The sequence below is a fragment of the Pseudomonas sp. GM17 genome (assembly GCF_000282175.2).
Taxonomy (GTDB): domain Bacteria; phylum Pseudomonadota; class Gammaproteobacteria; order Pseudomonadales; family Pseudomonadaceae; genus Aquipseudomonas; species Aquipseudomonas chlororaphis.
This window is the reverse complement of sequence record NZ_CP124732.1, coordinates 339,840-396,345: the sequence shown is the minus strand read 5'-3', so window position 1 is coordinate 396,345 and position 56,506 is coordinate 339,840. Positions and strand designations below refer to the sequence as shown.

50 protein-coding genes, 1 other RNA gene and 1 pseudogene (1 of these 52 running past the window's edge) are annotated in these 56,506 nt (G+C 62.9%); 28 read left to right on the top strand and 24 right to left on the bottom strand.

Annotated features, from left to right (window positions below; translation table 11 throughout):
* The first annotated feature begins 26 nt into the window (after nt 1–26).
* On the top strand, nt 27–1,040 hold the full coding sequence (gene hemB, locus PMI20_RS01795) for a porphobilinogen synthase (protein WP_007926714.1): 1,014 nt from the start codon (nt 27–29) through the stop codon (nt 1,038–1,040).
* An 18-nt stretch (nt 1,041–1,058) separates the two neighbouring features.
* Nucleotides 1,059–3,278 (top strand): polyphosphate kinase 1, encoded by a 2,220-nt coding sequence (gene ppk1, locus PMI20_RS01790; RefSeq protein WP_007926716.1) that lies wholly within the window; start codon nt 1,059–1,061, stop codon nt 3,276–3,278.
* Nucleotides 3,279–3,379: 101 nt separating this feature from the next.
* On the opposite strand, the gene ppx is transcribed toward ppk1, so the two are convergent.
* The 5 genes from ppx to PMI20_RS01765 all read right to left on the bottom strand — a co-directional run bounded on the left by ppx (nt 3,380) and on the right by PMI20_RS01765 (nt 7,960).
* Nucleotides 3,380–4,882 (bottom strand): exopolyphosphatase, encoded by a 1,503-nt coding sequence (ppx, locus tag PMI20_RS01785; protein WP_007926717.1) that lies wholly within the window; start codon nt 4,880–4,882, stop codon nt 3,380–3,382.
* A 234-nt stretch (nt 4,883–5,116) separates the two neighbouring features.
* The gene (locus PMI20_RS01780; protein ID WP_007926719.1) at nt 5,117–5,851 is read right to left on the bottom strand and encodes an amino acid ABC transporter ATP-binding protein; all 735 of its coding nucleotides are present in this window, start codon (nt 5,849–5,851) and stop codon (nt 5,117–5,119) included.
* Nucleotides 5,838–6,488 (bottom strand): amino acid ABC transporter permease, encoded by a 651-nt coding sequence (locus PMI20_RS01775; protein ID WP_007926721.1) that lies wholly within the window; start codon nt 6,486–6,488, stop codon nt 5,838–5,840. Before PMI20_RS01775 ends, PMI20_RS01780 begins: the two co-directional genes overlap by 14 nt.
* Entirely contained in the window at nt 6,485–7,153 is a 669-nt protein-coding gene (locus tag PMI20_RS01770) for an amino acid ABC transporter permease (RefSeq protein ID WP_007926722.1), read from the bottom strand. The genes PMI20_RS01775 and PMI20_RS01770 overlap by 4 nt, the downstream gene beginning before the upstream one ends.
* Nucleotides 7,154–7,174: 21 nt before the next feature.
* Nucleotides 7,175–7,960, bottom strand: coding sequence for a transporter substrate-binding domain-containing protein (locus PMI20_RS01765; RefSeq protein WP_007926723.1), 786 nt, complete (start codon nt 7,958–7,960; stop codon nt 7,175–7,177).
* 254 nt (nt 7,961–8,214) lie between these two features.
* Here PMI20_RS01765 and PMI20_RS01760 point away from each other — a divergent pair, with 254 nt between their 5' ends.
* The 6 genes from PMI20_RS01760 to PMI20_RS01735 all read left to right on the top strand — a co-directional run bounded on the left by PMI20_RS01760 (nt 8,215) and on the right by PMI20_RS01735 (nt 14,312).
* Nucleotides 8,215–8,913 (top strand): FadR/GntR family transcriptional regulator, encoded by a 699-nt coding sequence (locus tag PMI20_RS01760; protein ID WP_007926724.1) that lies wholly within the window; start codon nt 8,215–8,217, stop codon nt 8,911–8,913.
* Nucleotides 8,914–9,039: 126 nt separating this feature from the next.
* On the top strand, nt 9,040–9,369 hold the full coding sequence (trxA, locus tag PMI20_RS01755) for a thioredoxin TrxA (RefSeq protein ID WP_003206727.1): 330 nt from the start codon (nt 9,040–9,042) through the stop codon (nt 9,367–9,369).
* A gap of 248 nt (nt 9,370–9,617) precedes the next feature.
* The gene (gene rho / locus PMI20_RS01750; RefSeq protein ID WP_007926725.1) at nt 9,618–10,877 is read left to right on the top strand and encodes a transcription termination factor Rho; all 1,260 of its coding nucleotides are present in this window, start codon (nt 9,618–9,620) and stop codon (nt 10,875–10,877) included.
* Nucleotides 10,878–11,017: 140 nt separating this feature from the next.
* Complete coding sequence (gene ubiD, locus PMI20_RS01745; protein ID WP_007926726.1) at nt 11,018–12,484, top strand: 4-hydroxy-3-polyprenylbenzoate decarboxylase; 1,467 nt, start codon at nt 11,018–11,020, stop codon at nt 12,482–12,484.
* Nucleotides 12,484–13,452: a CDP-6-deoxy-delta-3,4-glucoseen reductase gene (locus PMI20_RS01740; RefSeq protein ID WP_007926728.1), complete on the top strand. Its 969-nt coding sequence runs from the start codon at nt 12,484–12,486 to the stop codon at nt 13,450–13,452. The genes ubiD and PMI20_RS01740 overlap by 1 nt, the downstream gene beginning before the upstream one ends.
* 212 nt (nt 13,453–13,664) lie before the next feature.
* The gene (locus PMI20_RS01735) at nt 13,665–14,312 is read left to right on the top strand and encodes a gamma-glutamylcyclotransferase (RefSeq protein WP_007926730.1); all 648 of its coding nucleotides are present in this window, start codon (nt 13,665–13,667) and stop codon (nt 14,310–14,312) included.
* Here PMI20_RS01735 and glpT read toward each other — a convergent pair.
* Nucleotides 14,309–15,658 (bottom strand): glycerol-3-phosphate transporter, encoded by a 1,350-nt coding sequence (glpT, locus tag PMI20_RS01730; RefSeq protein WP_007926732.1) that lies wholly within the window; start codon nt 15,656–15,658, stop codon nt 14,309–14,311. The two genes, PMI20_RS01735 and glpT, sit on opposite strands and share 4 nt — an antisense overlap.
* A gap of 273 nt (nt 15,659–15,931) precedes the next feature.
* Nucleotides 15,932–16,909, bottom strand: coding sequence for an NADPH:quinone oxidoreductase family protein (locus PMI20_RS01725; RefSeq protein ID WP_007926734.1), 978 nt, complete (start codon nt 16,907–16,909; stop codon nt 15,932–15,934).
* Between the two features lie 158 nt (nt 16,910–17,067).
* On the opposite strand from PMI20_RS01725, the gene PMI20_RS01720 reads away from it, so the two are divergent.
* Entirely contained in the window at nt 17,068–17,475 is a 408-nt protein-coding gene (locus tag PMI20_RS01720) for a flagellar basal body-associated protein FliL (protein WP_007926735.1), read from the top strand.
* Between the two features lie 117 nt (nt 17,476–17,592).
* Here the strand turns inward: PMI20_RS01720 and PMI20_RS01715 are convergent, their stop codons facing one another.
* The 4 genes from PMI20_RS01715 to PMI20_RS01700 all read right to left on the bottom strand — a co-directional run bounded on the left by PMI20_RS01715 (nt 17,593) and on the right by PMI20_RS01700 (nt 22,974).
* Nucleotides 17,593–18,708: an ABC transporter permease gene (locus PMI20_RS01715; protein WP_007926736.1), complete on the bottom strand. Its 1,116-nt coding sequence runs from the start codon at nt 18,706–18,708 to the stop codon at nt 17,593–17,595.
* Entirely contained in the window at nt 18,708–21,428 is a 2,721-nt protein-coding gene (gene rbbA, locus PMI20_RS01710) for a ribosome-associated ATPase/putative transporter RbbA (protein WP_007926737.1), read from the bottom strand. The genes PMI20_RS01715 and rbbA overlap by 1 nt, the downstream gene beginning before the upstream one ends.
* Nucleotides 21,425–22,390, bottom strand: coding sequence for an HlyD family secretion protein (locus tag PMI20_RS01705; RefSeq protein ID WP_007926738.1), 966 nt, complete (start codon nt 22,388–22,390; stop codon nt 21,425–21,427). The genes rbbA and PMI20_RS01705 overlap by 4 nt, the downstream gene beginning before the upstream one ends.
* A 134-nt stretch (nt 22,391–22,524) precedes the next feature.
* Nucleotides 22,525–22,974, bottom strand: coding sequence for an EVE domain-containing protein (locus PMI20_RS01700; protein ID WP_007926739.1), 450 nt, complete (start codon nt 22,972–22,974; stop codon nt 22,525–22,527).
* A gap of 195 nt (nt 22,975–23,169) precedes the next feature.
* Here PMI20_RS01700 and PMI20_RS01695 point away from each other — a divergent pair, with 195 nt between their 5' ends.
* Nucleotides 23,170–23,316 (top strand): hypothetical protein, encoded by a 147-nt coding sequence (locus tag PMI20_RS01695; protein WP_007926740.1) that lies wholly within the window; start codon nt 23,170–23,172, stop codon nt 23,314–23,316.
* Between the two features lie 34 nt (nt 23,317–23,350).
* Here the strand turns inward: PMI20_RS01695 and PMI20_RS01690 are convergent, their stop codons facing one another.
* The 4 genes from PMI20_RS01690 to PMI20_RS01675 form a co-directional block, all read right to left on the bottom strand.
* On the bottom strand, nt 23,351–23,956 hold the full coding sequence (locus PMI20_RS01690) for a 5-formyltetrahydrofolate cyclo-ligase (RefSeq protein ID WP_007926741.1): 606 nt from the start codon (nt 23,954–23,956) through the stop codon (nt 23,351–23,353).
* Nucleotides 23,957–24,105: 149 nt separating this feature from the next.
* Nucleotides 24,106–24,284: non-coding RNA, 6S RNA (gene ssrS, locus PMI20_RS01685), on the bottom strand.
* 24 nt (nt 24,285–24,308) lie between these two features.
* A complete protein-coding gene (locus tag PMI20_RS01680) occupies nt 24,309–24,632 on the bottom strand; it encodes a cell division protein ZapA (protein WP_007926742.1) in 324 nt (107 codons plus the stop codon).
* Nucleotides 24,629–24,838 carry a TIGR02449 family protein gene (locus PMI20_RS01675; protein ID WP_007911197.1) on the bottom strand — a complete coding sequence of 70 codons (210 nt, stop codon included), beginning with the start codon at nt 24,836–24,838 and terminating at the stop codon, nt 24,629–24,631. Before PMI20_RS01675 ends, PMI20_RS01680 begins: the two co-directional genes overlap by 4 nt.
* Nucleotides 24,839–24,978: 140 nt before the next feature.
* Between PMI20_RS01675 and PMI20_RS01670 the strand changes: the two genes are divergently transcribed.
* From PMI20_RS01670 to gcvH, 8 genes are all read left to right on the top strand, one after another.
* A complete protein-coding gene (locus tag PMI20_RS01670) occupies nt 24,979–25,536 on the top strand; it encodes a YecA/YgfB family protein (RefSeq protein WP_007926743.1) in 558 nt (185 codons plus the stop codon).
* 27 nt (nt 25,537–25,563) lie between these two features.
* The gene (gene pepP / locus PMI20_RS01665) at nt 25,564–26,898 is read left to right on the top strand and encodes a Xaa-Pro aminopeptidase (protein ID WP_007926745.1); all 1,335 of its coding nucleotides are present in this window, start codon (nt 25,564–25,566) and stop codon (nt 26,896–26,898) included.
* Nucleotides 26,895–28,082: a 2-octaprenyl-6-methoxyphenyl hydroxylase gene (gene ubiH / locus PMI20_RS01660; RefSeq protein WP_007926748.1), complete on the top strand. Its 1,188-nt coding sequence runs from the start codon at nt 26,895–26,897 to the stop codon at nt 28,080–28,082. The genes pepP and ubiH overlap by 4 nt, the downstream gene beginning before the upstream one ends.
* A 121-nt stretch (nt 28,083–28,203) precedes the next feature.
* A complete protein-coding gene (locus tag PMI20_RS01655) occupies nt 28,204–29,421 on the top strand; it encodes a 2-octaprenyl-3-methyl-6-methoxy-1,4-benzoquinol hydroxylase (protein ID WP_177323795.1) in 1,218 nt (405 codons plus the stop codon).
* Between the two features lie 200 nt (nt 29,422–29,621).
* On the top strand, nt 29,622–30,623 hold the full coding sequence (locus PMI20_RS01650; protein WP_007926752.1) for an extracellular solute-binding protein: 1,002 nt from the start codon (nt 29,622–29,624) through the stop codon (nt 30,621–30,623).
* Nucleotides 30,624–30,717: 94 nt separating this feature from the next.
* Nucleotides 30,718–32,334: an ABC transporter permease gene (locus PMI20_RS01645; protein ID WP_007926754.1), complete on the top strand. Its 1,617-nt coding sequence runs from the start codon at nt 30,718–30,720 to the stop codon at nt 32,332–32,334.
* Nucleotides 32,335–32,490: 156 nt separating this feature from the next.
* Nucleotides 32,491–33,573 carry a glycine cleavage system aminomethyltransferase GcvT gene (gcvT, locus tag PMI20_RS01640; protein ID WP_085532918.1) on the top strand — a complete coding sequence of 361 codons (1,083 nt, stop codon included), beginning with the start codon at nt 32,491–32,493 and terminating at the stop codon, nt 33,571–33,573.
* A 51-nt stretch (nt 33,574–33,624) separates the two neighbouring features.
* The gene (gene gcvH, locus PMI20_RS01635) at nt 33,625–34,008 is read left to right on the top strand and encodes a glycine cleavage system protein GcvH (protein ID WP_007928245.1); all 384 of its coding nucleotides are present in this window, start codon (nt 33,625–33,627) and stop codon (nt 34,006–34,008) included.
* A gap of 98 nt (nt 34,009–34,106) precedes the next feature.
* On the opposite strand, the gene PMI20_RS01630 is transcribed toward gcvH, so the two are convergent.
* From PMI20_RS01630 to PMI20_RS01620, 3 genes are all read right to left on the bottom strand, one after another.
* Entirely contained in the window at nt 34,107–34,814 is a 708-nt protein-coding gene (locus PMI20_RS01630) for a hypothetical protein (protein ID WP_007928247.1), read from the bottom strand.
* Nucleotides 34,815–35,024: 210 nt separating this feature from the next.
* On the bottom strand, nt 35,025–35,708 hold the full coding sequence (locus PMI20_RS01625) for a hypothetical protein (protein WP_007928255.1): 684 nt from the start codon (nt 35,706–35,708) through the stop codon (nt 35,025–35,027).
* Between the two features lie 384 nt (nt 35,709–36,092).
* Complete coding sequence (locus tag PMI20_RS01620) at nt 36,093–37,235, bottom strand: DegT/DnrJ/EryC1/StrS family aminotransferase (protein WP_007928257.1); 1,143 nt, start codon at nt 37,233–37,235, stop codon at nt 36,093–36,095.
* Between the two features lie 174 nt (nt 37,236–37,409).
* On the opposite strand from PMI20_RS01620, the gene gcvP reads away from it, so the two are divergent.
* Nucleotides 37,410–40,283 (top strand): aminomethyl-transferring glycine dehydrogenase, encoded by a 2,874-nt coding sequence (gene gcvP / locus PMI20_RS01615; RefSeq protein WP_007928259.1) that lies wholly within the window; start codon nt 37,410–37,412, stop codon nt 40,281–40,283.
* A 77-nt stretch (nt 40,284–40,360) separates the two neighbouring features.
* Here gcvP and PMI20_RS01610 read toward each other — a convergent pair whose 3' ends face one another.
* Complete coding sequence (locus PMI20_RS01610; RefSeq protein ID WP_007928261.1) at nt 40,361–40,675, bottom strand: DUF2388 domain-containing protein; 315 nt, start codon at nt 40,673–40,675, stop codon at nt 40,361–40,363.
* A gap of 187 nt (nt 40,676–40,862) precedes the next feature.
* Here PMI20_RS01610 and PMI20_RS01605 point away from each other — a divergent pair, with 187 nt between their 5' ends.
* On the top strand, nt 40,863–41,843 hold the full coding sequence (locus PMI20_RS01605) for a hypothetical protein (protein ID WP_007928264.1): 981 nt from the start codon (nt 40,863–40,865) through the stop codon (nt 41,841–41,843).
* 56 nt (nt 41,844–41,899) lie between these two features.
* Here the strand turns inward: PMI20_RS01605 and PMI20_RS30855 are convergent, their stop codons facing one another.
* From PMI20_RS30855 to PMI20_RS01590, 4 genes and pseudogenes are all read right to left on the bottom strand, one after another.
* Complete coding sequence (locus PMI20_RS30855; RefSeq protein ID WP_370686844.1) at nt 41,900–42,613, bottom strand: methyl-accepting chemotaxis protein; 714 nt, start codon at nt 42,611–42,613, stop codon at nt 41,900–41,902.
* Nucleotides 42,614–42,754: 141 nt separating this feature from the next.
* Nucleotides 42,755–43,081 (bottom strand): annotated as a pseudogene (locus PMI20_RS30850) (HAMP domain-containing protein); the annotation flags it as partial.
* Nucleotides 43,082–43,579: 498 nt separating this feature from the next.
* Nucleotides 43,580–45,358 (bottom strand): type IV pilus assembly ATPase TfpB, encoded by a 1,779-nt coding sequence (gene tfpB / locus PMI20_RS01595; protein ID WP_007928268.1) that lies wholly within the window; start codon nt 45,356–45,358, stop codon nt 43,580–43,582.
* Nucleotides 45,359–45,484: 126 nt separating this feature from the next.
* Nucleotides 45,485–45,805 (bottom strand): ACT-like domain-containing protein, encoded by a 321-nt coding sequence (locus PMI20_RS01590; RefSeq protein WP_007928269.1) that lies wholly within the window; start codon nt 45,803–45,805, stop codon nt 45,485–45,487.
* Between the two features lie 124 nt (nt 45,806–45,929).
* Here PMI20_RS01590 and PMI20_RS01585 point away from each other — a divergent pair, with 124 nt between their 5' ends.
* Nucleotides 45,930–46,400, top strand: a complete 471-nt coding sequence (locus PMI20_RS01585; protein WP_007928270.1) for an Lrp/AsnC family transcriptional regulator — start codon at nt 45,930–45,932, stop codon at nt 46,398–46,400.
* Between the two features lie 85 nt (nt 46,401–46,485).
* On the opposite strand, the gene PMI20_RS01580 is transcribed toward PMI20_RS01585, so the two are convergent.
* A complete protein-coding gene (locus PMI20_RS01580; RefSeq protein ID WP_007928271.1) occupies nt 46,486–47,853 on the bottom strand; it encodes a CYTH domain-containing protein in 1,368 nt (455 codons plus the stop codon).
* A 159-nt stretch (nt 47,854–48,012) separates the two neighbouring features.
* Between PMI20_RS01580 and argE the strand changes: the two genes are divergently transcribed.
* From argE to ssuD, 7 genes are all read left to right on the top strand, one after another.
* Entirely contained in the window at nt 48,013–49,161 is a 1,149-nt protein-coding gene (argE, locus tag PMI20_RS01575) for an acetylornithine deacetylase (RefSeq protein ID WP_037035237.1), read from the top strand.
* Nucleotides 49,162–49,306: 145 nt separating this feature from the next.
* Nucleotides 49,307–50,605, top strand: a complete 1,299-nt coding sequence (argA, locus tag PMI20_RS01570) for an amino-acid N-acetyltransferase (protein WP_007928273.1) — start codon at nt 49,307–49,309, stop codon at nt 50,603–50,605.
* Nucleotides 50,606–51,112: 507 nt separating this feature from the next.
* Nucleotides 51,113–52,486, top strand: coding sequence for an OprD family porin (locus tag PMI20_RS01565; protein ID WP_007928274.1), 1,374 nt, complete (start codon nt 51,113–51,115; stop codon nt 52,484–52,486).
* 272 nt (nt 52,487–52,758) lie between these two features.
* Entirely contained in the window at nt 52,759–53,397 is a 639-nt protein-coding gene (locus PMI20_RS01560; RefSeq protein ID WP_007928285.1) for a peroxiredoxin, read from the top strand.
* A 312-nt stretch (nt 53,398–53,709) separates the two neighbouring features.
* The gene (ssuE, locus tag PMI20_RS01555) at nt 53,710–54,303 is read left to right on the top strand and encodes an NADPH-dependent FMN reductase (RefSeq protein ID WP_007928287.1); all 594 of its coding nucleotides are present in this window, start codon (nt 53,710–53,712) and stop codon (nt 54,301–54,303) included.
* An 89-nt stretch (nt 54,304–54,392) separates the two neighbouring features.
* The gene (locus PMI20_RS01550) at nt 54,393–55,361 is read left to right on the top strand and encodes a sulfonate ABC transporter substrate-binding protein (protein ID WP_007928294.1); all 969 of its coding nucleotides are present in this window, start codon (nt 54,393–54,395) and stop codon (nt 55,359–55,361) included.
* A gap of 25 nt (nt 55,362–55,386) precedes the next feature.
* Nucleotides 55,387–56,506: the 5' portion of an FMNH2-dependent alkanesulfonate monooxygenase gene (gene ssuD, locus PMI20_RS01545; RefSeq protein ID WP_007928296.1), read on the top strand. 29 nt of this gene lie beyond the right edge of the window; the window shows 1,120 of its 1,149 coding nt (coding positions 1–1,120); its start codon is at nt 55,387–55,389; its stop codon lies beyond the right edge, outside the window.

The window sequence follows — 56,506 nt, the reverse complement described above, 5'->3', positions numbered from 1 at the left end:
CGCTTGTGCGGGCTCAGGAGTCTGTCGTGAGCTTTACCCCAGCCAACCGTTTGTTTCCCGCCACTCGCCTGCGTCGCAATCGCCGTGATGATTTTTCTCGTCGCCTGGTGCGTGAAAACGTCCTGACCACCGATGACCTGATCCTGCCGGTATTCGTGCTCGACGGTGAGAATCGTCGGGAAGCGGTGGCCTCGATGCCGGGCGTCGAACGCCTGACCATCGACCTGTTGCTGGAGGAAGCGGCGAAGTGGGTCGAGCTGGGGATTCCCGCGCTGGCTTTGTTCCCGGTGACCCCGGCGGATCTCAAGTCGCTGGACGCCGCCGAAGCCTGGAACCCGGAAGGCATTGCCCAGCGTGCCACCCGCGCGCTGCGCGAGCGTTTCCCTGAACTGGGGGTGATCACCGACGTGGCGCTCGACCCGTTCACCACCCACGGTCAGGACGGTATTCTCGACGAAGAAGGCTATGTGCAGAACGACATCACCGTCGATGCACTGGTCAAGCAAGCCCTGTCCCATGCCGAAGCCGGCGCCCAGGTGGTCGCGCCTTCGGACATGATGGACGGCCGCATCCAGGCGATCCGCGAAGCCCTGGAGCTGGCTGGCCACGTCAACGTGCGGATCATGGCCTATTCGGCCAAGTACGCCAGCGCCTATTACGGTCCGTTCCGCGATGCGGTCGGCTCGGCGCTGAACCTGGGCAAGGCCAACAAGGCCTCCTACCAGATGGACCCGGCCAACAGCCACGAAGCCCTGCATGAAGTGGCCGCCGACCTCGCCGAAGGCGCGGACATGGTCATGGTCAAGCCGGGCATGCCGTACCTGGACATCCTTTTGCGGGTCAAGGATGAATTCAAGGTGCCGACCTTTGTCTATCAGGTCAGCGGCGAATACGCCATGCACATGGCGGCGATCCAGAATGGCTGGTTGAGCGAAGGGGTTATTCTCGAATCCTTGACCGCCTTTAAACGCGCGGGTGCCGATGGCATCCTGACTTACTTTGCCGTTCGTGCTGCTCAATTGTTACGAGAGCAAAAATAGCCCTCCCAGGAACACGCGATGAATACCGAAGGACTCACTGAAGTTGCCGTAAAAGAAGCTCAACCCGTGGTCGAGCAGGTCGTTGAAACACCACCGGAGCTGGAAGCCCCGCCGGTGCAAGCGGACGCACCGCATGTGGCGATGCCGACCCTGGTCATCCCGAGCCTGGATGACAGCAGCCTGTATATCCATCGCGAGCTGTCGCAACTGCAGTTCAACATCCGCGTGCTGGAACAGGCGCTGGATGAGTCCTATCCGCTGCTGGAGCGCCTGAAGTTCCTGCTGATCTTCTCCAGTAACCTGGACGAGTTCTTCGAGATCCGCGTCGCCGGCCTGAAGAAGCAGATCACCTTCGCCCGTGAACAGGCCGGTGCCGATGGCCTGCAGCCGCACCAGGCCCTGGCGCGCATCAGCGACCTGGTGCACGGTCACGTCGACCGCCAGTACGCGATCCTCAACGACATCCTGTTGCCGGAGCTGGAGAAACATCAGGTCCGCTTCATCCGTCGCCGTTACTGGACCACCAAGCTCAAGACCTGGGTCCGTCGTTACTTTCGCGACGAGATCGCGCCGATCATCACCCCGATCGGTCTCGACCCGACCCACCCGTTCCCGCTGCTGGTGAACAAGAGTCTGAACTTCATCGTCGAACTCGAAGGGGTCGACGCCTTCGGTCGCGATTCCGGCCTGGCGATCATCCCGGCGCCGCGCCTGCTGCCGCGGATCATCAAGGTGCCGGAAGAAGTCGGCGGCCCTGGCGACAACTATGTGTTCCTCTCGTCGATGATCCACGCCCACGCCGATGATCTGTTCCAGGGCATGAAGGTAAAGGGCTGCTACCAGTTCCGCCTGACCCGCAACGCCGACCTGGCGGTGGACACCGAGGACGTCGAAGACCTGGCCCGCGCCCTGCGCGGCGAGCTGTTCTCCCGTCGTTACGGCGATGCGGTGCGTCTGGAAGTGGCCGACACCTGCCCGAAACATCTGTCCGACTACTTGCTCAAGCAGTTCAACCTGAGCGAGACCGAGCTGTACCAGGTCAACGGTCCGGTGAACCTGACGCGCCTGTTCAGCATCACCGGCCTGGACAGCCACCCGGAGCTGCAATACACGCCGTTCACCCCGCAGATTCCCAAGCTGTTGCAGAACAGCGAGAACATCTTCAGCGTGATCAGCAAGCAGGACATCTTGCTGCTGCACCCGTTCGAGTCCTTCACCCCGGTGGTCGACCTGCTGCGTCAGGCGGCCAAGGATCCGCACGTGCTGGCGGTGCGCCAGACCCTGTACCGCTCCGGCGCCAACTCGGAAATCGTCGATGCGCTGGTGGATGCGGCGCGTAACGGCAAGGAAGTCACTGCGGTGATCGAGCTGCGCGCGCGCTTCGACGAAGAGTCCAACCTGCAACTGGCCAGCCGCCTGCAAGCGGCCGGCGCGGTGGTGATCTACGGCGTGGTCGGCTTCAAGACCCACGCCAAGATGATGTTGATCCTGCGGCGCGAAGCCGGCGAGATCGTGCGCTACGCCCACCTGGGCACCGGCAACTACCACGCTGGCAACGCCCGCCTGTACACCGACTACAGCCTGCTGACCTCCGACGACGCTTTGTGCGAAGACGTCGGTAAGCTCTTCAGCCAGTTGATCGGCATGGGCAAGACCCTGCGCATGAAGAAGTTGCTGCACGCGCCCTTCACCCTGAAGAAGGGCATGCTCGACATGATTGCCCGGGAGACCCAGTTCGCCCTGGACGGCAAGCCGGCGCATATCATCGCCAAGTTCAACTCGCTGACCGATCCGAAGATCATCCGCGCGCTGTACAAGGCCAGCCAGTCGGGCGTGCGCATCGACCTGGTGGTGCGGGGCATGTGCTGCCTGCGTCCGGGGATCGCCGGCGTGTCGCACAACATCCATGTGCGCTCGATCATCGGCCGCTTCCTGGAGCACACCCGGGTGTTCTACTTCCTCAATGGCGGCGAGGAGCAGATGTTCCTGTCCAGCGCCGACTGGATGGAGCGCAACCTCGACAAGCGCGTCGAGACTTGCTTCCCGGTCGAGGGCAAGAAGCTGATCCTGCGGGTCAAGAAGGAGCTGGAAAGTTATCTCACCGATAACACCCACAGCTGGAGCCTGCAGTCGGACGGTCGCTACATCCGCAACACCCCGACCGGCAACCAGAACCCGCGCAGCGCCCAGGCCACATTGCTGGAGCGCCTGAGCAATCCGGTGCTGGCGGTGCGCTGAGCCCGGGGCTTATTCAGCCCATGAAAAAGCCGGCTTGCCGGCGATGGTGCCCTTTGGAAGGAGCCCATCGCCGGCAAGCCGGCTTTTTTGTGCGGGGCGTTTCAGTGCACGTTGAGGGTGATCCCGACCCGGGTCAGCCATTCCGCTTCCAGGGCGAAGTCGGCCTGGGTCAGCTGGTTCTCGTCGAGCCAGTTTGCCGGGAACATCACCTCCAGGCTGTCGCCGGCGGCGTGCAGCTTCACCTGGGGCATTTCCTGGGTGCCGCGGATGTGGTGGAACAGGATGGCGAAACGCAGCAGCACGCACAGGCGGATCAGCTTGCTGCCTTCCTCGCCGAATTCGGCGAACTTGTCCTTGGGAATGTTGCGGCGGTGACCGCGTACCAGTAGCGCGAGCATTTGCTGGTCTTCGCGGGAGAAGCCGGCGAGGTCGGAGTGCTCGATCAGGTAGGCGCCGTGCTTGTGGTAATGGTAGTGGGCGATATCCAGGCCCACTTCATGGACCTTGGCGGCCCAGCCCAGCAGTTCGCGCCAGACGCCGTCCTCCAGGTCCCAGTCCTCGGCCACCTGGTCGAAGGCGTGGAGCGCCTTGCGCTCGACCCGGGCGGCCTGTTCCAGGTCGACGTGATAACGCTCCATCAACGAACCCAGGGTGCGCTCGCGCACGTCTTCGTGGTGATGACGGCCCAGCAGGTCGTAGAGCACGCCTTCACGCAGGGCGCCTTCGCAATGGTCCATGCGCTGCAGTTCGAGGGCGTCGAAGATGGCTTCGAGAATCGCCAGGCCGGCGGGGAAGATCGCCCGGCGATCCGGCTTGATGCCTTCGAAGTCGATTTTCTCGGCATCGCCCAGCTTGAACAGCCGACGCTTGAGCCAGGCCAGGCCTTCGGCGTTGACTTCGCCACTGCCGTGGCCGCCGGCCTTGAGCGCCAGGCCAATGGCGCGGATGGTGCCCGAGGAGCCGATGGCTTCATCCCAGGTCAGGCGATGCAGGGCGTGTTCGATGCTCATGATTTCCAGGCGCGCCGCGGTGTAGGCCTGGGCGTAGCGCGCCGGGGTGATCTTGCCGTCGCGGAAGTAGCGCTGGGTGAAGCTGACGCAGCCCATCTGCAGGCTTTCGCGCAGCAGCGGCTCGAAGCGCTGGCCGATGATGAATTCGGTACTGCCACCGCCGATGTCGGCGACCAGGCGCTTGCCTGGGGTATCGGCGAGGGTATGGGACACGCCCAGGTAGATGAGGCGGGCTTCTTCACGGCCGGAGATGACTTCCACCGGGTGGCCGAGGATTTCCTCGGCGCGGCGGATGAATTCGCCGCGGTTGCGGGCTTCGCGCAGGGCGTTGGTGCCGACGATGCGCACCGCGCCCAGGGGCATGCCGTTGATCAGTTGGGCGAAGCGCTTCAGGCAATCGAGCCCGCGTTGCATGGATTCTTCGTTGAGCTGACGGTCTTCGTCGATCCCGGCGGCCAGCTGAACCTTTTCACCGAGCCGCTCGAGAATGCGGATTTCATTATGGTGAGCCTTGGCCACGACCATGTGAAAGCTGTTGGAGCCCAGGTCGATGGCGGCGATCAGGGACAGATTCTTGGCTTGGGATTGCGGCATGGTTTGGGGGTCTCGGTCGATAACCTTGCCATCCTGCCACGATCAATCGCTCGCGCCAACGCGCAGTGTCCAATGCGTTGATTCAACGCATGAATCCTTGCGCCACAGCTCCTGTAGCCGCTGCCGCAGGCTGCGACCGACTGCGCAGCAGGTGCTGTTCTTGAGGGCCCAGGAAGGCCCTGCGACCAGCGTGGCCCGGACCATCGCAGCCTGCGGCAGTGGCTACGGGTAGCATCAAGCGCTTTCGTTGGTCCCGATGAAATTCGCCAGTTCCGGCGTCTGCGGGTTGGCGAACAGCACTTTCGGGTCGCCCACTTCATGCACCTTGCCCTGGTGCATGAACACCAGCTTGTCGCCCACTTCCCGGGCGAAACGCATCTCGTGGGTCACCATGATCAGGGTCATGCCGTCCTTGGCCAGCTGGCGCACCACGCTCAGGACTTCGTTGACCAGCTCCGGGTCCAGGGCCGAGGTGATCTCGTCGCACAGCAGCACCTTGGGCGACATGGCCAGCGCCCGGGCAATCGCCACCCGCTGTTGCTGGCCGCCGGACAGGCGGTCGGGGAAGGCGTCGAACTTCTCCTCCAGGCCGACCCGCTTCAGCATCTCCCGTGCCAGCTCGGCGGCCCTGGCCTTGGGCACCTTCTGTACCACCTGCGGGGCGAGCATGACGTTCTCGCCGACGGTCAGGTGCGGGAACAGGTTGAACTGCTGGAACACCATGCCGACCTTCTGCCGCAGGCTGCGCAGGTCGGCGCGGGCGGCGTCGAGGTATTCGCCGTCGACTTCGATGACCCCGTCGTTGATCGACTCCAGGCCGTTGAGGGTGCGCAGCAAGGTGCTCTTGCCCGAGCCGCTGCGGCCGATGATCGCCACCACCTGGCCTTCCTCGATACTGAGGTCGATGCCCTTGAGCACATGATGGTCGCCGTAATATTTATGCAGGGCGGAAATTCTAAGCAGAGGCATGCAGTCTCCTTTCCAGGTAGCGCGCACTGAGGGACAGGGGGTAGCACAGCAGGAAGTAACCGAGCGCCACCAGGCCGTAGACCATGAAGGGCTCGAAGGTGGCATTGGCGAGCATGCCGCCGGTCTTGGTCAGCTCGGTGAAGCCGATGATCGAGGTCACCGCGGTGCCTTTGACCACCTGCACCGAGAAGCCCACGGTAGGCGCCACGGCAATCCGCAGCGCCTGCGGCAGGATCACATGGCGCAGCTGTTCATAAGGGTTGAGCGCCAGGCTGGAGGAGGCTTCCCACTGGCCGTTGGGGATCGAGTCGACGCAGCCGCGCCAGATCTCCGCCAGGTAGGCGCTGGTGAACAGCGTCAGGGCGATGGCCGCCGCCAGCCAGGGCGAGATATCCACCCCCAGCAGGGCGATGCCGAAGAACACCAGGAACAGCTGCATCAACAGCGGCGTGCCCTGGAACAGCTCGATATACAGGCGGGCGAAACCGCTGGGGAAAGCCTTCTTGGAAATGCGCAGGGTCATGATCAGCAAACCGATCAGCCCGCCGCCGACAAAGGCCACCAGCGACAGCAGCAGGGTCCATTGCAGGCCGGTCAGCAGGTTACGCACGATGTCCCAGAAGCTGAAATCACTCATTGGCTGCTCCTCGCGATATAGCGGCGCCCGACCCAGTTCAGCAACTGCCGGATCAGCAGGGCCATGCACAGGTAGATCAGCGTGGTCAGGGCGTAGGTTTCAAAGGCGCGGAAGTTGCGCGACTGAATGAAGTTGGCGGCGAAGCTCAGCTCCTCGGTGGCGATCTGCGAACACACCGCCGAACCGAGCATGACGATGATGATCTGGCTGCTCAGGGCCGGCCACACCTTGCCCAGCGCCGGCAGCAACACCACATGGCGGAAGGCCTCCAGGCGGGTCATGGCCAGGGCCGCCGCGGCCTCCAGCTGGCCGCGGGGGATGGCCTGGATGCCGGCGCGGATGATTTCCGTGGAGTAGGCCCCCAGGTTGATCACCATCGCCAGCACCGCCGCCTGCCACTCGGAGATCTGCAGCCCCAGGGATGGCAAGCCGAAGAAGATGAAGAACAGCTGCACCAGGAACGGGGTGTTGCGGATCAGCTCGACGTAGACGCCGAAGAGGGCCGAGAAGGGCTGGATCTTCCAGGCCCGCACCACCGCGCCGACTATGCCCAGGCCGACCCCGAGCAATGCGCCGATGGCGGTCAGCTCAAGGGTGAACAGGGCGCCGCGCAGCAGCAGGCCGGTGTTTTCCAGCACCGGTAGAAAGTCGAACTGATAAGCCATGGATAACCTCCGCGACCGCGATCAGAGGCCAGCCGGCAATGGCTGCTTGAGCCACAGCTGGGCGTTCTTTTCCAGGCTGCCGTCGGCCTTGGCGGTGGTGAGGATCTGGTTGACCTTGTCCAGCAGCTCCGGCTGGTTCTTGTTCACGCCGACATAGACCGGGGAATCCTTGAGCTTGACCTTCATCGCCGGGATGCGTTTCGGGTTGCGTTCGCTGATGGCGACCATCACCACGTTGCCGCTGGCGATCAGGTCGACCTGGCCGGCCAGGTAGGCGGCGATGGTCGAGTTGTTGTCCTCGAAGCGCTTGATGGTCACGCCTTGCGGGGCCACGGCGGTCAGTTCGATGTCTTCGATGGCGCCACGGGTGACGCTGATGGTCTTGCCCTTGAGGTCGTCGAGGGTGGCGACTGGCGCTTCGGGTGGGCCGAATACCGCCAGGTAGAAGGGCGCGTAGGCCTGGGAGAAGTCGATGACCTTCTCGCGCTCCGGGTTCTTGCCGAGGCTGGAGATCACCAGGTCGACCTTGCCGGTGGTCAGGAGCGGAATGCGGTTGGTGCTGTTGACCGGGGTCAGTTCGAGCTTGACCTTGAGCTGGTCGGCCAGCAGTTTCGCGGTGTCGATATCCAGGCCGCGGGGTTTCATGTCCGGACCGACCGAGCCGAAGGGTGGGAAATCCTGGGGCACGGCCACCTTGAGGGTGCCACGGGCGACGACATCGTCCAGGCCGCTGGCGTGGGCGGGCGTCTGACTCAGCAGCAGGCTGGCAAACAGGGCAGAGAGCAGGGCGCTGAAACGCTTGGTCATGGCAAATCTCCGGATTCACGGGAAGTGATTTCTGCGCAGCGACACAGCACAGCCCGTGCCAAACGCTGGAAAAAGCCCTGGAGCGCCGGGTTTTGTTGGTGTCCTTCGGTCTTACTGGTCTGAACAGTTGATGGCGTTTCTGCCCCCTTATCGAGCGTCCGGAGATACGCCCGAACCCCCTTGGGGCACGACTTGCCGGGCTCGGCGAATAGCTTTACAACTAGCCTTTTCCTGGACTGGCCAGCCTGCATTCTATGAACTCGATCTCCCGCGCCGTACCCGAGGTGGCGCTGCAAGCCATCCGCCAATTGATCAACGAGCGCGGCTTCGGCCCGGGCGATGCGCTGCCGTCGCAGCGCGATCTGGCCGTGCAACTGGGGGTCAGCCGGGCTTCATTGCGCGAGGCGCTGTCGTCCTTGAGCGCCTTGGGCGTGATCAGCGTGCAGCCTGGCAAAGGCGTGTTCGTGCAGGCCGCGCAATTGCCGGTCAATGGCGCGGGGCTGAGCTGGCCGTTCGCGGCCCAGGCGTCGCCGACGGATATCTTCCAATTGCGCTACGCCCTGGAAGGCTTCGCCGCGGGGCTGGCGGCCGTGACGCTGACCGCCGATGAGCTGGATGCGTTGCAGGATAATGTCGAGGCCATGCGCAACGAGCTGCGGGCGGCGGATTTCGAGGCGGCGGCGCGGCTGGATTTCGAGTTTCACCAGAAGATCCTGCAAGCCAGCGGCAATCAGGCAATGGTGAGCATTCTCAGTACCAGCGCCGAGATCTTCCTGGAGAGCCAGAAACTACCGTTCATCCGGCCCGAGCGGGCCATGGAAACCTGGCAGGAGCATCGCAAGATCCTCCGCGGGCTGGCCCGGCATGCCTCTGGGGCGGCGCAGAAGGCCATGCAGGAGCATGTGCGCGGCGCGGCCCTGCGCACCGGAATCGCCTTCGTCACCCCCGCATAGTTTCCAGTTGAGCTATACCCAAATTCATCGGGCACCATAGCGAGAGTCAATCAACTCCGGCTTCCTGAACGCGGGAAGGGCGGCTATGATGGGCCACGTTTTTTTGCTTACAACCTGGAGACTTCCATGAGCAGCGATCTTATCAAACACGTTAGCGACGCTAGCTTCGAGGCTGACGTACTCAAGGCCGAAGGCGCTGTACTGGTCGACTACTGGGCTGAGTGGTGCGGCCCATGCAAAATGATCGCTCCGGTCCTGGACGAAATCGCTGAAACCTACAAAGGCAAACTGACCGTTGCCAAGCTGAACATCGACGAAAACCAGGAAACCCCGGCCAAGCATGGCGTGCGTGGTATCCCGACGCTGATGCTGTTCAAGAACGGCAACGTCGAAGCCACCAAGGTCGGCGCACTGTCCAAGTCGCAACTGGCTGCTTTCCTCGACGCCAACATCTAAGCGTCGTTGTAAATCGCATCAAAAAAGCCCCGTAAATAGCGGGGCTTTTTCATTATTCAGGGCTAGACGCTCAGAAACTCAGGTGTTACATTCGGCCCCGCACTGGTTTCTCCTCTGCCCCCTGCAAGCCGTCGCCGACGCTCTCCTTTTCGAATAAGTACGCGATCCTGTCGCCTTCTCCGCGGCGCGGCATCATTAAGCCAAAAGCTTAATTTCCCCCCCTCCATAAATGATTACGTCATTCCTATATGAATCTGACTGAACTCAAGCAAAAGCCGATTACCGAACTGCTCGAATTGGCCGAACAGATGGGCATAGAAAATATGGCCCGTTCGCGCAAGCAGGACGTGATTTTCTCCCTGCTGAAAAAGCACGCTAAAAGCGGCGAGGAAATCTCCGGTGATGGCGTGCTGGAGATCCTCCAGGACGGCTTCGGCTTTCTTCGCTCCTCCGACGCCTCCTATCTGGCCGGCCCAGACGATATCTACGTCTCCCCGAGCCAGATCCGTCGTTTCAACTTGCGCACCGGTGACACCATCGTTGGCAAGATCCGCCCTCCAAAGGAAGGCGAGCGTTACTTCGCACTGCTGAAGGTCGACACGATCAACTACGATCGTCCCGAGAACGCGAAGAACAAGATCCTGTTCGAAAACCTGACGCCGCTGTTCCCGACCGTGCGCATGAAGATGGAAGCCGGCAACGGTTCCACCGAAGACCTGACCGGTCGTGTCATCGACCTGTGTGCCCCGATCGGTAAAGGCCAGCGCGGTCTGATCGTTGCTCCGCCGAAAGCGGGCAAGACCATCATGCTGCAGAACATCGCGTCGAACATCACCCGTAACAACCCTGAAGTTCATCTGATCGTGCTGCTGATCGACGAACGTCCGGAAGAAGTGACCGAGATGCAGCGCACCGTGCGCGGCGAAGTGGTCGCCTCCACCTTCGACGAACCGCCAACCCGCCACGTGCAGGTTGCCGAGATGGTGATCGAGAAGGCCAAGCGCCTGGTCGAACACAAGAAGGACGTGGTGATCCTGCTCGACTCCATCACCCGTCTGGCCCGTGCCTACAACACCGTGATCCCGAGCTCCGGCAAGGTGCTGACCGGTGGTGTCGATGCCCACGCCCTGGAAAAACCGAAGCGTTTCTTCGGTGCCGCGCGGAACATCGAAGAAGGCGGCTCGCTGACCATTATCGCCACCGCGCTGGTCGAGACTGGCTCGAAGATGGACGAAGTGATCTACGAAGAGTTCAAGGGTACCGGCAACATGGAGCTGCCCCTGGACCGCAAGATCGCCGAGAAGCGCGTATTCCCGGCCATTAACATCAACCGTTCCGGCACCCGCCGCGAAGAGTTGCTGACCGCCGACGACGAGCTGCAGCGCATGTGGATCCTGCGCAAGCTGCTGCATCCGATGGATGAAGTCGCCGCTATCGAGTTCCTGGTCGACAAGCTGAAACAGACCAAGACCAACGATGAGTTCTTCCTGTCGATGAAACGCAAGTAAGTCGAGCGGGACCGCAAAAGCCGGGGAAACCCGGCTTTTTGCTATCTGATTATTGAGGAACGGCAGTTCACTGTTCTGAACAGTCGGGTTCGGCGCTAAACTGCCAGCCCCGAACGCCACGGCCAAAACGAGGCTCACGCATGCAGTATCGCGACTTGCGCGACTTTATCAGCGGTCTGGAACAGCGCGGCGAACTCAAGCGCATCCAGGTTCCGGTGTCCCCAGTGCTGGAAATGACCGAGGTCTGCGATCGCACCTTGCGTGCCAAAGGTCCGGCCCTGCTGTTTGAAAACCCCACCGGCTACGACATTCCGGTGCTGGGCAACCTGTTCGGTACCCCGGAGCGCGTGGCGCTGGGCATGGGCGCCGAGGCGGTCAGCGAACTGCGGGAAATCGGCAAGCTGCTGGCGTTCCTCAAGGAGCCCGAGCCGCCCAAGGGGCTCAAGGATGCCTGGTCCAAGCTGCCGATCTTTCGCAAGATCATTTCCATGGCGCCAAAAGTCGTCAAGGATGCCATCTGCCAGGAAGTGGTCATCGAAGGCGATGACGTCGACCTGGCGATGCTGCCGGTGCAGACCTGCTGGCCGGGCGATGTCGGCCCGCTGATCACCTGGGGCCTGACCGTCACCAAGGGGCCGAACAAGGACCGGCAGAATCTCGGTATCTATCGCCAGCAGGTGATCGGCCGCAACAAGGTGATCATGCGCTGGTTGAGCCACCGTGGCGGCGCGCTGGATTACCGCGAATGGTGCGAGAAGCACCCGGGCCAGCCGTTCCCGGTGTCCGTGGTCCTGGGCGCCGATCCGGCGACCATCCTCGGCGCCGTGACGCCGGTGCCGGACAGCCTCTCCGAATACGCCTTCGCCGGCCTGCTGCGGGGCAACCGCACCGAACTGGTGAAATGCCGCGGCAACGACCTGCAAGTGCCAGCCACCGCGGAAATCATCCTGGAAGGGGTGATCCATCCGGGCGAGATGGCCGACGAAGGCCCGTATGGCGACCACACCGGCTACTACAACGAAGTCGACAGCTTCCCGGTGTTCACCGTCGAGCGCATTACCCACCGGATCAAGCCGATCTACCACAGCACCTACACCGGTCGTCCGCCGGATGAGCCGGCGATTCTCGGCGTGGCGCTGAACGAAGTATTCGTGCCTATCCTGCAGAAACAATTCCCGGAAATCACCGACTTCTACCTGCCGCCCGAAGGCTGCTCGTACCGCATGGCGGTGGTGACCATGAAGAAGCAGTACCCCGGCCACGCCAAGCGGGTAATGCTCGGTGTCTGGTCGTTTTTGCGACAGTTCATGTACACCAAGTTCGTTATCGTCACTGACGACGATATCAACGCGCGCGACTGGAACGACGTGATCTGGGCCATTACCACGCGCATGGACCCCAAGCGCGATACGGTGATGATCGACAACACGCCGATCGACTACCTTGACTTCGCCTCGCCGGTCTCCGGCCTGGGCTCGAAGATGGGGCTCGATGCCACGCATAAATGGCCCGGTGAAACCACCCGCGAGTGGGGCCGGGTGATCGTCAAGGATGAGGCAGTGACCCGCCGGATCGATGCCATCTGGAATCAGTTAGGAATAGATTGATGCGTGTAACCTTGCAGCCCTCCGGAGCGGTGCTTGAGACGCTGCCCGGCGAGCGGATTCTCGATGCGGCGCGGCGCCTGGGCTATGAATGCCCGCAAAGCTGCCGCAATGGCAACTGTCATGTGTGCTGCGCCCTGCTGGTGGAGGGCCGTGTCCTGCAGGCCGGCGATGTGCGCGATCATGGCGAGTTCTACACTTGCATTGCAGAGCCGCTGGAAGACTGCATCGTGCTGTGGGATGGCGTCCTTGCGCTGGGAGAACTGCCGGTGCGCAGTCTGTCGTGTCAGGTCACCGAGTGTCTGGAAGTCGGCGGCGATGTCTGGCGGGTCCGCCTGCGGGCGCCCGCCGGCAAGCCACCGCGTTATCACGCTGGCCAGTACCTGATGCTCGAGCGGGAGAATGGCGAGAAGTCGGCATTCTCCCTGGCCTCGGCGCCGCACGCCGGGCGCGAGCTGGAGCTGCACGTACTGGTGCGCGAAAGCAGTGCACAAAGCCTGATCGAACAGTTGCAGCGCAACGGCAACGTGCGCGTCGAGCTGCCGTTTGGCGATACCCACCTGGCCGAGCTGCCGGACGGGCCGCTGGTGCTGATCGCCGCCGGTACCGGCATGGCGCAAATGCACAGCCTGATTGAGCATTGCCGGGCCAAGGGCTTCAAATACCCGGTGCACCTGTACTGGGGCGTGCGCCGGCCGGACGACTTCTACCAGATCGAGCACTGGGACGAATGGAAGAAGTTGCCCAACCTGTTCCTGCATAAGGTGGTCAGCGACCTCTGTGGCTGGGAAGGGCGCTGCGGCATGCTGCACGAGGCGGTGAGCGAGGACATTGCCGACCTGTCGGCGGTGCATGTCTACGCCAGCGGCTCGCCAGCGATGATCTACGCGACCCTCGACGCGCTGGTCGAAGCGGGCATGGATGCGCACCAGATGCGCGCCGATGTATTTGCCTACGCTCCTCGGTCCTGAGTTCTCGGGGCTGTCCCTCGTTATAACTTCCTATATAGCCCATCGGTATTTATTTAATTAGATAAATACCGGTAGGTTATATGTCACGCATTATTGAAAGTTAAAACTCTTCGATGGCACTTAACTTGCCTTGAAACATATGTGTCTTGGAGTTACAGCCGTGCGTTCTATTAAGTAATTCTTTATACGCGGGGAGCCGAACGCTATTCGCCATGACAGCCATAGAATCCAGTTTTTTGAATCTGGCTTACCCTCCGCGGCTCGACCTGGGGCCGCAGCTCACCCACGAACAGCTTCTCAGCTCGATGCAGTCCACCATGGCGCGCCACAAGGGCGGACCGGTCTGGCTGTTTGCCTACGGTTCGCTGATCTGGCGCCCTGAATGTTCGGCGGTCGAGCGCATGCGCGGGCGGGTGCATGGCTACCATCGCGGTCTGTACCTGTGGTCCCATGAACACCGTGGCACGCCGGAGAAGCCGGGGCTGGTCTTTGGCCTGGATCGTGGCGGTTCCTGCAGCGGCTTCGCCTACCGCTTGCCGCAAGAGCAGCTGGAAACCTCGCTGTATGCGCTGTGGCAGCGCGAGATGCCATACCCGTCCTATCGCCCGCACTGGCTCAACTGCCGCCTCGAAGACGGTAGCCGGGTTCAGGCCCTGGGGTTCGTTCTGGAGCGACACCTGCCCAGCTATGCCGGCAACCTGCCGGACCATGTGCTGAGCCAGGTATTCGAAAACGCCTGCGGGCGCTACGGCACCACTCGCGACTATGTCGAGCAGACCGTGCACGCCCTGCGTAGCCACGCCATGCCAGACCGTAATCTGGAGGCGCGGCTCAAGCGCTGTAAGTCAGCCACCCACTAGGCAATGGCTTCGCGACTCTGGCTGGCGACCTGCTTGTGCCACAAGGTCGGAGCCAGGAAGGCCATCGACAGCAGGCAGGCGCCTACCAGCAGGACAAAACCGCCGTCCCAGCCGAAGTGGTCCACGGTGTAGCCCATCGCCGCGCTGGCCGCGACCGAACCACCCAAATAGCCGAACAGACCGGTGAAGCCCGCGGCGGTGCCGGCGGCTTTCTTCGGCGCCAGTTCCAGGGCCTGCAGGCCGATCAGCATCACCGGGCCATAGATCAGGAAGCCGATGGAGAACAGCGCGATCATGTCGATGGTCGGGTTGCCGGCCGGGTTCAGCCAGTACACCAGGGTCGCCACGGTCACCAGAGCCATGAACACCATGCCGGTCAGGCCACGGTTGCCACGGAAGATCTTGTCCGACATCCAGCCGCACAGCAGCGTGCCCGGGATCCCCGCCCACTCGTAGAAGAAGTACGCCCACGAGGTTTTATCCACGGTGAAGTGCTTGGCTTCCTTGAGGTAGGTCGGCGCCCAGTCCAGTACACCGTAGCGCAGCAGGTAGACGAAGACGTTGGCCATGGCGATGTACCAGAGCATTTTGTTGCGCAGCACGTATTTGACGAAGATTTCCTTGGCGCTGAATTCTTCTTCGTGGCTGGCGTCGTAGCCTTCCGGGTAGTCGTTCTTGTACTTCTCGATCGGCGGCAGGCCGACCGATTGCGGGGTGTCGCGCATGGTGACGAAGGCGAACAGCGCCACCATCAGGGCCACAGCGGCCGGGACGTAGAACGCCGCGTGCCAGTCGTTGAACCAGCCCATGCCGAGCAGGAACAGCGGGCCGATCAGGCCGCCGCCAACGTTGTGCGCCACGTTCCATACCGAAACCACGCCGCCGCGTTCCTTCTGCGACCACCAGTGCACCATGGTCCGTCCGCTTGGCGGCCAGCCCATGCCCTGTGCCCAGCCGTTGATGAACAGCAGGATGAACATCATGGTCACGCTGGACGTGGCCCAGGGTGCGAAACCGAAAATGAACATCACCCCGGCCGACACCAGCAGGCCGAAGGGCAGGAAGTAGCGCGGGTTGGAGCGGTCGGACACCAGGCCCATGAGGAACTTGGACAGGCCGTAGGCGATGGCGATCGCCGACATGGCCAGGCCCAGTTGACCGCGGGTGTAACCCTCTTCGATCAGGTACGGCATGGCCAGGGAGAAGTTCTTGCGCAGCAGGTAGTAGCCGGCGTAGCCGATGAAGATCCCGGCGAAGATCTGCCAGCGCAGGCGGCGGTAGGTACTGTCTATTTTTTCGTCAGGCAGGGGCGCCTGATGTGCGGCAGGTCGAAAGAAAGCAAACATTCAAGAGCTCCAAATTTCTTGTTTTGACTGCGGATGCGAATGTTACAGTTTCGTTACCGAAAATAGCACTGCATCTTATCTGGGAGCACGCAACGCAGGAGCATTTGCATGTTCTTTTACGAACATGTCGCTTAAAGATAAGTGGAGGACGTACCTGATGCTTCTGTGTAGGAGCGAGCTTGCTCGCGATGGCGATCCGACAGTCAGTAATGAAGTCGACTGTCACACCGCTATCGCGAGCAAGCTCGCTCCTACATAAAGAAAAGGGGAGGTTCAGCGAACCTGGACCACCACCTTGCCCACCGCCTTGCGCTGGCCAAGATCGTTGATGGCGCTGGCGGCGTTGCTCAGCGGGTAGACCTGCGAGACCAGCGGTTTCAACTTGCCTTCGGCGAACCAGCCGAACAGCTGCTGGAAGTTCGCCGCGTTGTCCTGGGGCTGGCGCTGGGCAAACGAACCCCAGAACACGCCGATCACCGCGGCGCCCTTGAGCAGCGCCAGGTTGACCGGCAGCTCGGGAATGCGCCCGCTGGCGAAACCCACCACCAGCAGCCGGCCGTTCCAGGCGATGGCGCGGATGGCCTGGTCGAACAGGTCGCCGCCGACCGGGTCGTAGATCACATCGGCGCCCTGGCCGTCGGTCAGGCGCTTGATCTCGTCCTTCAGGCTGGTTTCGCTGTAGTTGATCAATTCGTCGGCGCCGGCGGCCTTGGCCACCGCGAGTTTCTCGGCGCTGCTGGCGGCGGCGATGACCCGGGCGCCCATGGCCTTGCCGATTTCCACCGCCGCCAGGCCGACACCGCCGGAAGCGCCGAGCACCAGCAGGGTTTCACCCGGCTGCAGGTTGCCGCGTTGCTTGAGGGCATGCATCGAGGTGCCGTAGGTCATGCTGAAGGCGGCGGCGGTGTTGAAGTCCATCGACGCTGGAATCGGCAGCACGTTGTAGCCTGGTACCGCGACTTCCTCGGCGAAGCTGCCCCAGCCGGTCAGTGCCATGACCCGGTCGCCGACCTTGAGGTGGCCGACCTTCTCACCGACGGCGCCGACCACCCCCGCGGCTTCGCCACCGGGCGAGAACGGAAAGGGCGGCTTGAACTGGTATTTGCCCTCGATGATCAGCGTGTCCGGGAAGTTCACCCCGGCCGCGTGCACCTGCAGCAGGATTTCGTTCTTCTTCGGTACAGGACTCGCGACGTCTTCCAGCACCAGCGTTTCGGCGGGGCCGAAGGCTTTGCACAGCACGGCTTTCATCAGGGCTATTCCTTTGGGAGTGATGGCCGATAAGTGTAGGTGGGTGAATAACGCGGTCAACGAGCATGCCCCGGCCTGATAGCCAGCCATAAGCTTTGTGCTTGGGCACGGGCGCAGGGGCCTTTATGCTAGACCGCCTACCGGATAAGGAGCGAATTGTGAAAGCGTGGATCATGTTGATGCTGGCCCTGTCTCTGCCGATGGCAGCCATGGCCGAGGAAGCCAAAGAGGGCGAAGCACCGAAAGTCAGTTACATCAGCCTGAACCCGCCGTTCGTGGGCAACTACGGTCTGGATGGCGGCCCGAAGCTCAAGGTCTACAAGGCCGACGTCGCCCTGCGGGTGACCGGCGATGCCGCCGCCCAGGCGGTGAAGGCCAACGAGCCGTTGATCCGCAACCAGCTGGTGGCGCTGTTCGCCCAGCAGACCACGGAAACCATGAACAACGTCGAAGCCAAGGAAAAACTGCGCCAGGAAGCCCTGAAGCAGACCCAGCAGGTGATGAACGACGAAACCGGCAAGCCGGTGGTGGAAGACCTGCTGTTCAACAACCTGATCATCCAGTAATGCTGGATCTGTAGGAGCGAGGCTTGCCCGCGATAGCAATAGGGCGAGCCCCGCCCAGTTCCAGCCTGGCGGCTGATCGCGAGCGCTTCGCTCCTACAAGAAGTCATCGAGATCACCTCAGGACGCCAGGCTCTTGCGGAACCGCGCCAAGGCGATGCCGAAGAACAGCAGGCCGATCACTGTCAGGGCTAGCAGGTCTGGCCAGACCACTTCAATGCCGGCGTCGCGAAACAGAATCGCGGCGCTGAGGCTGACGAAGTGGGTCGACGGCGAGCCCTGCATCACCCATTGCAGCCACTGGGGCATGCTGTCCAGCGGGGTACTGCCGCCCGATAGCAGCAACATCGGGATGATCACCGGAATCGCCAGCAAGCCGAATTGCGGGGTCGAGCGCGCCAGCGTGGCGAGAAAGATCCCCAGCGCGGTGCTGGCGAACAGGTAAAGCCCGGTCACCGCGAGGAACAGCGCCAGCGAGCCGGCCAGCGGCACGCCCAGCACACCCTTGACGATCACCTCCAGCGACACCCAGGTGCAGAGCACCACCACCAGCATGTTGCTCCAGATCTTCGCCAGCATGATTTCCAGGGCGGTCAGCGGCAGTACCAGCAGATGGTCGAGGGTGCCGTGCTCGCGCTCGCGCAGCAGCGCCGTTCCGGTCAGGACAATGGCCAGGATGGTGATGTTGTTGACGATCTGGATCACCGCGAGAAACCAGCCGCCCTGCAGATTGGTGTTGAACAGCGCGCGACTGGTCAACAGTGCAGGCATCCGGCTCGCCGGGTCGGCCTGGCTGTAGTTGAGTAGTTCGCGCTGGAAAATCCGCCCGATATAACCGGCGCCCATGAAGGCCTGGCTCATGGCCGTGGCGTCGACATTCACTTGCACGCTGGGTTGGCGCCCGGCCAGCAGATCGCTCTGGAAGTTGGCCGGCACGTTGATGACGAAGGTGAACTGGCCGCTGTCCAGGACCTGGTCCAACTGGTTGTAGGGCAACTGCACCGGGCTCTGGAATTCCGGTGGTTGCAAGGCCTCGGCCAACTGGCGCGAGAGCTGGCTGTGGTCTTCGTCCACCAGCGCCACGCTGGCGTTGTGCACGCCGATCACCGAACCGGCCGCCGGCATGTAGATGGCCACGGTGAAGGCGTACAGCAGAAACAGCAGCAACACGCTGTCGTGTCGCAGGCTGGTGAGCTCCTTGAGGCCCAGGCGCAGGATGTGGCTGAACCGGTGCATCAGGCCTCCTGTTTTTTCAGCATCGCCAGGCTCAGCCCGGTGAACCCGAGGAAGAACCCGAACAGCGCCAGGCACTGCGGCCACAGCTGGCGCAGGTCCAGGGCCTTGGTGAAGGTGCCGACGGCAATGTCGAGAAAGTAACCAGCGGGGAACAGCTGCCCCATCAGCGCCGCGGCGCCGTCCAGCGACGAGCGCGGCACGATCAGCCCGGAGAACTGGATGGTCGGCAGGCTGGTGATGATCATGGTGCCGAGGATCGCCGCGATCTGGGTACGGGTGAACGCGGAAATCAGCAGGCCCAGGCTGGTAGTGGCCAGCACATACAGCAGGCCGCCGAAGGCCAGGGTCAGGCCGCTGCCCTTGAAGGGCACGCCGAACAACCAACGGTTCATGGCCACCAGCAGCGCCAGGTTGATCAGGCTCAGGCCCAGGTAAGGCGCCTGTTTGCCCAGGAGAAACTCCAGGCGCTTGAGTGGCGTGGCGTAGAAGTTGGTGATCGAGCCCAGCTCCTTCTCGCGCACGATGCCCAGCGCCGTGAGCATCGCCGGGATGAACGCCAGGATCAGTGCCATCACGCCAGGGCCGATGGCATTCACGCTGACCACGTCCTGGTTGTAGCGAAAGCGGGTTTCCAGGCGGGCCGCGGGTGCTCGCCCCAGAGCCGGGCTGCTGTGTTCGGCGAGCGATTCGATATTGGCCTGATGCACCGCCTCGACATAGTTGCGGCTGGTCTCGGCGCGAAACGGCATGCCGCCGTCGAGCCAGGCGGCCACCGCGGGCTGGCGCCCGGCGTACAGGTCGCGACCGAAACCGGGGGGAATCTCCAGGGCCAGCTTGATCTCCGAGCGTTGCAGGCGCCGATGCAGTTCGGCGGCATCGCGGATCGGCTGCTGCTCCTTGAAGTAGCGGGAGCTGCGGAAGGCTTCCAGGTAAGCGCGGCTTTGCGGGGTCTGGTCCTGGTCGTAGACGGCGAAGGCGAGGTTTTCCACGTCCAGGGAAATGCCGTAGCCAAAGATCACCATCATGAACAGCGCCCCGAGCAGGGCGAACCCCAGGCGCACCCGGTCGCGCAACAGCTCCTTGCCTTCGCGGGTGGCCACGGCGATCAGGCGTGACAGGCGCAAGCGCCGACTGTCGCTGTGAATGGCGCTGCTGACTTCGGGCTGGGCGGTCGCCGGGGGAGCAGGTTCCGGCGCGCCCTGGGCGTCTTCCAGGCAGCGGACAAAAGCGGCCTCCAGGGTTTCGCCGGCGAACTGTTGCTGCAGGGCGGCCGGTGTATCGCAGGCCAATACCTTGCCGGCGTGCATCAGCGAGATGCGGTCGCAGCGCTGGGCTTCGTTCATGAAGTGGGTGGACAGGAAGATCGTTACCCCCTGTTCCCGCGACAGCTCGATCAACAGCCGCCAGAAGTCGTCGCGGGCCGCCGGGTCCACGCCCGAGGTCGGCTCGTCGAGAATCAGCACTTCCGGGCGGTGCAGCACCGCCACCGCCAGGGACAGGCGTTGACGCAAGCCCAGGGGCAGGGCGCCGGAGGGTTGATCGGCGATCTCCTGGAGAGTGAAGCGGCGGATCAGCTCTTCGATCCGCGGGCCGCTCTCGGCCTTGGGCAGGTCGAACAGCCGGGCGTGCAGCACCAGGTTCTGGCGCACGCTGAGTTCGCCGTACAGCGAAAAGCTCTGGGACATGAATCCCACGCGCTTGCGGGTGGCGAGGTCCCTGGCGTCCACCGGATTGCCCAGCAGCCTGGCGCTGCCTTCGGTGGCCGGCATCAGCCCGGTCAGGACCTTCATGGTGGTGGTCTTGCCGCAGCCGTTGGAGCCGAGAAAGCCGAAAATCTCGCCCCGGCCAATGGCGAAGCTGACCTTGTTCACGGCCGTGAAGTCGCCGAAACGCAGGGTCAGCTCATGGGCTTCGATAGCAATTTGCTGGTTGTCCGTGGTTCTTGGCGGGATCACCAGCGGCTGGTTGTCGTGCCCGCTGTCGCCTTGAAAGTGGGTGAAGGCATCGTCGAGCTTGCCGCTGGGCGTGGCGATGGCCAGTTCCCGGCTCAAGCCCTGGGCAATCAGCCGGCCGCGGTCGAGCATCAGGCAGTGCTCGAACTGCTCGGCTTCCTCCATATAGGCGGTGGCCACCAGCAGTGTCAGTTGCGGGCGCTGGCGGCGAACCTCGTCCACCAGTTCCCAGAAGCGCCGGCGGGACAGCGGATCGACGCCCGTGGTGGGTTCGTCGAGGATCAGCAGGTCCGGCTCATGGATCAATGCGCAGCACAGCCCGAGCTTCTGCTTCATCCCGCCGGACAGCTTGCCCGCGGGCCGTTCGGCGAAACGCAGCAGGTCGGTGGCCAGCAGCAGGTTGTGCATGCGCTGTTCGCATTCGATTTTCGACAGGCCGAACAGGGTGGCGAAGAAGCGAATGTTTTCCTCGATCGACAGCTCGGGATACAGGTTGCCGCCCAGGCCCTGGGGCATGAAGGCGATCCGCGCGTACAGGCTGTTGCGATGGCGGCGTTGTTCGATGGAGCCGCCGAGCACCTGCAGTTGACCCTGCTGCAGCTTCTTCACCCCGGCGATCAAGCCCAGCAGGCTCGACTTGCCTGCGCCATCCGGGCCGATCAATCCGCAGCGGGTGCCGCCGGGCAGGCTGAAGGCAAGGTCGACCAGGGCCTGTTGCGAGCCATAACGGTGGTTGATGCCCGTGGCCTGCAGCGCCAGTTCGTTCATTGCAGGTTGGCCGGCCAGTCCACGGTCGCGGTGCGCACGTAACCGGCGCCGGGCATGCCCGGCTTGGCCTGCGGTACGGCGCTGGGTTGGGTCAGCCGCAGCTTGACGCGGAACACCAGTTTTTGGCGTTCATCGCGGGTTTCCACTTCCTTGGGGGTGAACTGGGACTTGGCCGCGACAAAGCTGATCTTCGCCGGCAGCGGCTGATCGGGCAGGGCGTCGAGCAGGATCCGCGCCTCGCTGCCGACAGCCAGGCGCCCGGTCACCGAGGCGGACAGGTAGAGGTTCATGTACTGGTCGCTCGGGTCGATCAGCAGCAACACCCGGCCGCCGGCGCCCAGCACTTCGCCCGGTTCGGCCAGGCGCAATTGGATGATGCCGTCGATGGGCGCGCGCAGGCTGCTGTCGTCGATCTCGCTGGTCAGCTGGGCGACCATGGCCTTGGCCGAGCCAATGGCGGCGCGCACCGCGGCGACCTGGGCCTGGGCTGCCTGGACGGCGGCGTTGCCGGTGTTCAGGCGCGCCTGCTGCTGGTCGATGATCTGCTGGCTGGCGTAACCACGGTTGAACAGTTCCCGGGAACGCTTGAGTTCCTGGTTGGCCAGCAGCAGTTCGCTCTGGCGCAGCTGCACATTGGCTTCGGCCGCCGCGAGGTTTTCCCGGGTGCGCACCACGTCGGCCTCGGCCTGGGCGCGCTGGGCCTCCAGGGTGCGGGTGTCCATGCGGGCCAGCAGCTGGTCCTTGGACACTCTGTCGCCTTCGTCGACGAGCACTTCGGCCAGGCGTCCGGGCGTCTTGCTGGCGATCTGCACCTCTGTGGCTTCAAGCCGGCCGTTGCCCATGCTCAGGCCTTCGGGCAGGCGGTCCAGGGTGGACTTCCAGTAACCAAAGCCGCCCGCGATCAGCAGCAATGCCAGCAAGGCGAAGGCAAAAAGGCGGGAGGAACGGTGATTCGTCGGCATTGGGGACATCCCTGCGGCAGTAGCGTCCTAGTCTGGCGGCTCAAGCCGTTGGGCGACTTGATGTCCGTCAAATGAACGGGCAAGCCTAGTACGTTGTGCGCGGGATGCCTGCCTGAGTATCGCTTGCGGCCTGTTCAGCGCAGCGCGAGCACCGCCGCCCACTGTTCGGCGGTCACTGGCATCACGGACAGCCGGCTGCCTTTCTGCACCAGGGGCAGTTCGGCGAGGGCGGTTTGCTGCTTCAGATAATCCAGGCGCAGCACCTTGGGGAAGGTTTCGACATGGGCGACGTCGACGGCGCTCCAGGCATTTTTCTCGGCGCTGGCCTTGGGATCGAAATGCGGGTTTTCCGGTTCCAGGGCGGTCGGGTCGGGGTAGGCGGCCTCGATGATTTGGCCGATCCCGGCGATGCCCGGTTCGGGACAGCTGGAGTGATAAAAGAAGAATTGGTCACCCACCGCCATGTTGCGCAGGAAGTTTCGTGCCTGGTAGTTGCGTACGCCGTCCCAGCACGCCTGTTTCTTGAGCGCCAGGCCCTCGATCGAGAGTTCTTCCGGTTCGGATTTCATCAGCCAATAGGCCATTTTCTGTGCTCTCCAGAGGGACGTGGGCAAGTTGTCGGGCAATTTTATGACAAACCGACAGTCGGTTGACGCCAGCATTTGCGTGTCGGTTCACGTTATCGCAGAATGCCGGGATTTTAAGCTTGACGCTGCTGCACGGCCTGTTATGGAAACCGTCGCTGTCATCGTGTGGGATTTGCCTGAGGGGGGCAATCGATGCAACGCAAACCGGATTTACTATGGATTTTGGTTATTTTGTTCGGTTTGGGCGTAGTGACAACCGGTTATGCGCAGAGCCTGTGGGCCAACAAGACCGACGCACCGGTCGAACTTGCGCAACAGCAGCAGCCTTACAAGCGTTGATTCCTTCCAAGGCGCCGCTCTCTCCTGGTGGCGCCTATTTCGCGAAATACCATTTCTTGTCAGTCACCGTTCCTTGCAGCGGTACATCCCAGCTCGCCTGATCCAGTTTCGCGACTTTCTGACATTCGTGGGCCAGCCCCAGTAGCGTCGGCTTGCGCCAGCTTTTGCGCCGGGCCAGATAGGCCAGGCTGCGATCATAGAAACCACCGCCCATTCCCAGGCGTCCGCCCGCCTCATCGAAGCCGACCAGCGGCAACAGCACCAGATCCAGGGCCCAGACCTTGCGTTGCCGGGCCAGGCTCACCTGTGGCTCGGGAATGCGGAAGCGGTTGGGGCGCAGCTTTTCGCCGGGGCGAACTCGCTGAAACACCATCTTGGTCCGTGGCCAGGCGCTGAGCACCGGCAGGTAAGTCGCCTTGCCCCGGCGTTGCGCGGCCAGCAGCAGCGGGCGCGGGTCGATTTCACCGTCCATGGGCAGGTAAAGGGAGATGTGCCTGGCGCGGCGGAACAGCGGATGCTGTGCCAGTTGCCGATACAGCCCACGAGAGGCCTGGCGTTGTTCGCTGGCGGTGAGGGCGCGGCGGGCTTTGCGCAGGATGCGTCGAAGTTGCGGGCGGGAAAGCGGCGCCGGTTCGGTCATGGTCGCTCGGGTCCGGGAGGAGTACGGCAGGACAGCGTACCAAATAACCCTGATCGAAAAAAACGGAGCCGAAAAAAACGGAACTGAAAAAGCGGAGCCCCAAAAAAACAATGCCAGCTATTTGCATAGCTGGCATTGGCATGGAATTCAGGCTCCCCGGATGAACCGCTGTCGACTTAGCCCTTGAACCCGAAAGTTCAAGGCGGAAGATGCAGTAGGCGTTAAGGCTTTCCGTCTAGCGGACATGCACACCGGCCCAACGTGCAACTTCCAGGGTAGTGCGAATCGGCTCAGGGACATCGCCAACTGGCAAGCACCCCAGGGAGTGGTGGGGATTATACCGCAACCACCCTCAGGAATCAGCCTTGGTTGTATCGGTGTCGGTGGCGAGCACCAGATCCACGCGCTCGAGCAGGTCGCGCACCTGTTCGCGGGTCGAACCGCTGGCTTGCACGTCAGGGCGGTCCTGCTTGTGCAGCAGATCGTGGGTGATATTGAGGGCGGCCATCACCGCGATACGATCGGCGCCAATGACTTTGCCGCTGCTGCGGATCTCGCGCATCTTGCCATCCAGGTACCGGGCGGCGCTCACCAGATTGCTACGCTCTTCCTGGGGGCAGATGATCGAGTACTCTTTGTCGAGGATCTGCACGGTAACGCTATTGCTTGAACTCATGAGTCTTGCTCCAGGGCCTTGAGGCGCGAAATCATCGATTCGACCTTACGCCGGGCGATTTCGTTTTTTTCAATGAGGTGCGCGCGTTCCTCGCGCCAAGTCTTTTCCTGAGCTAATAAGAGTGCGTTTTGACTCTTTAGTTGCTCGACCCGGCCAATTAGCAGTTCGAGTCTAGCCATCAGCGCTTGCAGATCGGTGTCTTCCATTGGATCCCACTGGATTTGTCTGATGAGTGGCAACTGCCTGGGCAAACGAGTTGACGGCCTCGATGGTCTTGGCGCGTCTGCCGATGCTAGGATACAAGGCCTCCATTCTAGACATTGCGCCGCTTGGCGCCTAGCTGCCCATGCCCATTCAGAATTCCCCGTACAACGCCTTCGCCACCCTGCTCAGCAGCAGCGGTCACCCTGTCTCGCCCGCCGAATTGCATGGCCTGTTGCTGGGTCGCAGTTGCGCCGGCGCCGGCTTCGAAGTCGACGGCTGGCTGATCGACGCCGCCGAGCTGCTCGAAGGCGAGCCGCAGGACAATGTTCGCAACGCCTTGATCGGCCTGCAGGAAATGGTCAAGGGCGAGCTGACCAGCGATGACATGACTGTCGTCCTGCTGCTGCCCACCGACGACGCCCCGCTGGCCGAGCGCGCCGCGGCCCTGGGTCAGTGGTGCCAGGGTTTCCTCACCGGCTTCGGCCTGAACTCCCGCGACAGCAGTGCCCTGAGCACCGAGGCCACGGAAGTGCTGCAGGACCTGGCGGCGATCGCCCAGGTACAGGACGCGCTGGAAGAGTCCGACGACGGCGAAAGCGACTACATGGAAGTGATGGAATACCTGCGGGTCGCCCCGCTGCTGCTGTTCACCGAGACCAACAAGACGGTTGAACCGGCCGCCAAGCCTTCTCTGCACTGATCGCTCGATAGGGAAATCCGTCTGCCCATGATCCATATCCCGAAATCGGAATACACCCGCCGCCGCAAGGCGCTCATGGCGCAGATGGAACCCAACAGCATCGCGATCCTGCCGGCTGCCGCGGTGGCGATCCGCAACCGCGATGTCGAGCATGTCTACCGCCAGGACAGCGATTTCCAGTACCTAAGCGGTTTCCCAGAACCCCAGGCGGTGATCGTGCTGATGCCCGGTCGCGAACATGGCGAGTACATCCTGTTCTGCCGTGAGCGTAATGCCGAGCGCGAACTCTGGGATGGCCTGCGGGCTGGCCAGGAGGGCGCGATCCGCGATTACGGCGCCGACGATGCCTTCCCCATTACCGACATCGACGACATCCTGCCGGGCCTTATCGAAGGCCGCGACCGGGTGTATTCGGCCATGGGCAGCAACCCCGAGTTCGATCGCCACCTGATGGAATGGATCAACGTGATCCGCTCCAAGGCACACCTGGGCGCCCAGCCGCCGAACGAATTCGTTGCCCTGGATCATCTGCTGCACGACATGCGCCTGTATAAATCGGCGGCGGAAGTGAAGGTGATGCGCGAGGCCGCGCGGATTTCCGCCCAGGCCCATATCCGGGCCATGCAGGCCAGCCGTGCCGGCCTGTACGAATTCAGCCTGGAAGCCGAGCTGGACTACGAGTTCCGCCGGGGCGGGGCGAAGATGCCGGCCTACGGCTCGATCGTCGCCGCTGGGCGCAACAGCTGCATCCTGCATTACCAGCAGAACGACGCGTTGCTCAAGGACGGCGATCTGGTGCTGATCGACGCCGGTTGCGAGATCGATTGTTATGCCAGCGATATCACCCGCACCTGGCCGGTGAATGGCAAGTTTTCCGCCGAGCAGAAGGCGATCTACGAGCTGGTGCTGGCCTCCCAGGAAGCCGCCTTTGCCGAGATCGCGCCGAACAAGCACTGGAACCAGGCCCATGAAGCGACCGTCAGGGTGATCACCTCCGGGCTGGTCAAGCTGGGTCTGCTCGAAGGCGAGGTGGACGAGTTGATCGCCAGCGAAGCCTACAAGGCGTTTTACATGCATCGCGCCGGCCACTGGCTGGGCATGGATGTACATGATGTCGGCGAGTACAAGGTCGGCGGCGAATGGCGGGTACTGGAAGTCGGCATGGCCCTGACGGTCGAGCCGGGCATCTACATCGCGCCGGACAATCAGAACGTGGCGAAGAAATGGCGCGGCATTGGCGTGCGCATCGAGGATGACGTGGTGGTAACCAAGCAAGGCTGTGAAATTCTCACCGGTGGCGTGCCCAAGACCGTGGCCGAGATCGAGGCCCTGATGGCCGCCGCACGGAGCTGCGCAGCATGAACCGGGTCAATCTGGCGATCATCGGCGGTGGTCTGGTCGGTGCCAGCCTGGCCCTGGCCTTGCAGGCCGGCGCCAAGGAGCGCGGCTGGAAGATCGTGCTGATCGAGCCGTTCGCTCCGGGCGATACCTATCAGCCCAGCTACGATGCGCGCTCTTCGGCGCTGTCGTTCGGCGCGCGGCAGATCTATCAACGGCTGGGTGTGTGGCAGGAAATCTCCCGCCGCGCCGAGCCGATCAAACAGATCCATGTCTCCGACCGTGGGCGGTTTTCCACCGCGCGGCTGTCGGCCATGGAGGAGGGTGTTCCCGCCCTCGGTTATGTGGTGGAAAACGCCTGGCTCGGCCAATGCCTGTGGCAGGGGCTGGACAAGGACGTGGTGAGCTGGCGCTGCCCGGCCGAAGTCACGCGCATGGAGCCGCTGGAAGATGGCTACCGCCTGACTCTCAACGATGAAACCAGCCTGGATTGCGAACTGGCGGTGCTGGCCGACGGCGGTCGCTCGGGGCTGCGCGAGCAACTGGGGATCGGGGTGAAAAAGCGCCCCTACAACCAGAGCGCGCTGATCGCCAATATCACCCCGAGCGAAGCCCATAACGGCATGGCCTTCGAGCGCTTCACCGACGACGGCCCGATGGCCCTGCTGCCGCTGCCGGACAACCGCTGCGCACTGGTCTGGACCCGCCTGGGCATGGACGCGCAGCGCCTGGCCGCGCTGGACGAGCGCAGCTTCCTCAGCGAATTGCAGGGGGTATTCGGTTATCGCCTGGGCACCCTGAAACAGGTCGGCGCGCGGCATCTTTACCCGCTGGCGCTGGTGGAGGCCGAGGAGCAGGTGCGTCCTCACCTGGTGGTGCTGGGCAACGCCGCCCATAGCCTGCACCCGATTGCCGGGCAGGGTTTCAACCTGTCGTTGCGCGACGCCCAGGCGCTGGCCGATGCCTTGCTGGTCAGCCCGACGCCGCCGGGCGATTTCAGTATCTTGCAGGCCTACCGTGAGCGGCAGCGTCTGGACCAGGACCTGACCGTGGGCTTCTCCGACCAGGTCACCCGGCTGTTCGGCAGCAAGCTGCCGCTGGTGTCCCTGGGGCGCAATATCGGGCTACTGGGCCTGGACCTGCTGCCACCGGCCAAACGCTGGTTCGCGCGGCAAGCCATGGGCCTGGGTACCCGTCCCGATGCGTGAGTGGCTGAGTCCGCGACCGGGCATGGAAATCCAGCACAGTGTCGGCAGCCAGGTAGCGCGGTTCGACAAAACCCTTTACGTGCGGCTCAAGCCGCAAGCGAGACAGGCTTAAAGCATGGAAATGCGTGCAGATCTGCTGATTGTCGGGGCCGGAATGGTCGGGAGCGCCCTGGCGCTGGCGTTGCAGGACAGCGGCCTGGAAGTGCTGCTGCTCGATGGCAGCCCGCTGAAGGTCAAGCCCTTCGACGACGAAGCACCGTTCGAGCCGCGGGTGAGCGCATTGTCGGCGGCCAGCCAGCGGATTCTCGAGCGCCTGGGTGTCTGGGAAGGGGTGACCCGGCGGCGCAGCAGCCCGTATGCCGAGATGCAGGTCTGGGATGGCAGCGGCACCGGGCAGATTCACTTCTCGGCCGCCAGCGTGCATGCCGAGGCGCTGGGCCACATCGTGGAAAACCGCGTGGTCCAGGACGCGCTGCTGGAGCGCCTGCACAACTGCGACATCGGCCTGCTGGCCAACGCCCGCCTGGAGCAGATGCGCCGTTCCGGCGACGACTGGCTGCTGACCCTGGCCGACGGCCGCAGTCTGCGCGCCCCACTGGTAATTGCCGCCGATGGCGCCAATTCGGCGGTGCGGCGCCTGACCGGCTGCGCTACCCGTGAATGGGATTACCTGCATCACGCCATCGTCACCAGCGTGCGTTGCGCCGAGCCGCACCAGAGGACCGCCTGGCAGCGTTTCACCGACAACGGCCCGCTGGCGTTCCTGCCGCTGGAGCGCGACGGACTGCACGATTGGTGTTCGATCGTCTGGTCGACCACGCCCAGTGAGGCCGAACGCCTGATGGCGCTGGACGACAGCGACTTCTGCCGAGAGCTGGAGCGCGCCTTCGAAGGCCGCCTGGGCGCGGTGTTGAGCGCCGATCCGCGGCTCTGCGTGCCTTTGCGCCAGCGTCATGCCAAGCGTTACGTGGCGCAAGGCCTGGCCCTGATCGGCGACGCGGCCCATACCATCCATCCACTGGCCGGGCAGGGGGTCAACCTGGGCTTCCTCGATGCCGCGGTGTTGGCCGAGGTGCTGCTGCAGGCGGCCAGCCGTGGCGAACGCCTGGCCGACACCAAGGTGCTCAGCCGTTACGAGCGGCGGCGCATGCCGCACAACCTGGCGTTGATGGCGGCGATGGAAGGCTTCGAACGGCTGTTCCAGGCCGATCCGCTGCCGCTGCGCTGGTTGCGTAATACCGGGTTGAAAATGGTCGACCAGATGCCCGAGGCCAAGGCGCTGTTCGTGCGCCAGGCGTTGGGCCTCAGCGGGGATCTGCCGGAACTGGCCAAGGCCTGACCGTTATCGCGAGTAGTCGAACCGCTCACCGGCGGCTCCCGCAGGGGGCCGCGCGGACATGTGTGGGCGCGCGTCTGCTCTGAACCGACGTTGGCGATGCATCAGCAACATCTCGTAACGCCTCGCCCTCCGGTTCAGTTTGAGAAGCTAAATAGTAGTCCTTATCATTTACTCCCCTTTGATTTCGAGAGACCGCTCCCATGTTGGCACCGAAGCGTCTACTGACCGCCCTGGCCCTCACCCTCATTGGCGGCACTGTCCAGGCAGCCGACGAAGTGGTGGTCTACTCCTCGCGTATCGACGAACTGATCAAGCCGGTCTTCGATCTCTACACCCAGAAAACCGGGGTCCAGGTGAAGTTCATCACCGACAAGGAAGCGCCGCTGATGCAGCGGATCAAGGCCGAGGGCGAGAACGCCACCGCCGACCTGCTGCTCACCGTCGATGCCGGCAACCTGTGGCAAGCCGAGCAGATGGGCATCCTGCAGCCGTTCACCTCCAAGGTGATCGACACCAACATCCCCCTGCAATACCGCGCCGCCTCGCACGCCTGGACCGGCCTGAGCCTGCGGGCGCGGACCATCGCCTACTCCACCGCGCGGGTGAAACCGTCCGAACTGACCACCTACGAAGCCCTGGCTGACAAGCAGTGGGAAGGCCGGCTGTGCCTGCGCACGGCGAAGAAGGTCTACAACCAGTCGCTGACCGCGACCCTGATCGAAACCCACGGCGCGGCGAAAACCGAAGAAATCGTCAAGGGCTGGGTCAACAACCTGTCCACCGACGTGTTCTCCGACGACGTCGCGGTGCTCGAGGCGATCAGCGCCGGCCAGTGCGACGTGGGCATCGTCAACACCTACTACTACGGCCGCCTGCACAAGCAGAAGCCGGATCTGCCGGTCAAACTGTTCTGGCCGAACCAGGGTGACCGCGGCGTGCACGTCAACCTGTCGGGCATCGGCCTGACCAAGTACGCACCGCACCCGGAAGCCGCCAAGGCCCTGGTGGAATGGATGACCACCGAGGAAGCGCAGAAGATCTTCGCCGACGTGAACCAGGAGTTCCCGGCCAACCCGAGCGTTCCGCCGTCCGCCGAAGTGGCCGCCTGGGGCAAGTTCGTGGCCGACACCCTGCCGGTGGAAGTCGCCGGCAAGCGCCAGGCCGAGGCCATTCGCCTGATGGACCGTGCTGGCTGGAACTGATCCGCTGGTTATACTGCGCCCCGCCTTTGCGGGGCGTTTTGTTTAACCGGTTCGTAATTGCCTTTTATTGATCCATCTCGTTCGAGAGTCTTTCGTGGCCCATCCCGCCCAACGTCGCTGGTACCCGCTGGTTTTTGCCGTCGCCGCCCTGGTGCTGCTGCCGCTGAGCGTGCTGCTGCTGTCGTGGCAGGTGATCGACCAGCAGATCTGGTCGCACCTGTGGGAGACCCAGATGCCGCGCCTGCTGGGCAACACCCTGACCCTGGTGCTGGGCGTCGGTGTCGGCGTGACGCTGCTGGGCGTGAGTCTGGCCTGGCTGACCAGCCTCTGCGAGTTTCCCGGAAGGCGCTGGCTGGACTGGGCGCTGATGCTGCCCTTTGCGATTCCGGCCTACGTGCTGGCCTTTGTCTTCGTCGGCCTGCTGGACTTTTCCGGCCCGGTGCAGACCCTGCTGCGCGAATGGTTCGGCACGGGCCTGCGCCTGCCGCGGGTGCGTTCCACCGGCGGGGTGATCCTGGTCCTGGTGCTGGTGTTCTATCCCTATGTGTACCTGCTGGCGCGCACCGCGTTCCTGGCCCAGGGCAAAGGCCTGATGGAAGCCGCGCGGGTGCTTGGGCAGACGCCCTGGCAGGCGTTCTGGCGCGTGGCCCTGCCCATGGCGCGGCCGGCCATCGGTGCCGGCGTGGCCCTGGCGCTGATGGAAACCCTGGCCGATTTCGGCGCGGTGGCGGTGTTCAACTTCGACACCTTCACCACCGCCATCTACAAGACCTGGTATGGCTTCTTCAGCCTGTCCAGCGCCGCGCAACTGGCCAGCCTGTTGCTGCTGGCGGTGATGCTGGTGCTGTACGGCGAGCGTCGCGCCCGTGGCGCCAGTCGCTCCGGCAACGAGCGGCCGCGGGGCAAGGCGCTGTACCACCTGCATGGCATCAAGGCCCTGGCGGCCACCAGTTGGTGCGCGTTGGTGTTCGCCTGCGCCTTTGTCATCCCAGTGCTGCAACTGGTGGTGTGGTTCTGGCAGCGTGGCCGTTTCGACCTCGACGAGCGTTATGCCGGGCTGATCCTGCACACCCTGTACCTGGGCGCCATGGCGGCCCTGATCACGGTCAGCGTGGCCCTGCTGCTGGCGTTCGCCCGACGGCTGGCGCCGACCCGGGCGATCCGCTCCGGCGTCAGCCTGGCCAACCTGGGGTATGCCTTGCCGGGCTCGGTGCTGGCCGTGTCGATCATGCTGGCCTTCAGTTATCTGGACCGCGAGCTGGTGATCCCGCTGTCGGGCTGGCTGGGTGGGGCGGGCAAGCCGTTGCTGCTGGGCAGCCTGGCGGCGTTGCTGCTGGCCTATCTGGTACGGTTTATCGCGGTGGCCTACGGGCCGCTGGAAAGCAGCCTGGCGCGGATCCGCCCCTCGTTACCGGAAGCAGCGCGCAGCCTGGGGGTCAGCGGACCGCGACTGTTTTTCAAAGTGTATCTGCCGCTGTTGCTGCCCGGCACCCTGAGCGCGGCGTTGCTGGTGTTCGTCGATGTGCTCAAGGAAATGCCCGCCACCTTGCTGATGCGCCCGTTCGGCTGGGACACGCTGGCGGTGCGGATCTTCGAGATGACCAGCGAGGGCGAGTGGGCGCGTGCCGCGTTGCCGGCCCTGACCCTAGTCCTGGTGGGATTGCTGCCGGTGATCGGACTGATCCGACGCTCCGCTCATCGAATCGGTTAGGTGCCAGTGTCACACCTTGCGGCTACAATGCGCGGCATTCGGTGTGGTCGATCTTTCTGATCGGGTCTTTTGAATTGTCTGAGAGCCATCTATTTCAAGGCTTCCAGCTCATACAGCGACCGCCCGCACCTTCGCCACGCCCGGAAGGAGAAACCCATGGGACAGCGCACGCCTCTGTATGACCTTCATCTCGCCCTGGGCGCGAAGATGGTCGATTTTGGCGGTTGGGATATGCCTCTGCATTACGGCTCGCAGGTCGAGGAGCACCATCAGGTGCGACGCGATTGCGGGGTTTTCGATGTATCCCACATGACCGTGATCGATGTCGACGGCCCCCAGGCCAAGGCCTGGCTCCAGCACCTGCTGGCCAACGACGTCGAACGCCTGCAAAGCCCGGGCAGGGCCTTGTACAGCGCCATGCTCAACGAGCACGGCGGTATCGTCGACGACATGATCGTCTACCGCACCGAAGCCGGTTACCGGCTGGTGGTCAACGCCGCCACTCGTGACCAGGACATGGCCTGGATGCAGGCGCAGCTGGGCGCTTTCCAGGTGCAACTGCACGAACGCTCCGAGCTGGCGATGCTGGCGATCCAGGGGCCCCACGCCCGCCACAAGATCGCCGAGCTGGTGACCCAGTCGCGCGGCACGCTGATCCAGCAACTCAAGCCCTTCGAAGGCCAGGCCGATGGCGACTGGTTCATCGCGCGCACCGGTTACACCGGTGAGGATGGCCTGGAAATCGTCCTGCCGGCCGACCAGGCCCCGGCGTTCTTCAACGATCTGGTGGGCGCGGGGATCTCGCCGATCGGACTCGGCGCCCGCGATACCTTGCGCCTGGAGGCCGGCATGAACCTGTACGGTCAGGATATTCACCAGGAGGTTTCACCGCTGGTGGCCAACATGGCCTGGAGCATCGCCTGGGAGCCGGCGTCGCGTAAGTTCATCGGGCGCACCGCGCTGGAGGCCGAGCGCGCGGGTGGGGTGAAGCACAAACTGGTCGGCCTGGTGCTGGAAGAACGCGGCGTGCTGCGTGCCCATCAGGTGGTTCGCATCGCCGATGTTGGCGAAGGAGAGATCACCAGTGGTAGTTTCTCTCCTACGCTTAGCAAATCGATCGCCCTGGCGCGGGTGCCCATGGCTACCGCCGACCGGGCAGAAGTGGAAATCCGTGGCAAGTGGTACCCGGTCCGGGTGGTAAAACCGACCTTCGTGCGTCATGGCAAAACCTTGATCTAACTTATTTCCGGCGGGATCTACCGCTGACATTTCTTCTTGAGGACACAGAACATGAGCGATATCCCTGCTGACCTGCGTTTTGCCGAAAGTCACGAATGGGCCCGTCTGGAAGCCGATGGCACCGTGACCGTGGGCATCAGCGACCACGCTCAGGAAGCCCTGGGCGACGTGGTGTTCGTCGAGCTGACCGAAGTCGGCAACGTCTTCGGCGCTGGCGACCAGGCCGGTGTGGTGGAATCGGTGAAGGCCGCTTCCGACATCTACGCGCCAGTGGCCGGCGAAGTGATCGCGGTCAACGAAGACCTGAGCGACAGCCCGGAACTGCTCAACAGCGACCCGTACGGCGCCTGGATCTTCAAGCTCAAGCCGGCCAACGCTGCTGATCTTGAGAAGCTGCTCGACGCAGCCGGTTATAAGGCCGCTATCGGCGAATAACCGCTGCCGCAAGCCAAGCTGTTACAAGAGCGCCGTGTTCCCTTATCGGATATGCGGCGTTTTTCGTTTAAGACAATGCGACAACTCAAGTCACTGGCCTAGCGACGGAGCGATCTGGCCAGCAGCACGGCTTTGCTTACCCTGACATGAAGTTCGGCTATTTCTTCTGTTGTCAGGCTCCGTGCCGGTTCGCCGCTGACCCAGGCGCCCTGGTTGTTGTAGGTGACGGTTTTGGTTTCTCCGTCGTTCACGCTGATGGTGTAAGGATTGGACAGAGTGCTGGGGATTAACGAGCCCGCTGTCTGGCCTGGGCCGAACCATAATTGAAACTCGTTCTTGGGTGTCATGGTAGCGACACCTATATTCATGCCGCCTGAACAGTTCACCCAGAGATTGAGTCCGGTAGAGTCCAATAATATTTCGCTGGGGTTGGCCGAAAGTTCGTTATTTATTGAAACATCTCCTGGCGTGCCACCGTTCTTTGCAGGGCTGAATACACCGTACTTAGTCAGGGTGGTTATCTGGCCGGTGTTGATGGGCAGGTTCTTTCCGCCTGAAGTAAAGTTGACATCTCCCTCTTGCACGGGCGTGTTTGTAAAGTTGACCATGTAAGAGTCATTGGTGATATTGAAGACGTTCTTATATTGATAGGACGGCTGGTTGGGTGCGGCGAAGGGGGGCTTTGCAAACCAGATGACGGTGAAAGTACTGTTTACTTTCTTCGCCAGATAGAGGCTGTAGTTGTTTACCTTTTGGGCAACAAGTTGATCTTCTTCGATATAGACGATGATGGTCTGTTTGCTCATGGCTAGTCTCACGTTCATCCCGTGGATGATTTCGGTGCAGAGTCTCGAGTCCTGCTGGCCGGGTTCGACGCCATCAACAAAAAAACCCTGTAGATCGGCGATATACAGGGTTTTCTTGTTTGAGCGGCGTTTGCGAGCGAAAGACTGCCAAGGGTATCGCGTGGTGCTCTGCGTCCTTCGCGCAACCGATGCTCGAGCCCGTCCCGCGGACTATGCCGCGATCCCGGCCCTGGCGTGAAGTGCCTTGATTTCAGCAGCGCTCAGGCGTTTGGCCGGTTCGCCGGTCACCCAGGTTCCACTGTCGGTGTAGGTAATGGTGATGCTGCCGCCATCCTGCAGGGTCACCACATAGGGGTTGGACAGGTTGGTGGCGATCAACGAACCGGTTTCCTGAATGTTGCCGAACCAGACTTGGTATTGGCTTTTTGGTGTCAGCGTCGCAGTACCGATGTTCATGCCGCTCTGGCGATTCACCCAGATGTTATTGCCGTTGGAGTCCAGCAGGATTTGATGTGGATTGCCTTGCAGCAGGTTGTTGATCAGCACGTCCGAGGGTACGCCGCCATTCTTGGCCGGGGTGAACACACCATTGGCATCGAGGGTGGTGATCTGGCCGGTACTGATCGGCAGGTTCTTGCCGCCGGAGGTGAAGGTGACATCGCCACTGCTGACCGGGTCATTGGTGTAGTTGACCATGAACGACGGGGTGGTGACATCGAAAGTGTTTCTATATTGGTAACTAGGGTTGTTGACGGTGGCAATAGGTCCTTTTGATTGCCAGATGACAGTGAAGTCATTGTTTACTTTCTTGGCCAGATAAAGGCTGTAGTTGTTGTTTTTTTGTGCAATCAACTGCTGTTCTTCGATGTATAGAATTATTTGTTGGCTGCTCATTTCTTGAACTCCATTTCGAATAGATTGAAACATGGATTTTGTAACGGTCTTTGCAACTACGTAGTGGCCTTTTGTCTCAACTGCGCAGTCATCAGTAAACATAGCATGCAAAAAATTGAACTATAGAACTATTGGCTATTGCCTTTGGTGCTGTCTGTATTGCGGAAATTCAATATTTTGAATCGTGCTGGCTTATCATGTGTTTATGTGCGCAGTTAGACAAAGTTCTGTCGGGAGTCTGGTTTTTGGCACAAGGAAGCGGGCCGGTGGCGCTGATATATAGCGATTGGCAACTATCTTTATCGCTGAAATAAAAACGCCCAATGCAGGGCATTGAGCGTCTTGAATAGTGCAAGGGCTGGCCGTTCAGGGGCCGGTATCTGTTTATGCCTCTTGCAAGACCGCCTTCACCGCCGCTACCGAGCGTTCGACATCGCCCTTGCTCATGGCCGTGAACATCGGCAACGAGACGATCAGCCGTCCCACCCGTTCCGCCACCGGGAACATCCCCTCCTTGAAACCGCGCTCGCGGTACAGGCTCAGCAGGTGAATCGGCGGGTAGTGATAGCCGATGCCGATCCCGCGCTCCTGCATCTGCTCCATAAAGGTCGCCCGCGCTGGTTTGCCGTCATGCCGCTCCGGCAGTACCAGCTGGAACAGGTGCCAGTTGCTGTTGCTGAAGTCCGCCGGGGGCAGCTGGGCGCCGTAGCGAGCTTCGAAGTCGCTGCCCAGGCATTCGAAGTAATGCCGGGCCAGTTCGCGGCGATGAGCGGTGAGGGTTTCGAGGTGGGCGAACTGGCCCAGGCCGATGGCGGCCGCGACGTCGGTCATATTGAATTTGCCGCCCAGCACGTCCACGTCCAGGCCGTCGAAGCCGTGGCGGGTCACGCCCTGCAGTCGGTACTTCTCCGCCAGGCGAGCCTCTTCGGCGGTGTTCAGCACCAGGGCGCCGCCTTCGCTGCAGGTGACGTTCTTGTTGGCCTGGAAACTGAAAGACACCAGGTCGCCGCCAGCGCCGATGCGCTCGCCATTCCAGCTTGAGCCCAGCGCCTGGGCGGCGTCTTCCACGACCCGCAGGCCGTGCTTGCGCGCCAGGGCGTAGAGGCGCGCCATATCGACCGGCAGGCCGGCGAGAAACACCGGGATGATGGCTTTGGTCCGTGGCGTGATGGCCGCTTCCACCTGGGCCAGGTCGATGTTGCGGGTGATCGGGTCGATGTCGGCGAACACCGGGGTGGCGCCGACTTCGAGAATCACGTTGGCCGTGGCCACCCAGGAGATCGGCGTGGTGATGACTTCATCGCCAGGGCCGATGCCGGCGATACGCAGGGCGATCTCCATGGTGCAGGTGCCGGAATTGAAGGTGCGCACCGGGCGCCCGCCGCAGTACTGCGAGAGTTGCGCCTCGAAGGCCTGGACCTTGGGCCCGCTGGTGATCCAGCCCGAACGCAGCACTTCGCCGACGCTGGCGATGGTGGCTTCATCGATGGTGGGTTTGGAAAACGGCAGGAAAGGCAGCTGGCTCATGACGATGGGATACCCGATAAACAGTGGTCGAGGCAGGGCGGCGGGCCGCGCCGGAGTCGAGCATCATGCTACCGGTTCGCCCGGGGTGCCACACCGTCGGCGTGCGGGATCGGCTGCTATGCTGCTTTGACCGTGTTCCATCGACGCCGAGCGCCGCCTGAGAGAGAGCCCGTCATGTCCCAGTTGCCGTCCTTGAGCCAGTTACGCGATCCCAATGCCTTTCTGCGGCGTCACCTCGGGCCCGACGCCGCCGAGCAGCAAGCGATGCTCGACAGCCTGGGCCTGGGCAGCCGGGTCGAGCTGATCGAACAGACCGTGCCGCCGGGCATCCGTTTCAACCGTCCGCTGGACCTGCCGCCAGCGCTGGACGAGCAGGCCGCCCTGGCTAAACTGCGCGGTTACGCCGAGCAGAACCAGGTATGGACCAGCCTGATCGGCATGGGTTATCACGGCACCCTGACCCCCACGGTGATCCTGCGCAACGTGCTGGAAAATCCCGGTTGGTACACCGCCTACACGCCCTACCAACCGGAAATCGCCCAGGGCCGGCTCGAAGCCCTGCTCAATTTCCAGCAACTGACCATCGACCTCACCGGCCTGGAACTGGCCAACGCCTCGCTGCTGGACGAAGCCACGGCCGCCGCCGAAGCCATGGCCCTGGCCAAGCGCGTGGCCAAGTCGAAAAGCAATCTGTTCTTCGTCGACCAGAACTGCCATCCGCAGACCCTCTCGGTGGTGCAGACCCGTGCCGAAGGGTTCGGCTTCGAACTGGTGGTCGACAGCCTGGACAACCTCAAGCGGCACCAGGTGTTCGGCGCCTTGTTGCAATACCCGGACACCCACGGCGAGATTCGCGACCTGCGGCCGCTGATCGATCACCTGCACGCGCAGCAGGCGCTGGCCTGCGTGGCGGCCGATCTGTTGAGCCTGTTGCTGCTGACGCCGCCGGGCGAGCTGGGGGCCGACGTGGTGTTCGGTTCGTCCCAGCGCTTTGGCGTGCCCATGGGCTACGGCGGGCCCCACGCAGCGTTCTTCGCCAGCCGCGAGGAGTACAAGCGGGCGATTCCGGGACGGATCATCGGCGTGTCCAAGGATGCCCGGGGCAACGTGGCGCTGCGCATGGCCCTGCAGACCCGCGAGCAGCATATCCGCCGCGAGAAGGCCAACTCGAACATCTGCACCGCCCAGGTGCTGCTGGCCAATATCGCCAGTTTCTACGCGGTCTATCACGGCCCGGAAGGCTTGCGGCGCATCGCCCAGCGCGTCCATCGCCTGACCTGCATCCTCGCCGCCGGCCTTGAGCGCAAGGGCATCGAGCGGCTGAACCGGCAGTTCTTCGACACCCTGACGCTGGAGGTCGGCGGTAGCCAGACGGCCATCATCGAGAGCGCCAAGGCCGTGCAGATCAATCTGCGGATCCTCGGACGCGGGCACCTGGGCCTGAGCCTGGATGAAACCTGCAACGAGAGCACCGTCGCCCGGCTGTTCGATGTGTTCCTCGGCGCCGACCACGGGCTGGACGTCGCGCAACTGGATGCTGAAACCCTGGTCCCGGGCATCCCCCAGGACCTGCTGCGCAGCACGTCTTACCTGAGCCATCCGGTGTTCAACAGCCATCACAGCGAAACCGAGATGCTGCGCTATCTCAAGCAGCTGGAGAACAAGGACCTGGCGCTGAACCAGTCGATGATCCCGCTGGGCTCCTGCACCATGAAGCTCAATGCCAGCAGCGAGATGATCCCCATCACCTGGCCCGGCTTCGCCAACCTGCATCCCTTTGTCCCGCCGGAACAGGCCCTCGGCTATTCGCTGATGATCGAGGAGCTGGAGCGCTGGTTATGCGCCATTACCGGCTTCGATGCGATCTGCATGCAGCCCAACTCCGGGGCCCAGGGCGAGTACGCCGGGTTGCTGGCGATCCGCAAATACCACGAGAGCCGCCAGCAGGGAGAGCGCAATATCTGTCTGATTCCCGCCTCGGCCCACGGCACCAACCCGGCCTCGGCGCAGATGGCCGGCATGCAGGTGGTGATCGTCGATTGCGACGCCGCCGGCAACGTCGACCTGCAAGACCTCAAGGACAAGGCGCAGATTGCGGGCGGACACCTGGCGTGCCTGATGGCCACTTATCCTTCGACCCACGGGGTGTACGAAGAGGGCATCAGTGAGATCTGTGAGGTGATCCACAGTCACGGCGGCCAGGTGTACATGGACGGCGCCAACCTCAATGCCCAGGTCGGGCTGACGCGGCCGGCCGATATCGGCGCCGACGTTTCCCACATGAACCTGCACAAGACCTTCTGCATTCCCCACGGCGGCGGTGGCCCGGGCATGGGGCCGATCGGCGTGCGGGCGCACCTGGCGCCGTTCGTGGCCAACCACCCGGTGGTGGCCATCGACGGGCCGCTGCCGCAGAACGGCGCGGTCAGCGCGGCGCCCTGGGGCAGCGCCAGCATCCTGCCGATCAGTTGGATGTACATCGCCCTGATGGGCCCGCAACTGGCGGATGCCAGCGAGGTGGCGATCCTCTCGGCGAACTACCTGGCCGAACACCTGAGCGGGGCCTTTGCGGTGCTCTACAGCGGGCGCAACGGCCGGGTCGCCCACGAATGCATTCTCGACCTGCGGCCGCTCAAGGCGCAGACCGGCATCAGCGAAGAGGACGTGGCCAAGCGCCTGATGGACTACGGTTTTCATGCGCCGACCATGTCGTTCCCGGTGCCGGGCACGCTGATGGTGGAACCCACCGAAAGCGAGTCCAAGGCTGAGCTGGACCGTTTTATCGAGGCCATGCTGAGCATTCGCGCCGAAATCGCCCAGGTCCAGGAAGGCAACTGGCCGGCCGAAGACAACCCGCTCAAGCGCTCGCCCCATACCCTGGCGGACATCGCCGGGGTCTGGGAGCGGCCCTACAGCATCGAGCAGGCAGTGATCCCCAGCCCCCACGCCAGGGCGCACAAGTACTGGCCGACGGTGAACCGGGTCGACAATGTCTACGGCGACCGCAACCTGTTCTGCGCCTGCGTACCGGTGGATGCCTATCGCTGAGCTCGAACGGCGGGCAAAAAAATGCCGCTCTCGTGAGCGGCATTTTTCGTTGCGTCAGCCTGGCTACAGGCTGGCGGTCACTGGGCGACGGCGTTTTTCGCCAGGATCGCGTTGGCCAGCTCCATGTCGGTGGCCTGCAGGCCCGGGTTGTCGGCACGGACTTTCTGCATCGCGGCTTCCAGGTACGGACCGCGGATGTTGCCTTCGCTGGCGACGAAGCTGCTGGCGTCGTCCTGGGCGGCGCCGATCAGCTTGTGATCCTTGGAAGTCAGGTAGGTGGACGCGGTGGTGGCGCCGGTGGAAAGGATGTTACGCCAGAAGCTGTCGGCCATTGCCGAACCTACAGGCAGGGAAAGCAGGGCCAGGGTGGCGACAGCTGTTTTGAGACGCATGGTGGGTGACTCCAACTAGGGGGGAAAACTGAGCCCTTTGATAGGCGTTGGCCCGATTGAGTTCCCTGCTGCTCCAACAAGCTTTCGCCTGTGTGGACGGGGGCTGAGCGGTACTTCGGCGTTGAGTCGGCGCACTGGAACGCAGCAGTCGCATTTGTCACCATGGGCGACTTTCTCGACTGCACGGATGCTTGCCTTGATTTTTGGCGCGATGATGTATGGAACCCTGCTGAACCTAGTGTTGCTGTCCTTTATCGGACTTCCCTTGCTGTTGATTGCCTTGCTTATTCCGGCCTGCCGACACCGGATGCGTCGTCAGCCCCTGCACTTCGGTGTGCTTGCAGGGGTATGCGTAATTATCGTGGTTTGCGTACTGTGGAAAATCCACCGGGACAATCAACTGAATGAGGCGCACCACCCGCAACTTGAGCAGGACGTACAGCTTGATGGCCTGCAATTGCCCGCAGGTGCCAAGCTGAATCTGGGAACGCTTGAACCTCTGGATGCGCAAGGCCGGCCGCAACCCTATGGACTGCGCAGCCTTGTTTACGCCGAGTTCGCTGCACCACACAGGATCAACGGCGTAGAGGTTACAGAGTTGCAGATGTACGGCAGCGGCCCTCTCTCAAAGATGCTGCTGAGCCGTGACCAGGTCGTTGCGGGCTGGCCCTGCGCCGGTGGCACCTGGGTAACGCTGGACATTGCCGACGCGGACCGCTTGCAGCCCAGCCGCTGGCGCTTCTCTGACTGCACCCTGGTGACCGGAGCCGATGTGGCCGGGGTGAAGTGGCCGGACTCCAGCGAGGTCAGGCAGTACGACGGCAGGTTCAGCATCGACACCATCGGTCTGGCTTCACCGGCGGTGGTTATCCAGGGGATAGCGCTGTCGGACCTGAGCCTGGACCTCGACGAGCAGCGGCAACCTGGACGTTGGCGTGGGCAACTGGCGCAAGACCTGATCCTGGGCGATTGGCACTACCCCCGCGGCATGAGGGTTCGCCAGGACACACCGGGGACCCTGATGTTCAGCCCGAGCAAGTCGGACTGCGCGCAGAACCTGCGTACGGGGGAAACGCTCGACGCCGGGCGTTCGATACAGCAACGCCGTGATAACGGAGCGGTGCTGTGGATCAAGCCCAATGCCGGATTGGGTGTCGCCGACTGGTAGCGGGCCGCTGCGGGCTGTCATCGGCGGTATCTTTTCACGGGTGGCCCGGGCCCTTCTTACAACTGAAAACGCGTCACCGAGGTCTGCAGGGTGGCGACGGAGCGCTCCATGTGTTCGACCGTCGTCGCCAGTTCATGCATGGCCTGGCTGTTGCGTTGCGCAACCTGATTGATCATCTCCACTTGTTGCGCCACTTCGCTGCTGGCCTTGGACTGCTCGCCGATGGTGTGGGAAATCTCCTCGACCATTAGCGCCGAGCGTTGCGCGCCTTCGCGGATTTCGTTGATCGAGGTGCCGGCCTGCTGGGCCATGCTCACCCCGTCGTTCACCCGACTGACCCCGGTTTGCATGCTGCGCACCGCCTGGCTGGTGGTTTCGCGGATGCGCTCGATCATGCCGGTGATTTCCCGGGTCGATTGCGCCGTGCGCCCGGCCAGGCTGCGCACTTCGTCGGCGACCACGGCGAACCCGCGCCCGGCCTCGCCGGCGCGGGCTGCCTCGATCGCGGCGTTCAGGGCCAGCAGGTTGGTCTGCTCGGCGATGCTGTTGATCACCTGGATGATCGAGTGGATTTCCTCCGAGGATTGGCCAAGGGCGGTGATGCTTTGCGACGACTGATTGACCGCCTCGGCAATGTGGGCCATGCCATCGACCACCCCAAGGATGACCTGGCCGCCGCTGCCGGCGAGGGATTCCGACTGTGCCGAGATGTCCTGAGCGTTACGCGCATGCTCGGCTACCTGGGCGATATTGCTGATCATCTGCTCCATGGCCGCGGCCATGCTGTTCGCGCCCTGGGCTTGCTCGCTGGCCCCGCTGGCAATGCCCTGGGAGGTCTGGCTCAGGGTGTGGGAGGTGCCTTGCAGGCCTTCGCTTTCGCGGCGAATGGTGGTGATCATGTCCCGCAGGTTGTTCTGCATCTCGCCCAGGGCTTTTTGCAACTGCCCGGCCTCGTCGTCGCTGTCGACGCTGATCGGCAGGCTGAGGTTGCCCTGGGCGATGGCCCGGGCCGTGGCGACCGATTTTTCCAGGGGACGCAGTACCGAGTGCAATAACCGGCGAGTCAGCAGGCAGAGCGCCAATACGGCCAGCAGGCTGCCGCCAACCAGCCACCAGCCGGCATGGCGCACGGCTTTTTCGCTGGCTTCGCGAGCCTGCGCGGTACTGGTTTCGATCTTGCTGCTCAGGGCCTCGTTGCGGCTTTCCACCTCGCTGAAGCTCTTGGCGAACGCCGGCATTGCCGCGCGGGCGGCGACAGGGTCGCGCAGCGCCTGTTCGGCAATCTGTTGCGCGGCGCCAATGTAGTTTTCCAGCACCGGCTGCAGCTCGCCGATGGCCTGGCGAATGTCCGGCGCCAGGGGCAGCCCGGCATTTTCCGCGAGGGCCTTGCGGAACCATTCGCCATGTTCGCGCAGGTCGCTTCTGATCTGCTCGCCCTCGCTGGCCGCGCCGGGCGGGCTGGCGAAGGCGGCCAGCACATCGGCCCGCAGCGCGTCGTGCATCATGTCGGCTTCCAGGTGATTGCGCAGCGCGCTGGCATTGAGCTGGCTGTCCGCCAGCGCTTGCGCCAGTCGCACCTGGCCCCACCAGCCGATGCTGGAGACGAGTGCGATGGCCAGCACACTGACCGCTCCGGAGACGATCATTTTCTGACGGATGTTCATGCCCGTTCCCTGCTCGCTTGGACTTGTGGCTAAGCGTAGTCCAGAGGCACGGGAAATCGCTGGCGAGGGGCCTTATCGCTGTTCGCTTTGTGGGGTGACCCGCAATATTTCCTCGAGGGTGGTCAGCCCGGCCGCGACTTTCTGCGCCCCGGACAGGCGCAGGCTGCGCATGCCTTCCAAGAAGGCCTGGCGGCGTATGGCGAGCAGGTCGGCGTCGGCACTGATCAGGGCTTTGAGGCTGTCGCTCAACTGCATGATTTCATATACCCCGGCGCGGCCTCGGTAGCCGGTATCGCGGCATTCCAGGCAGCCGGTGGCGCCGTGGGCATGGCTGGGCAGCGGTGCCTGCCAGGGCCGGGTCAGGCTTTGCCAGTCGCCTTCGTCCAGGGTCAGCGGGGTCTTGCAGTGCGGGCACAGGGTTCGCACCAGGCGCTGGGCCATGACTCCCAGCAGCGTGGCCTTGATCAGGTAAGGCGCGACGCCCAGTTCCAGCAGGCGGCTGATGGCGCCGGGCGCGTCGTTGGTGTGCAGGGTCGACAGCACCAGGTGGCCGGTGAGCGCGGCCTGGATCGCCATCTCCGCGGTTTCCAGGTCGCGGATCTCGCCGATCATGATGATGTCCGGGTCCTGGCGCATCAGCGCGCGCACGCCGCTGGCGAAGGTCAGCTCGATGTTGTGCTGGACCTGCATCTGGTTGAACGCCGGCTCGACCATCTCGATCGGGTCCTCGATGGTGCAGAGGTTGACCTCCGGCGTCGCCAGTTTCTTCAGGGTGGTGTACAGGGTGGTGGTCTTGCCCGAACCGGTGGGGCCGGTGACCAGGATGATGCCGTTGGGCTGGCGGGTCATTTCCTGCCAGCGCCGCAGGTCGTCGCTGGAGAACCCCAACTGGTCGAAGTCCTTGAGCAGCACCTCGGGGTCGAAGATGCGCATGACCATCTTTTCGCCGAAGGCGGTGGGCAGGGTCGACAGGCGCAATTCCACTTCGCCGCCTTCCGGGGTCTTGGTCTTGACCCGGCCGTCCTGGGGTTTGCGTTTTTCCGCGACGTTCATCCGGCCCAGGCTTTTCAGGCGGCTGACCACGGCCATGGTGACCTGGGGCGGGAACTGATAGACGTTGTGCAGCACCCCGTCGATGCGAAAGCGCACGGTGCCTTGTTCGCGGCGCGGCTCGATGTGGATATCGCTGGCCCGTTGCTGGAACGCGTACTGGAATAGCCAGTCGACGATGTTGACGATGTGCGCGTCGTTGGCGTCGGGCTCCTGATCGCTGGCGCCGAGGTTGAGCAGTTGTTCGAAGTTGCCGGGGGCGTGGCTTTTCTGGTCGGCGCTGGCGCCGGTGACCGACTTGGCCAGGCGGAAGAACTCCACGGTCAGGCGCTGGATTTCCACCGGGTTGGCCACCACCCGCTTGATCGGCAGTTTCAACACGTGGGTCAGGTCGGCTTCCCAGGCGCTGACGTAAGGCTGGGCGCTGGCCACCGTGATGGCTTCGGCGTCGATCGACACCGCGAGGATCTTGTGGCGCTGGGCGAAGGCGTAGGACATCAGCGGCGTCACGGCGGCAACGTCGATTTTCAGCGGGTCGATGCGCAGGTACGGCTGGCCGGCCTGTTGCGCCAGCCACAGGGTCAGGCTTTCCAGGTCCAGGCGCCTGCTGGGCCGGCTGAGGTCGTCCAGGTGCTGGCTGGCGAGAAACTCCAGCGGATGCAGCTGGCTGTTGGCGGCATTACGACGGGTGGTCAGGGCGTGTTCGGCCGAGTCCTGGCTGATGAAACCCTGGGCGACCAGGTCGCGCAGCAGATCGTTGAGATCCAGCCAGTGGTCCTGGGTAACGAGAGGAACGGACATGCGGGCTCCTTGTGAACAATCCGGCAGCAGGCGGGTTAGATGCGCCTCTGACCACGCAATGCCAAGAATAGTCCCGGGATGGCGACCGCCAGTCGCCCAAGCGTTGCAGGGTTTTGCCTGGCGCCCTCAGCCGGCGGCCTGCAGCGGCTCGCGCTCGGCCAGTTGCAGCTGTACCGAACACACGCTGATCAGGTTGCGCAGTTTTTCCGCGATGACCTGGGCGCGGTGCCAGCTCAGGCCGTCGAGCAGCACTTCCATCAGCAGCGAACCGTCCTGCTGTTGCACCTGGACCTGCTGTGGCAGCAGGGACTGCAGGGCGAAATGATTGAGCACCCGGCACAGCACATCGGCTTCGGCGTCGGTGACCAGTTGGTAATGCACCCGGCAATGGGTGTTGGCGACATTCCACACATCGGCGCGGGAATTGACGGCTTCGAGAGAGGGCATGGGGTTCTCCAGATCAATGGAGAAATTTTTACATTCGGTTGCGGGTATTTCTTATCTAAGATGAACGTATTTTCCGGATTATCGAATTGGATGATTCGTCCTTAAAGATTATTGAGGGTTTTCTATGCATAGCGAGCTGGACGCTTACGACCGCCGCATTCTGGCGCTGCTGCAAGAGGACGCTTCGCTGTCCAGCGCGCAGATCGCCGAGCAGGTGGGGCTGTCGCAGTCACCGTGCTGGCGGCGGATCCAGCGGCTCAAGGAGGAGGGGGTGATCCGTGGCCAGGTGACCTTGCTCGACCGCAAGAAGATCGGCCTCAACACGCAGATCTTCGCCGAGGTCAAACTCAACGCCCACGGCCGTTCCAACTTCACCGAATTCACCGAGGCGATCCGCGGTTTTCCGGAGGTGCTGGAGTGTTATGTGCTGATGGGGGCGGTGGATTTCCTGTTGCGCATCGTCACGGCGGACATCGAGGCGTATGAGCGTTTCTTCTTCGAGAAACTGTCGATGGTGCCGGGGATCCAGGAAGTGAATTCGATCGTGGCGCTGTCGGAGATCAAGTCCACGACCAGCCTGCCCGTCCTGCGTTGATGCAGTTGGCGCTATCGCGAGCAAGCTCGCTCCTACAAGGGGTTACCGCCAACCTGTAGGAGCGAGCTTGCTCGCGATCAGGCCGTTACATGCGCAGCAAGGTCTTCCACGCGCGGTTCTGGAACACCGTGATCGCCTGTTGCTTGCGGGCATCCAGGGTTTCGTCGGTGATCGGCTCGTTGGCCAGTTGCGCCAGCTTGTTCAACTCGCCGTACAGGCGATCCAGCTCCGGGATTTCCAGCACGTTGCGCGCGTGATGCAACCAGGACTGGATGCGTTCGATACGCGGCAGTTGCTCGGCCAGGTCTTCCGGTTGCTGCTGGTAGCGTGGCAGTTGCAGGGCGTTGGCTTCGTCGGCCAGCAGGCGCGGCAACCAGCTGCCCAGTTGCGCCGCACCCTGACGGTTGCCACGGGTATTGCGCTCGGCGGTCCAGCTGCGGGCCAGCAACCAGCGCGAGGTGTTCAGCGAGAACAGGCCCCAGCGCACGTCCTGCAGCTCTTCGATGAACTGTTCGGGCGCGGCCTTGCGCACGTCTTCGTCGTCCAGGCCGGCTTGTACCAGCGGACGCCAGTCTTCCAGCAGGCCGTCCAGCGACGCGCGCAACTCGGCGGTCGCCTGGCGCGGCGCGGCCTGGCCCAGGCTGCTGACCAGAGCGCGCAGTTCCGCCAGGTTCTCGACCCAGTCCTGCAGCAGACGCCAGTGACCGTTGAAGCGATATTGCTCGGCCAGGCGCTGGCTGCTGCCCAGCAGGTGCCAGGTCAGCGCGGCGAAGGCGTCGTCCAGCGGCGTTTGCGCGCTCAGCTCCGGAGCGGGCAGGCTCAGGGAGTAGCTGTTGGCGTCGAACAGGCGGTAGCCGCGCTCGGCCTTGCTGATATCGCAGGGCATCAGTGGCAGGGTGGCGGCCAGTTCGGCGGCCAGTTCCAGCAGGGCGGCCGGTTCGCCTTCACGCAGTTCCAGTTCCAGCTCGCAGATCTCTTCTTTCTGCTTGCCGGCGATCACGTGGCCCAGGTCCAGGGCGGCTTCGATCACCACCTTGGCCTTGCCGCGGCCCCAGGCGATTTCCGCGCGCTCGCGGACGAAGTCGGTGGTGAAGATCGGCTTGAGGGTTTTCTTGTCCAGCTCGGTCAGTTGCTCGGGCCAGCATTCGCCGTCGAGTTTCTTAAGGTCGAGCTTGGCTTTGGCCAGGTGCCAGTCGTACTCGTTGCGTTCCGACAGGCCGGCGACGCTCTGGCCGCGGGTCTTGAGGGTCTGGATCACTTCTTCGCCGTCGCGGCGCAGGCGCAGGGCGACCTTGGCGCGGGCCAGGTCGCGCTCGGGCGTGTCGAAGTACTGGTTCATCAGTTCGCGGTGTTCCCAGCCACTTTTGTTGCGTTTTTTCAGGAGCGGGTGCTCACGCAGGGCGGCGAGGGTTTCGCGGCTGACGCGGAGTTTGATTTCGGTTTCTTTCTGCATGGCCGGAAAATCCAGGATCGGGAGCGCAGCCGGGGGAAATGTGTGGCTGCCAAGGCCGTGCAGTGTACAGGACTCGCCGCGTCGAGGTGCCGTGGCGGTTTATTCCTGTCGCAGGATGGCTCTATGATGGACTTCATCTTGGAGCCCGGGAGCCAGCGCATGCCATTGCCGTCCATGAAAGAGCAGTTCGCTGCGCTGATTGCCACACCTTCGGTCAGCTGTACCCAGCCGGCGCTGGATCAGTCCAATCGTGCGGTCATAGACCTGTTGGCGAGCTGGCTCGGCGACCTGGGTTTTGCCTGCGACATCCAGCAGGTCAGCCCCGGCAAGTTCAATCTGCTCGCCAGTTTCGGCAGCGGCCCCGGCGGCCTGGTGCTGGCCGGACACAGCGACACCGTGCCCTACGACGGCGCGTTGTGGCAGACCGACCCGCTGAAGCTCACCGAGGTCGACGGACGCTGGGTCGGCCTCGGCAGCTGCGACATGAAAGGCTTTTTCGCCCTGGTCATCGAGGCGGTCCGGCCGCTGCTGGACCAGCCTTTCAAGCAGCCATTGCTGATCCTCGCCACCTGTGACGAGGAAAGCTCCATGGCCGGCGCCCGGGCCCTGGCCGAAGCCGGCCGGCCACTGGGGCGCGCCGCGGTGATCGGCGAGCCGACCGGGCTGCGGCCGATCCGCATGCACAAAGGCGTGATGATGGAGCGCATCGATATTCTCGGGCGCAGCGGCCATTCCTCCGACCCGAGCCTGGGCCATAGCGCCCTGGAAGCCATGCACGATGCCATCGGCGAACTGCGCGGCCTGCGCCTGGCGTGGCAGCGCGAATTTCGTAACCCGCAGTTCAGCGTGCCGCAGCCGACCCTGAACCTTGGGTGTATCCACGGTGGCGACAACCCGAACCGGATCTGCGGTCAGTGCTCGCTGGAGTTCGACCTGCGGCCGTTGCCGGGCATGGACCCGCAGGCGCTGCGCGCGGCCATTCGGCAGAAGCTGGTGCCCGTGGCCGAGCGGCATCAGGTGAAGATCGACTATGCGCCGCTGTTCCCCGAAGCGCCGGCCTTCGAGCAGGCCGAAGACTGCGAACTGGTGCGGGTGGCCGAACGCCTGACCGGCCATCGCGCCGAAGCAGTGGCGTTCGGCACCGAAGCGCCTTATCTTCAGCGCCTTGGCTGCGAGACAGTGGTGCTGGGCCCGGGCGACATCGCCTGTGCTCACCAGCCGGGGGAATACCTCGAAATGTCACGCTTGCAGCCTACCGTGCATCTACTACGTGAACTGATTAACCATTACTGCCTGACGCCGGCCTGATTTCTACTAAATCACCGACGGCCAAGCCCGTACCTCAAGGAGAGCGAGCGTGTCGCCAAGCCTGTTCCGACGATAACCACCAGCCCGCTGTGCGTTTTCCCGTTTCGTCCTTTTATAGGCTGCTTCTTATTTACAGGCTCAGGTTATGCCCGATTACGTCAATTGGCTTCGTCACGCTTCTCCTTATATCAATGCCCACCGCGACTGCACCTTCGTGGTCATGCTGCCCGGCGACGGCGTAGAACATCCGAACTTCGGCAACATCGTCCACGACCTGGTGCTGCTGCACAGCATGGGTGTGCGCCTGGTGCTGGTGCATGGCTCGCGTCCACAGATCGAAACCCGCCTGGCCGCGCGCGGCCTGACCCCGCATTACCACCACGGCATGCGCATCACCGATGCGGCGACCCTGGAATGCGTGATCGACGCCGTCGGCCAGTTGCGCATCGCCATCGAAGCGCGGCTGTCCATGGACATGGCGTCCTCGCCGATGCAGGGTTCGCGGCTGCGGGTTGCCAGCGGCAACCTGGTGACCGCCCGGCCGATCGGCGTGCTCGAAGGTGTCGACTATCACCACACCGGCGAAGTGCGCCGGGTCGATCGCAAGGGCATCAACCGCCTGCTGGACGAGCGCTCGATCGTACTGCTGTCGCCCTTGGGCTACTCGCCGACCGGGGAAATCTTCAACCTCGCCTGCGAAGACGTCGCCACCCGCGCGGCCATCGACCTGGCTGCCGACAAACTGCTGCTGTTCGGCGCCGAGCGTGGCCTGCTGGATGAAAGCGGCAACCTGGTGCGCGAACTGCGTCCGCAGCAGGTGCCGGCGCATTTGCAGCGTCTGGGCGGCAACTATCAGGCGGAACTGCTGGATGCCGCGGCCGAAGCCTGTCGGGGCGGAGTAGGGCGCAGCCATATCGTCAGCTACGCCGAAGACGGCGCGCTGCTGACCGAGCTGTTCACCCGTGACGGTGGCGGTACGCTGGTGGCCCAGGAGCAGTTTGAACTGGTCCGCGAGGCGGCCATCGAGGACGTCGGCGGCCTGCTGGATCTGATCAGCCCGCTGGAAGAGCAGGGGATTCTGGTGCGGCGTTCCCGCGAGGTGCTGGAGCGTGAGATCGAGCAGTTCAGCGTGGTTGAGCGCGAGGGGATGATCATCGCCTGTGCCGCGCTCTACCAGATCGCCGACTCCGACGCCGGGGAGCTGGCCTGCCTGGCGGTGAACCCGGAATACCGCCACGGCGGTCGCGGCGACGAACTGTTGGAAAGGATCGAAACCCGGGCCCGGGCCCAGGGCCTGAAAACCCTGTTTGTCCTCACCACCCGTACCGCCCACTGGTTCCGCGAACGCGGTTTCGCACCTAGCAGTGTCGAGCGCCTGCCTTCTGCGCGGGCCTCGCTGTACAACTACCAGCGCAACTCGAAGATCTTCGAAAAAGCCCTCTGAGCATCACTCCCTTCGGCAACCCGCTCTTGACAGGAGCGGGTTTTTGCTGCACTCGCTGCAAGCGATTTGTGTTTCAGAAAAATAAATTCGCGTGACACAAAAACTGTAACAAATTGACGCGACCATCGGCGCGAAGCCATTATTGCGTCGCCTTTTTGATACTGGTTGACGTATCTGGCTTATGTTTTAACTGATCGATCTAAAGATCAGCGGGGAAATACCATTCAGGAATCAGACGGTACGCCGATACCTTGTGCCACGGCTTAAGCAGGCATATCTACTGATATTCCAGAACGGTATGAAAAAGAATGAAATAATTCTTTTTGGGATTATGGAAAACTCATTACCCTGCAAGGAGCAAATCATCGCGATTAGACCTTGGTCGTAGACACAGTTGGTTACGATTGACTTATGAGTCACGGTCTGGCGCTAATCGCCCACCGATGGACCCGGGGCATCAGACCCTGGGCCTGAGTACACAAGAATTAGAAACGAGAGGAGCGAAACATGAACAAGTCCACCTTGGCCCTGGCTGTGGCCGTTGGGGTTCTGGCGCAGCAGGCAGGCGCCGCCGGTTTCATCGAAGACAGCAAGGCCACTCTGGGTCTGCGTAACTTCTATATCAATACTGATAACCGTGATGCCGATACCAAGGCGTCCGGCGCACAGAACAAGCAGGAAGAGTGGGGCCAAGGCTTTCAGCTCAACTTCATTTCCGGTTACACCGAAGGCACCGTTGGTTTCGGTCTCGACGCCATCGGCCTGCTGGGTATCAAGCTGGACTCGGGCGGCGGCACCAACGGCGCCTCTGCTACTTCTTACGGCGGCACCGTCTTCCCGAGCGAGTCCAACGGCAAAGCAGTCGATAACTACTCCAGCCTGGGCCTGACTGCCAAAGCCAAGATCTCTCAGACTGAGCTGAAGCTCGGTACCCTGCAGCCAAAACTGCCAGTCATCGTGACCAACGATGGCCGTATGCTGCCGCAAACCTTCCAGGGCGGTCAGATCACCTCGAACGACATCAAGGACCTGACACTGGTTGGCGGTCAGATCGAGCATGCCAAGGGTCGTAACTCCAGCAACAACGAAGAACTGTCGATTGCCGGCGCCAACGCGCACACCGCTGCTGGTCGCGACAGCAACAAGTTCATCTACGGTGGTGGTGACTACAAGATCACTAAAGATCTGACCGCTCAGTACTACTACGGCAACCTGAAAGACTTCTACAAGCAGCACTTCGTTGGCCTGCTGCACAACTGGGCTATCGGCCCGGGCGTATTGAAGTCTGACCTGCGCTACTTCAACAGCCGCGACGACGGTGCCAACGGCCATGACTCGGCCTACTACACCACCGGTGACTACGGTACCGGCATCACCAAGGGCAAGGTTGATAACAACCTGATCAGCGGCCTGTTCCTGTACTCGGTTGCCGGTCATACCTTCGGTGGTGGCTACCAGGTCAGTAACGGTGACAGCGATTTCCCTTGGCTGAACCAGGGTGACGGTTCGTCGGCTTACCTGACTACCGACATGCAGATCGCCAAGTTCGCCCGTGCTGGCGAACGTACCTGGCAAGCTCGCTACTCCTACGATTTCGCCAAGGTAGGCGTGCCCGGCTTGACCGCTGGTGTGATCTATCTGCGTGGCGATAACATCGACACTTCCGGCAAAGAGGGTTCCGTTACCCCTCAGCGGACTGTTTCGGCGACCAACGCCAGCGAGTGGGAACGCGACCTGACCGTGGCCTACGTGATTCCGGAAGGTCCACTGAAAAACCTCGGCCTGACCTGGAAAAACGCCATGTGGCGTAACGACATTCCGGGCCAGCGCTCGCAGGACGAAAACCGCTTGATCGTCAGCTACTCGATCCCGCTGTTGTAATCCGACGTTAAAACCTCGCCCGGCGCAATGCCGGGCGAGGTGTTGTCATCCAGGTCGGACCCACCCCCGTAGGTCCTCCCCGAAACCCCTCTTTACAGCTACTCAAGGCCTTCTCGAACCTTGTCGAGGATGGTGTGCCCTGGGCGTGCGCGAATCCAGTGAAGAGATTTTTAATATTCCTTTACAGTCTAAATAAATCGATATTTATTCTTTTTAAATATTCCCAGGCGCAGGCACAGTAGGGTTCATAACGCACTCACAGGAGCAGCAACATGAGCCTCAGACTTGGCGACATCGCCCCCGACTTCGAACAGGATTCCAGTGCCGGCAAGATTCGCTTCCATGAGTGGCTCGGCGACAGTTGGGGTGTGCTGTTTTCCCATCCGGCGGACTTCACCCCGGTGTGCACCACCGAACTGGGATTCACCGCCAAGCTCAAGGAGCAGTTCGCCCAGCGCGGCGTGAAAGCCATTGCCCTGTCGGTGGACCCGGTGGACTCGCACCACAAGTGGATCGAGGACATCAACGAAACCCAGAACACCCTCGTCAACTTCCCGATCCTGGCTGACGCCGACCGCAAGGTCTCGGACCTGTACGACCTGATCCACCCGAATGCCAACGACACCCTGACCGTGCGTTCGCTGTTCGTCATCGACCCGAACAAGAAGGTGCGCCTGACCATCACTTATCCGGCCAGCACCGGGCGCAACTTCCACGAGATCCTGCGGGTGATCGACTCGCTGCAACTCACCGACAACTACAAGGTGGCCACCCCGGCCAACTGGCAGGACGGTGATGAAGTGGTGATCGTGCCGTCGCTCAAGGACGAAGAGGAAATCAAGAAACGCTTCCCCAAAGGTTATCGCGCGGTCAAACCCTACCTGCGCCTGACTCCACAGCCGAATCGCTGACCCAAGACCGTAGGAGCGAGCGGGCGGCGATCCGACTTGCCCGCGAAAAGCGCGATTCGGCGCGCTGGGTCAGGGATGACGCTATCGCGGGCAAGCCTCGCTCCTACGGGGCCGTATTCACAAAGCAGGGGTTTTAAGGCCGTTTCGACGGCCTATTTTTTTGCCTGGAAAATGGCTTTTCTTATATTCATTTAAGGAATAAATAAATGAAAAAATAAGATTTATGGATATATAAATAGACTGTTAAGGTCTGCTCAGCTCAGCGAGATCGCAAACCGCGAATCGCCCATTACCGCTAAAGGAAACCTCTGCATGCTGGTCGTCTCACTCGGTGGCAGTCCCAGCCAACGCTCCCGCTCCGGGGTGCTGCTGGAACACGCCAAACGCTGGTTGCAGCAACAAGGTGTGGAAGTGGTCGACTATCAGGTGCGGGATTTCCCGGCCGAGGACCTGCTCCATGCGCGCTTCGACAGCCCGATGGTGATCGACCTGTTGCAACAGATCGAACAGGCCGACGGCCTGCTGATCGCCACCCCGGTCTACAAGGCATCGTTTTCCGGTGCGCTGAAAACCGTGCTCGACCTGCTGCCGGAGCGCGCCCTGAACCACAAGGTGGTGCTGCCGATGGCCACGGGCGGCAGCATCGCCCACATGCTGGCGGTGGACTACGCACTCAAGCCGGTGCTGTCGGCCCTGAAGGCCCAGGAGATGCTCCAGGGCATCTTCGCCGAAGACAGCCAGATCGCCTACGGCGAAGGCAGCGCCCAGGCGCAGCTGGCGCCGGCGCTGGAGCAGCGTCTGCGCGAAGCCTTGGAACAGTTCCACAGCGCCATGGCGCGGCGTCCCAAGCCGCTGGACCCGAATCTGTTGAATGACCGTTTGTTGAGTGCTCGCTGGAGCATTTGAGTCCTACCCGAATCTGAAGTACTGGCCTTACTTAGCCGCCAACGGCCTAGCAGGTGCAGCCAAAACCCAACAGCAAAAAGGAGAGCGCCATGCGCCCTGTGATTTTGCGTCGTGGTCTGGTCGCTCTGTTTGCTGCGGCTGTGTCCTTCGGCGCCATCGTTCAAGCCCAAGCGGCCGAAACCCTGCGTATCGGCTATCAGAAATACGGCACCCTGGTGCTGCTCAAGGCCAAGGGCTCGCTGGAGAAGCGCCTGGCGGAGCAGGGCGTGCAGGTGCAATGGACTGAGTTCCCCGGTGGCCCGCAGCTGCTGGAAGGGCTGAACGTCGGCTCCATCGACTTCGGCGTCACCGGCGAGACCCCGCCCGTATTCGCCCAGGCCGCCGGTGCCGACCTGTTGTACGTGGCCTACGAGCCACCGGCGCCAACCAGCGAAGCGATCCTGGTCCCCAAGGATTCGCCGATCAAGTCGGTGGCGGAGCTCAAGGGCAAGAAGGTGGTCCTCAACAAGGGCTCCAACGTGCACTACCTGCTGGTCCGCGCCCTCGAAGACGTCGGCCTCAAGTACAGCGACATCCAGACCGTATTCCTGCCGCCCGCCGATGCCCGCGCCGCCTTCGAGCGTGGCAGCGTCGATGCCTGGGTGATCTGGGACCCCTATCAGGCGGCGGCCGAGCAGCAGCTGCAAGCCCGCACCCTGCGTGACGGCAGCGGCATCGTCGACAACCACCAGTTCTACCTGGCGACCAAACCCTACGCGCAGCAGCACCCCGAAGTGATCAAGACCCTGGTGGAAGAAGTGCGCGCGGTGGGCGAATGGTCCAAGGCCAACCCGGACGAGGTGACCCAGCAGGTGGCGCCACTGCTCGGCCTGCCGGCGGACATCACCCTGACCTCGGTGAAACGCCAGGGCTATGGCGCGCACTTCCTGACCCCGGACGTGGTGGCGGCCCAGCAGAAAATCGCCGACAGCTTCCACCAGCTCAAGCTGATTCCCAAACCCCTGAGCATCAAAGACGTGATCTGGACGCCTCCAGCCGCCGTTGCCAAAGCGCCGTAACTCGATCCTATTAGGAGACAACTCCATGAGCCTCAATATTTTCTGGTTCCTGCCTACCCACGGCGACGGCCATTACCTTGGCACCGCCGAAGGCGCTCGCGCCGTCGACCACGGCTATCTGCAGCAGATCGCCCAGGCGGCCGACCGCCTCGGTTTCGGCGGCGTGCTGATTCCCACCGGACGTTCCTGCGAGGACTCCTGGCTGGTGGCGGCCTCGCTGATCCCGGTGACCCAGCGCCTGAAGTTCCTGGTCGCCCTGCGTCCCGGGATCATTTCCCCGACGGTGGCGGCACGCCAGGCGGCAACCCTGGATCGCCTGTCTGGCGGCCGGGCGCTGTTCAACCTGGTGACCGGCGGCGATCCGGACGAACTGGCCGGCGACGGCCTGTTCCTCAGCCATGAAGAGCGCTACCAGGCTTCGGTGGAGTTCACCCGCATCTGGCGCCGGGTGCTGGAAGGCGAAACCGTCGATTACGACGGCCAGCACATCAGCGTGAAGGGCGCCAAGCTGCTCTATCCGCCGATCCAGCAACCGCGTCCACCGCTGTACTTCGGCGGCTCTTCGGAAGCTGCGCAGGACCTGGCCGCCGAGCAGGTGGACATGGTCCTGACCTGGGGCGAACCACCGGCCGCGGTGGCCGAGAAGATCGAGCAGGTCCGGGCCAAGGCCGCCAAGCAGGGGCGCAGCGTGCGCTTCGGCATTCGCCTGCATGTGATCGTGCGTGAAACCAACGCCGAGGCCTGGCAGGCGGCCGAGCGCCTGATCTCCCATCTGGACGACGACACCATCGCCCGCGCCCAGGCGTCACTGGCGCGTTTCGACTCGGTCGGCCAGCAACGCATGGCGGCCCTGCACGGCGGGCGTCGCGACAAGCTGGAAGTCAGCCCCAACCTCTGGGTCGGCGTCGGCCTGGTACGGGGCGGCGCGGGCACCGCGCTGGTCGGCGATGGCCCGACCGTGGCGGCGCGGATGCAGGAGTACGCGGACCTCGGTATCGATACCTTTATCTTCTCCGGTTACCCCCACCTGGAAGAGTCGTACCGGGTGGCCGAGCTGCTGTTCCCGCACCTGGATATCGAACGTCCCGAGCTGCCCAAGGGCGCCGGTTACATCAGCCCGTTCGGCGAAATGGTCGCCAACGACA

Excerpts from the sequence above, each read along its gene's own strand:
- PMI20_RS01765 (WP_007926723.1), bottom strand. The coding sequence starts at position 7,960 with ATGACCAAGCGTTTCAGCGCCCTGCTCTCTGCCCTGTTTGCCAGCCTG.
- rho (WP_007926725.1), top strand. The coding sequence starts at position 9,618 with ATGAATCTGACTGAACTCAAGCAAAAGCCGATTACCGAACTGCTCGAA.
- rbbA (WP_007926737.1), bottom strand. The coding sequence starts at position 21,428 with ATGAACGAACTGGCGCTGCAGGCCACGGGCATCAACCACCGTTATGGC.
- PMI20_RS01735 (WP_007926730.1), top strand. The coding sequence starts at position 13,665 with ATGACAGCCATAGAATCCAGTTTTTTGAATCTGGCTTACCCTCCGCGG.
- PMI20_RS01775 (WP_007926721.1), bottom strand. The coding sequence starts at position 6,488 with ATGAGTGATTTCAGCTTCTGGGACATCGTGCGTAACCTGCTGACCGGC.
- ppx (WP_007926717.1), bottom strand. The coding sequence starts at position 4,882 with ATGCCGCAATCCCAAGCCAAGAATCTGTCCCTGATCGCCGCCATCGAC.
- PMI20_RS01580 (WP_007928271.1), bottom strand. The coding sequence starts at position 47,853 with ATGCAGAAAGAAACCGAAATCAAACTCCGCGTCAGCCGCGAAACCCTC.
- PMI20_RS01670 (WP_007926743.1), top strand. The coding sequence starts at position 24,979 with ATGCCCATTCAGAATTCCCCGTACAACGCCTTCGCCACCCTGCTCAGC.
- PMI20_RS01630 (WP_007928247.1), bottom strand. The coding sequence starts at position 34,814 with ATGAGCAAACAGACCATCATCGTCTATATCGAAGAAGATCAACTTGTT.
- PMI20_RS01700 (WP_007926739.1), bottom strand. The coding sequence starts at position 22,974 with ATGGCCTATTGGCTGATGAAATCCGAACCGGAAGAACTCTCGATCGAG.
- ubiH (WP_007926748.1), top strand. The coding sequence starts at position 26,895 with ATGAACCGGGTCAATCTGGCGATCATCGGCGGTGGTCTGGTCGGTGCC.
- PMI20_RS01770 (WP_007926722.1), bottom strand. The coding sequence starts at position 7,153 with ATGGCTTATCAGTTCGACTTTCTACCGGTGCTGGAAAACACCGGCCTG.
- PMI20_RS01740 (WP_007926728.1), top strand. The coding sequence starts at position 12,484 with ATGCGTGTAACCTTGCAGCCCTCCGGAGCGGTGCTTGAGACGCTGCCC.
- PMI20_RS01705 (WP_007926738.1), bottom strand. The coding sequence starts at position 22,390 with ATGCCGACGAATCACCGTTCCTCCCGCCTTTTTGCCTTCGCCTTGCTG.
- pepP (WP_007926745.1), top strand. The coding sequence starts at position 25,564 with ATGATCCATATCCCGAAATCGGAATACACCCGCCGCCGCAAGGCGCTC.
- PMI20_RS30855 (WP_370686844.1), bottom strand. The coding sequence starts at position 42,613 with ATGGAGCAGATGATCAGCAATATCGCCCAGGTAGCCGAGCATGCGCGT.
- PMI20_RS01550 (WP_007928294.1), top strand. The coding sequence starts at position 54,393 with ATGCGCCCTGTGATTTTGCGTCGTGGTCTGGTCGCTCTGTTTGCTGCG.
- gcvH (WP_007928245.1), top strand. The coding sequence starts at position 33,625 with ATGAGCGATATCCCTGCTGACCTGCGTTTTGCCGAAAGTCACGAATGG.
- ppk1 (WP_007926716.1), top strand. The coding sequence starts at position 1,059 with ATGAATACCGAAGGACTCACTGAAGTTGCCGTAAAAGAAGCTCAACCC.
- PMI20_RS01780 (WP_007926719.1), bottom strand. The coding sequence starts at position 5,851 with ATGCCTCTGCTTAGAATTTCCGCCCTGCATAAATATTACGGCGACCAT.
- PMI20_RS01610 (WP_007928261.1), bottom strand. The coding sequence starts at position 40,675 with ATGCGTCTCAAAACAGCTGTCGCCACCCTGGCCCTGCTTTCCCTGCCT.
- PMI20_RS01650 (WP_007926752.1), top strand. The coding sequence starts at position 29,622 with ATGTTGGCACCGAAGCGTCTACTGACCGCCCTGGCCCTCACCCTCATT.
- gcvT (WP_085532918.1), top strand. The coding sequence starts at position 32,491 with ATGGGACAGCGCACGCCTCTGTATGACCTTCATCTCGCCCTGGGCGCG.
- PMI20_RS01695 (WP_007926740.1), top strand. The coding sequence starts at position 23,170 with ATGCAACGCAAACCGGATTTACTATGGATTTTGGTTATTTTGTTCGGT.
- PMI20_RS01760 (WP_007926724.1), top strand. The coding sequence starts at position 8,215 with ATGAACTCGATCTCCCGCGCCGTACCCGAGGTGGCGCTGCAAGCCATC.
- glpT (WP_007926732.1), bottom strand. The coding sequence starts at position 15,658 with ATGTTTGCTTTCTTTCGACCTGCCGCACATCAGGCGCCCCTGCCTGAC.
- argE (WP_037035237.1), top strand. The coding sequence starts at position 48,013 with ATGCCATTGCCGTCCATGAAAGAGCAGTTCGCTGCGCTGATTGCCACA.
- PMI20_RS01725 (WP_007926734.1), bottom strand. The coding sequence starts at position 16,909 with ATGAAAGCCGTGCTGTGCAAAGCCTTCGGCCCCGCCGAAACGCTGGTG.
- PMI20_RS01675 (WP_007911197.1), bottom strand. The coding sequence starts at position 24,838 with ATGGAAGACACCGATCTGCAAGCGCTGATGGCTAGACTCGAACTGCTA.
- PMI20_RS01565 (WP_007928274.1), top strand. The coding sequence starts at position 51,113 with ATGAACAAGTCCACCTTGGCCCTGGCTGTGGCCGTTGGGGTTCTGGCG.
- trxA (WP_003206727.1), top strand. The coding sequence starts at position 9,040 with ATGAGCAGCGATCTTATCAAACACGTTAGCGACGCTAGCTTCGAGGCT.
- ubiD (WP_007926726.1), top strand. The coding sequence starts at position 11,018 with ATGCAGTATCGCGACTTGCGCGACTTTATCAGCGGTCTGGAACAGCGC.
- tfpB (WP_007928268.1), bottom strand. The coding sequence starts at position 45,358 with ATGTCCGTTCCTCTCGTTACCCAGGACCACTGGCTGGATCTCAACGAT.
- PMI20_RS01625 (WP_007928255.1), bottom strand. The coding sequence starts at position 35,708 with ATGAGCAGCCAACAAATAATTCTATACATCGAAGAACAGCAGTTGATT.
- PMI20_RS01605 (WP_007928264.1), top strand. The coding sequence starts at position 40,863 with ATGCTTGCCTTGATTTTTGGCGCGATGATGTATGGAACCCTGCTGAAC.
- PMI20_RS01690 (WP_007926741.1), bottom strand. The coding sequence starts at position 23,956 with ATGACCGAACCGGCGCCGCTTTCCCGCCCGCAACTTCGACGCATCCTG.
- PMI20_RS01560 (WP_007928285.1), top strand. The coding sequence starts at position 52,759 with ATGAGCCTCAGACTTGGCGACATCGCCCCCGACTTCGAACAGGATTCC.
- PMI20_RS01590 (WP_007928269.1), bottom strand. The coding sequence starts at position 45,805 with ATGCCCTCTCTCGAAGCCGTCAATTCCCGCGCCGATGTGTGGAATGTC.
- PMI20_RS01585 (WP_007928270.1), top strand. The coding sequence starts at position 45,930 with ATGCATAGCGAGCTGGACGCTTACGACCGCCGCATTCTGGCGCTGCTG.
- argA (WP_007928273.1), top strand. The coding sequence starts at position 49,307 with ATGCCCGATTACGTCAATTGGCTTCGTCACGCTTCTCCTTATATCAAT.
- PMI20_RS01715 (WP_007926736.1), bottom strand. The coding sequence starts at position 18,708 with ATGCACCGGTTCAGCCACATCCTGCGCCTGGGCCTCAAGGAGCTCACC.
- ssuE (WP_007928287.1), top strand. The coding sequence starts at position 53,710 with ATGCTGGTCGTCTCACTCGGTGGCAGTCCCAGCCAACGCTCCCGCTCC.
- PMI20_RS01620 (WP_007928257.1), bottom strand. The coding sequence starts at position 37,235 with ATGAGCCAGCTGCCTTTCCTGCCGTTTTCCAAACCCACCATCGATGAA.
- PMI20_RS01680 (WP_007926742.1), bottom strand. The coding sequence starts at position 24,632 with ATGAGTTCAAGCAATAGCGTTACCGTGCAGATCCTCGACAAAGAGTAC.
- gcvP (WP_007928259.1), top strand. The coding sequence starts at position 37,410 with ATGTCCCAGTTGCCGTCCTTGAGCCAGTTACGCGATCCCAATGCCTTT.
- PMI20_RS01655 (WP_177323795.1), top strand. The coding sequence starts at position 28,204 with ATGCGTGCAGATCTGCTGATTGTCGGGGCCGGAATGGTCGGGAGCGCC.